At 68.7% G+C, this 57,671-nt stretch carries 49 protein-coding genes (1 of these 49 only partly in view); 8 read left to right on the forward strand and 41 right to left on the reverse strand.

Annotation, left to right across the window (positions count from 1 at the left end):
- Positions 1-824 precede the first annotated feature (824 nt).
- Complete coding sequence (locus ACIBL3_RS31300; protein WP_396357340.1) at positions 825-1,076, forward strand: hypothetical protein; 252 nt, start codon at positions 825-827, stop codon at positions 1,074-1,076.
- Between the two features lie 265 nt (positions 1,077-1,341).
- On the opposite strand, the gene ACIBL3_RS31305 is transcribed toward ACIBL3_RS31300, so the two are convergent.
- The 15 genes from ACIBL3_RS31305 to ACIBL3_RS31375 form a co-directional block, all read right to left on the reverse strand.
- Entirely contained in the window at positions 1,342-2,241 is a 900-nt protein-coding gene (locus ACIBL3_RS31305; RefSeq protein WP_396357341.1) for an IS3 family transposase, read from the reverse strand.
- 2 nt (positions 2,242-2,243) lie between these two features.
- Positions 2,244-2,537: a transposase gene (locus tag ACIBL3_RS31310; RefSeq protein ID WP_396357342.1), complete on the reverse strand. Its 294-nt coding sequence runs from the start codon at positions 2,535-2,537 to the stop codon at positions 2,244-2,246.
- A gap of 12 nt (positions 2,538-2,549) precedes the next feature.
- Positions 2,550-4,301 (reverse strand): DUF222 domain-containing protein, encoded by a 1,752-nt coding sequence (locus tag ACIBL3_RS31315; RefSeq protein WP_396357343.1) that lies wholly within the window; start codon positions 4,299-4,301, stop codon positions 2,550-2,552.
- Between the two features lie 125 nt (positions 4,302-4,426).
- Positions 4,427-5,566 (reverse strand): glycoside hydrolase family 28 protein, encoded by a 1,140-nt coding sequence (locus tag ACIBL3_RS31320; protein ID WP_396357345.1) that lies wholly within the window; start codon positions 5,564-5,566, stop codon positions 4,427-4,429.
- A 92-nt stretch (positions 5,567-5,658) separates the two neighbouring features.
- A complete protein-coding gene (locus ACIBL3_RS31325) occupies positions 5,659-7,713 on the reverse strand; it encodes a hypothetical protein (protein WP_396357347.1) in 2,055 nt (684 codons plus the stop codon).
- Complete coding sequence (locus ACIBL3_RS31330) at positions 7,713-8,861, reverse strand: DUF5605 domain-containing protein (protein WP_396357348.1); 1,149 nt, start codon at positions 8,859-8,861, stop codon at positions 7,713-7,715. The genes ACIBL3_RS31325 and ACIBL3_RS31330 overlap by 1 nt, the downstream gene beginning before the upstream one ends.
- On the reverse strand, positions 8,858-10,252 hold the full coding sequence (locus ACIBL3_RS31335; protein ID WP_396357349.1) for a DUF5060 domain-containing protein: 1,395 nt from the start codon (positions 10,250-10,252) through the stop codon (positions 8,858-8,860). Before ACIBL3_RS31335 ends, ACIBL3_RS31330 begins: the two co-directional genes overlap by 4 nt.
- The gene (locus tag ACIBL3_RS31340; RefSeq protein ID WP_396357351.1) at positions 10,249-11,316 is read right to left on the reverse strand and encodes an exo-alpha-sialidase; all 1,068 of its coding nucleotides are present in this window, start codon (positions 11,314-11,316) and stop codon (positions 10,249-10,251) included. The genes ACIBL3_RS31335 and ACIBL3_RS31340 overlap by 4 nt, the downstream gene beginning before the upstream one ends.
- Positions 11,310-12,818, reverse strand: coding sequence for an ABC transporter substrate-binding protein (locus ACIBL3_RS31345; protein WP_396357352.1), 1,509 nt, complete (start codon positions 12,816-12,818; stop codon positions 11,310-11,312). The genes ACIBL3_RS31340 and ACIBL3_RS31345 overlap by 7 nt, the downstream gene beginning before the upstream one ends.
- Before the next feature lie 28 nt (positions 12,819-12,846).
- Positions 12,847-13,854 carry an ABC transporter ATP-binding protein gene (locus tag ACIBL3_RS31350; protein ID WP_396357353.1) on the reverse strand — a complete coding sequence of 336 codons (1,008 nt, stop codon included), beginning with the start codon at positions 13,852-13,854 and terminating at the stop codon, positions 12,847-12,849.
- Positions 13,851-14,849: an ABC transporter ATP-binding protein gene (locus tag ACIBL3_RS31355; RefSeq protein WP_396357354.1), complete on the reverse strand. Its 999-nt coding sequence runs from the start codon at positions 14,847-14,849 to the stop codon at positions 13,851-13,853. The genes ACIBL3_RS31350 and ACIBL3_RS31355 overlap by 4 nt, the downstream gene beginning before the upstream one ends.
- A gap of 9 nt (positions 14,850-14,858) precedes the next feature.
- Positions 14,859-15,998, reverse strand: coding sequence for an ABC transporter permease (locus ACIBL3_RS31360; protein WP_396357355.1), 1,140 nt, complete (start codon positions 15,996-15,998; stop codon positions 14,859-14,861).
- A 6-nt stretch (positions 15,999-16,004) separates the two neighbouring features.
- Positions 16,005-17,003, reverse strand: coding sequence for an ABC transporter permease (locus tag ACIBL3_RS31365; RefSeq protein ID WP_396357356.1), 999 nt, complete (start codon positions 17,001-17,003; stop codon positions 16,005-16,007).
- 3 nt (positions 17,004-17,006) lie between these two features.
- Positions 17,007-18,992 (reverse strand): ABC transporter substrate-binding protein, encoded by a 1,986-nt coding sequence (locus ACIBL3_RS31370; protein ID WP_396357357.1) that lies wholly within the window; start codon positions 18,990-18,992, stop codon positions 17,007-17,009.
- 11 nt (positions 18,993-19,003) lie between these two features.
- Positions 19,004-21,355: an Ig-like domain-containing protein gene (locus ACIBL3_RS31375; RefSeq protein ID WP_396357358.1), complete on the reverse strand. Its 2,352-nt coding sequence runs from the start codon at positions 21,353-21,355 to the stop codon at positions 19,004-19,006.
- A 223-nt stretch (positions 21,356-21,578) separates the two neighbouring features.
- Between ACIBL3_RS31375 and ACIBL3_RS31380 the strand changes: the two genes are divergently transcribed.
- Positions 21,579-23,378, forward strand: a complete 1,800-nt coding sequence (locus ACIBL3_RS31380; RefSeq protein ID WP_396357359.1) for a glycoside hydrolase family 127 protein — start codon at positions 21,579-21,581, stop codon at positions 23,376-23,378.
- 1 nt (position 23,379) lies between these two features.
- On the opposite strand, the gene ACIBL3_RS31385 is transcribed toward ACIBL3_RS31380, so the two are convergent.
- Positions 23,380-24,384 (reverse strand): sugar-binding transcriptional regulator, encoded by a 1,005-nt coding sequence (locus ACIBL3_RS31385; RefSeq protein ID WP_396357360.1) that lies wholly within the window; start codon positions 24,382-24,384, stop codon positions 23,380-23,382.
- Positions 24,385-24,416: 32 nt separating this feature from the next.
- Here ACIBL3_RS31385 and ACIBL3_RS31390 point away from each other — a divergent pair, with 32 nt between their 5' ends.
- Both ACIBL3_RS31390 and ACIBL3_RS31395 read left to right on the forward strand, forming a co-directional pair.
- Positions 24,417-27,245, forward strand: coding sequence for a glycoside hydrolase family 2 TIM barrel-domain containing protein (locus ACIBL3_RS31390; RefSeq protein WP_396357361.1), 2,829 nt, complete (start codon positions 24,417-24,419; stop codon positions 27,243-27,245).
- Positions 27,246-27,269: 24 nt separating this feature from the next.
- Entirely contained in the window at positions 27,270-27,512 is a 243-nt protein-coding gene (locus ACIBL3_RS31395) for a hypothetical protein (RefSeq protein WP_396357362.1), read from the forward strand.
- Positions 27,513-27,739: 227 nt separating this feature from the next.
- Here ACIBL3_RS31395 and ACIBL3_RS31400 read toward each other — a convergent pair whose 3' ends face one another.
- The 23 genes from ACIBL3_RS31400 to ACIBL3_RS31510 form a co-directional block, all read right to left on the reverse strand.
- Positions 27,740-29,278, reverse strand: a complete 1,539-nt coding sequence (locus ACIBL3_RS31400; RefSeq protein ID WP_396357363.1) for a DUF222 domain-containing protein — start codon at positions 29,276-29,278, stop codon at positions 27,740-27,742.
- Between the two features lie 81 nt (positions 29,279-29,359).
- The gene (locus ACIBL3_RS31405; RefSeq protein WP_396357364.1) at positions 29,360-31,465 is read right to left on the reverse strand and encodes a DUF6351 family protein; all 2,106 of its coding nucleotides are present in this window, start codon (positions 31,463-31,465) and stop codon (positions 29,360-29,362) included.
- Between the two features lie 14 nt (positions 31,466-31,479).
- Entirely contained in the window at positions 31,480-32,160 is a 681-nt protein-coding gene (locus tag ACIBL3_RS31410; RefSeq protein ID WP_396357365.1) for a discoidin domain-containing protein, read from the reverse strand.
- 3 nt (positions 32,161-32,163) lie between these two features.
- Positions 32,164-33,723, reverse strand: coding sequence for an FAD-dependent oxidoreductase (locus ACIBL3_RS31415; RefSeq protein ID WP_396357366.1), 1,560 nt, complete (start codon positions 33,721-33,723; stop codon positions 32,164-32,166).
- Positions 33,724-33,738: 15 nt separating this feature from the next.
- Positions 33,739-34,752: a LacI family DNA-binding transcriptional regulator gene (locus ACIBL3_RS31420; protein WP_396357367.1), complete on the reverse strand. Its 1,014-nt coding sequence runs from the start codon at positions 34,750-34,752 to the stop codon at positions 33,739-33,741.
- The gene (locus ACIBL3_RS31425) at positions 34,749-35,726 is read right to left on the reverse strand and encodes an ABC transporter ATP-binding protein (RefSeq protein ID WP_396357368.1); all 978 of its coding nucleotides are present in this window, start codon (positions 35,724-35,726) and stop codon (positions 34,749-34,751) included. The genes ACIBL3_RS31420 and ACIBL3_RS31425 overlap by 4 nt, the downstream gene beginning before the upstream one ends.
- On the reverse strand, positions 35,723-36,706 hold the full coding sequence (locus tag ACIBL3_RS31430; protein ID WP_396357369.1) for an ABC transporter ATP-binding protein: 984 nt from the start codon (positions 36,704-36,706) through the stop codon (positions 35,723-35,725). Before ACIBL3_RS31430 ends, ACIBL3_RS31425 begins: the two co-directional genes overlap by 4 nt.
- Entirely contained in the window at positions 36,706-37,566 is an 861-nt protein-coding gene (locus tag ACIBL3_RS31435; RefSeq protein WP_396357370.1) for an ABC transporter permease, read from the reverse strand. The genes ACIBL3_RS31430 and ACIBL3_RS31435 overlap by 1 nt, the downstream gene beginning before the upstream one ends.
- Positions 37,567-37,570: 4 nt before the next feature.
- On the reverse strand, positions 37,571-38,569 hold the full coding sequence (locus ACIBL3_RS31440) for an ABC transporter permease (RefSeq protein ID WP_396357371.1): 999 nt from the start codon (positions 38,567-38,569) through the stop codon (positions 37,571-37,573).
- Positions 38,570-38,571: 2 nt separating this feature from the next.
- Positions 38,572-40,206, reverse strand: a complete 1,635-nt coding sequence (locus ACIBL3_RS31445; RefSeq protein ID WP_396357372.1) for an ABC transporter substrate-binding protein — start codon at positions 40,204-40,206, stop codon at positions 38,572-38,574.
- 156 nt (positions 40,207-40,362) lie between these two features.
- Positions 40,363-40,794 carry a DUF2550 domain-containing protein gene (locus tag ACIBL3_RS31450; RefSeq protein WP_396357373.1) on the reverse strand — a complete coding sequence of 144 codons (432 nt, stop codon included), beginning with the start codon at positions 40,792-40,794 and terminating at the stop codon, positions 40,363-40,365.
- A gap of 107 nt (positions 40,795-40,901) precedes the next feature.
- Positions 40,902-41,306, reverse strand: coding sequence for a F0F1 ATP synthase subunit epsilon (locus tag ACIBL3_RS31455; protein ID WP_396357374.1), 405 nt, complete (start codon positions 41,304-41,306; stop codon positions 40,902-40,904).
- 1 nt (position 41,307) lies between these two features.
- On the reverse strand, positions 41,308-42,765 hold the full coding sequence (gene atpD, locus ACIBL3_RS31460) for a F0F1 ATP synthase subunit beta (protein WP_396357375.1): 1,458 nt from the start codon (positions 42,763-42,765) through the stop codon (positions 41,308-41,310).
- A 5-nt stretch (positions 42,766-42,770) separates the two neighbouring features.
- Positions 42,771-43,682 carry a F0F1 ATP synthase subunit gamma gene (locus ACIBL3_RS31465; protein WP_396357376.1) on the reverse strand — a complete coding sequence of 304 codons (912 nt, stop codon included), beginning with the start codon at positions 43,680-43,682 and terminating at the stop codon, positions 42,771-42,773.
- A gap of 6 nt (positions 43,683-43,688) precedes the next feature.
- Entirely contained in the window at positions 43,689-45,329 is a 1,641-nt protein-coding gene (gene atpA / locus ACIBL3_RS31470; RefSeq protein WP_396357377.1) for a F0F1 ATP synthase subunit alpha, read from the reverse strand.
- Positions 45,330-45,418: 89 nt separating this feature from the next.
- The gene (locus tag ACIBL3_RS31475) at positions 45,419-46,216 is read right to left on the reverse strand and encodes a F0F1 ATP synthase subunit delta (protein WP_396357378.1); all 798 of its coding nucleotides are present in this window, start codon (positions 46,214-46,216) and stop codon (positions 45,419-45,421) included.
- On the reverse strand, positions 46,216-46,788 hold the full coding sequence (locus tag ACIBL3_RS31480) for a F0F1 ATP synthase subunit B (RefSeq protein ID WP_396357379.1): 573 nt from the start codon (positions 46,786-46,788) through the stop codon (positions 46,216-46,218). Before ACIBL3_RS31480 ends, ACIBL3_RS31475 begins: the two co-directional genes overlap by 1 nt.
- Before the next feature lie 30 nt (positions 46,789-46,818).
- Complete coding sequence (gene atpE, locus ACIBL3_RS31485; protein ID WP_396357380.1) at positions 46,819-47,043, reverse strand: ATP synthase F0 subunit C; 225 nt, start codon at positions 47,041-47,043, stop codon at positions 46,819-46,821.
- 85 nt (positions 47,044-47,128) lie between these two features.
- Positions 47,129-47,911, reverse strand: coding sequence for a F0F1 ATP synthase subunit A (atpB, locus tag ACIBL3_RS31490; RefSeq protein ID WP_396357381.1), 783 nt, complete (start codon positions 47,909-47,911; stop codon positions 47,129-47,131).
- Positions 47,912-48,008: 97 nt separating this feature from the next.
- On the reverse strand, positions 48,009-48,224 hold the full coding sequence (locus tag ACIBL3_RS31495) for a hypothetical protein (protein ID WP_396357382.1): 216 nt from the start codon (positions 48,222-48,224) through the stop codon (positions 48,009-48,011).
- 123 nt (positions 48,225-48,347) lie between these two features.
- Positions 48,348-48,812, reverse strand: coding sequence for a hypothetical protein (locus ACIBL3_RS31500; protein ID WP_396357383.1), 465 nt, complete (start codon positions 48,810-48,812; stop codon positions 48,348-48,350).
- 204 nt (positions 48,813-49,016) lie between these two features.
- Positions 49,017-50,138: a glycosyltransferase family 4 protein gene (locus tag ACIBL3_RS31505; RefSeq protein WP_396357384.1), complete on the reverse strand. Its 1,122-nt coding sequence runs from the start codon at positions 50,136-50,138 to the stop codon at positions 49,017-49,019.
- Positions 50,138-50,938 carry an L-threonylcarbamoyladenylate synthase gene (locus ACIBL3_RS31510; RefSeq protein WP_396357385.1) on the reverse strand — a complete coding sequence of 267 codons (801 nt, stop codon included), beginning with the start codon at positions 50,936-50,938 and terminating at the stop codon, positions 50,138-50,140. Before ACIBL3_RS31510 ends, ACIBL3_RS31505 begins: the two co-directional genes overlap by 1 nt.
- Positions 50,939-51,057: 119 nt before the next feature.
- Here ACIBL3_RS31510 and ACIBL3_RS31515 point away from each other — a divergent pair, with 119 nt between their 5' ends.
- From ACIBL3_RS31515 to ACIBL3_RS31530, 4 genes are all read left to right on the forward strand, one after another.
- Complete coding sequence (locus tag ACIBL3_RS31515) at positions 51,058-52,074, forward strand: adenosine deaminase (RefSeq protein WP_396357386.1); 1,017 nt, start codon at positions 51,058-51,060, stop codon at positions 52,072-52,074.
- 45 nt (positions 52,075-52,119) lie between these two features.
- On the forward strand, positions 52,120-54,531 hold the full coding sequence (locus ACIBL3_RS31520; RefSeq protein ID WP_396357387.1) for a BTAD domain-containing putative transcriptional regulator: 2,412 nt from the start codon (positions 52,120-52,122) through the stop codon (positions 54,529-54,531).
- Between the two features lie 256 nt (positions 54,532-54,787).
- Positions 54,788-55,516 carry a hypothetical protein gene (locus tag ACIBL3_RS31525; RefSeq protein ID WP_396357389.1) on the forward strand — a complete coding sequence of 243 codons (729 nt, stop codon included), beginning with the start codon at positions 54,788-54,790 and terminating at the stop codon, positions 55,514-55,516.
- Positions 55,517-55,519: 3 nt separating this feature from the next.
- Complete coding sequence (locus tag ACIBL3_RS31530; protein WP_396357390.1) at positions 55,520-56,428, forward strand: endonuclease/exonuclease/phosphatase family protein; 909 nt, start codon at positions 55,520-55,522, stop codon at positions 56,426-56,428.
- Here ACIBL3_RS31530 and prmC read toward each other — a convergent pair.
- Together prmC and prfA are read right to left on the reverse strand one after the other, a co-directional pair.
- Complete coding sequence (gene prmC / locus ACIBL3_RS31535) at positions 56,361-57,188, reverse strand: peptide chain release factor N(5)-glutamine methyltransferase (protein ID WP_396357391.1); 828 nt, start codon at positions 57,186-57,188, stop codon at positions 56,361-56,363. The genes ACIBL3_RS31530 and prmC overlap by 68 nt on opposite strands.
- Positions 57,185-57,671 carry the 3' end of a peptide chain release factor 1 gene (gene prfA / locus ACIBL3_RS31540; RefSeq protein WP_396357392.1) on the reverse strand. 590 nt of this gene lie beyond the right edge of the window, so 487 of the gene's 1,077 nt are visible here — the last part of the coding sequence; its start codon lies off the right edge, out of view — the gene reads right to left on this strand; the stop codon is at positions 57,185-57,187. The genes prmC and prfA overlap by 4 nt, the downstream gene beginning before the upstream one ends.

A 57,671-nucleotide genomic window follows, 5' to 3' on the forward strand; every position in this document is an offset into this window, starting at 1 on the left:
ACGGCACCGCGCCCACTCCCGCCGCACCACGCCGCACCCGCACCCCGCCAGTTCATGCCACGCCGACTCCCGTCGCGCCGCGCCCACTCCCGCCCCACCGCACCACACGGCACCGCGCCCACTCCCGCCGCACCACGCCGCACCCGCACCCCGCCAGTTCATGCCACGCCGACTCCCGTCGCGCCGCGCCCACTCCCGCCCCACTGCACCGCACGGCACCGCGCCCGCTCCGCCGTACAGCGCGACACCCGCACCCGCCGCAGCGCGCCACGATCAAGACGACGGCCTCGCGGTCGGCGACCGACCCTTGGATCAGCGAGCTCTCGCCCCGGCGCAACACTCAAGTCGCGGCGGATCATCGATCACGGTGGGTAGATCTCAACTCCGCGCAGGAGTTGGCGCGAGACTCGGCGGCTCGCTCGCTACACCGTCCCACGGGTCGAGAGAGCTCGTGGCGCCTGCCTCGGCGGCATTCGGGCCACCGGACTGGCGCGCTCCCGCGCTCGCTTCCCGAGCCGGTTCGTCACCCCACATAGCAAACCGGGCCGCCTCCCGCCGAACACCGTCGTCTGCCTCCCACCGCGAGCGAGCCTGACCGCCCCATCCGGCTGGAGCCCGCTGCCCGTCGACCTCGGCTGCACCGAAGCACCCAACGGGATCCGCCCTCCGGTCGAGACAGGTTGACGCGGCGTCCGGACCATCATCCGACGGTACGTCGACGCGCACAGGCACCCCACCTCGTACGACTCCTGACGTCCCCACCGCAGCGGTCACCTGCGTCGCAGCCAGCGACTGACTTTCCGCAGACGACTGAGCTGGTGCAGGTGCCCAACCTGCTGCAGGCGATTGAGCTGCTGCGGGCGACTGTGCGCCAGGCGGCCGAGCTACGGCAGGCGCCTGCACCACAGCCGACGACTGACCTGCTGCACAAGACTGAGCCGGTGCAAGCGGCTGAGCCCGTGCAAGCGGCTGAGCCGGTGCAAGCGGCTGAGCCGGTGCGAGCGACTGAGCTCCTGCGTCTGGCTGAGCTGCGCCAGGCGACTGAGCTGGTGCAAGCGGCTGAGCAGCTGCCGTAGGCGGCTGGGGTGTGGCGGGTGGCGGCGCCGTGGCGGGTGGGCGGGGTTTCGTGCCCGTCTCGGTGATGCCGCTGGCAAGCCCCGGCAATCCCCTGAAACCGTAGAGACTTGAGATTTGGTGTTTCGGTCGTTGGCCGGTCTCCCGCTGGCTGCCCGGCGGGCTCGGCCGGAGTCGGGGTCAGGGCTGGCCGGAGGCCACCCCGGAGGGGCTTGGCCTTGACGTCGGCGAGGACGAGGTCAGACTCGGTGTGCGGGATCGGGTCGTTCACGCTGCCTGGTCGTGGTCTGGTTCGTGGCCGGTGTGGTGGGTGAGTTCGTAGTCGATCGGGGAGCGCATGCCGAGCGCGGAGTGGCGCCGGTCGTGGTTGTACTCCTCGATCCAGGCCGCCACCCGGGTGCGGGCCTGGGTCTTGGTGTGGAAATGCTCGAGCATGCGCAGCTCGAACTCCACGGTGGAGTGCCACGACTCGATGACCGCGTTGTCCAGCGCCGACCCGGCCCGGCCCATGGACTGGGTGATGCCCAGTCGGGCGCAGCCGGCCCGGAAGCTGCCGGCGGTGTACTCGCTGCCCTGATCGGTGTGCATGATCACCCCGGTGACGGCTTCGCGGCCGCCGCGGACCGCGACCGCCATCACCAGCGCGTCGTAGGCGAGCTCGGCATCGTGGTGTTCGCTCAGGCAGAACCCGACGATCCGCCGCGACGCCATGTCCAGCACGCTGGCCAGGTGCAGCTTGCCCTCGTCGGTGACGATCTCGGTCCCGTCGCCGTACCACTTACGGTTCAGCTCGCCGGCACCGAAGTCGCGACCGATCAGGTCTGGTGCCCGCCACTTCCCCCGGCCAGGGCGGGTGGTCTGCTTACGGCGACGTTTCCGCCGCGCCTGCAACCCGAGCTCGGCCATGAGCTTGGCGACGGTGTTCTTGCTGACCCGCCAGCCCTCATCGCGCAGATCGGCGGTGATCCGCGGCGACCCGTACTTGCCCTGGTGCGCTGCGAACCACCGCCCGATCGCCACCTTCAGCTGTTCGCGACGGGCATGCTGCAGTGAGGCGTCGCCATGTCGCCATTTGTAGAACCACGCCTGGCTGACCCCCAGCGCCCGGCAGCTAGTCGCGTGTGGCACGCCGTGTAGCTCCCTCTGGGCGGCGATGAACGCGGCCACGGCTACCGGCCCATCGCGTCCTTGACCCAGAGGGCCACTGAGCGCTTGAGGACATCGCGCTCCATCGACAGCTCGGCGTTCTCCCGACGCAACCGAACCAGCTCTGCCCGCTCATCCGCACTCAAGTGCCCGTCACCACCGCGAGCCCGCCGGTCGGTGGCCACCCAATTCGCCAGCGTGCCCGAGTTGATGCCCAGCTCGCGGGCCACCTGCGCAATCGGTTTACCCGTCTCCCGAACAATCCGGACCGCGCCCTCGCGGAACTCCCGATCAAACTTCCGTCGCGCCTCAGCCATCGCCCTCACCTTCTAAGGGGATGTCTCCACGCTACGAGGGGAAACCCACCCGTCACCGAGCTCGGCCGTTGGTGGATGCGGATGGAGTGGCTTTGGGTGCGAAGGGCGGTGGGGTGGGTCGGCCCAGGTGGGGCGGGTGACGTGGACTGTGCCGTTGGTGATGGTGATTTTCCAGTGGCCGGCGTGGAGGTCGCTGTGGTGGCGACGGCAGACGAGGGCCAGGTTGTTGATGGCGGTGGGGCCGCCGTCGATCCAGGACTTCAGGTGGTGGGCGTCGCACTGGATGGGTGGGGCACCGCAGACGACGCAGCCTTTGTCGCGGGCGTTCAAGGCGCACCGCATTGCGCGAGTGACCAGGCGTTCGGAGCGGCCGACGTCGAGTGGTTCGGAGTTGGAACCCAGTACCAGCGGGATGATCTTGGCGTCGCAGGCCAGGCGGCGGATCGTGGCCGCTGACAGCGCGTCGCCGTACACCATTCGTCCGGTCGCGTTTGCCGTGGCGGCTTTCAGGTCGTTGAAGTCGATGGTCACGGTGATGTTGGCCTTCGCGCCAAATCCGGGCACCCAACCAGCGCCGGCGTCGGCCCCGGCGCGGCCGCTGTCCGCGGTGGGGCCAGTGTCCGCGGTGGGGCCTGCGTTGGCGGTGGAGCGGGCGGCGGCAGGGTCGGTGTCGGCGGTCGGGGCGGTGTCGGCGGTCGGGGCGGTGGTGGCGGTTGGAGTGGAGGCGGTGCTCGAGCGGGTGGTGGAAGTACGTGTGGCGGGGCTGGTGTCGGTGGCTGCGGCGGCGATGGTGAGGGCGGCGGTTAGGGCGTCTGCCTGGCGCTTTTCGCGGGGGCGTGGGTCCAGTTCGCCGTCGAGGGTTTTGTGGGGGCGGGCGCCGGCGTGGGTGAGGGAGCGGAGGAGTTCGGCGTTCTCGTTGGCGAGGTAGCCGCGGAACTTCACGCCGTTGTCGGCGTTGCTCAGGGTCAGGGTCTCGCGTGCGTTGGCCTTGTGCTCGTCGGGTTCGGGGCCGTCGGAGTCGAGGAGGTCGGCGATTTCCTTGCCAGCTTTGCGGAGTTCGGCGGGTGACAGGTGGGCTGCCAACCTGACCAGTTGTTCTTCGGCTACCGACAGGTCGTCTGCTGGGACGCGCTTGGCGACGCGCTCGAGGGTGGAGACGATCGCCTGGGCCTGCGCAGGACGCAGAGGGCGTGCGCAGGCAGAGGCGGCATCTCCCGTCGCTGGCTCGGCGGGGTCGCTGGTGTCGCCGGTGGCGGCAGAGTCGGCGGGGTCGCCGGTGTCCGCGGTGGCGCCGGGGTCGTCGGCGTCGCCCGTGTCCGCGGTGCCGGCAGAGTCGGCGGCGTCACCGGTGTTCGCGGTGCCGGCGGAGTCGGCGGTGTTCGCGGTGCCGGCGGTGTCGCCGGTGGCGGCGGTGTCTGCGATGTCGCCGGTGGGGGCGGCGTCGGCTGTGTTGCCGGGGGCGGCGGGGTGGTTGGGGGATTTGGGGTTGGGGAGGGCTGTGGAGACGGCTGGGTACTTTGGGAGGGTGCGGGCTAGGTGGACGTCTCGGTGGGCTTCGGTGGGGTTGAGGCGGTAGCGGAAGGCTAGCAGGCGGGCGGTGTCGTGGGCGCCTAGTTCTTCGGCGTAGCCGGTGTCGTCCAGGCCGGCGATCAGATGTAGGCGGTAGGTCTGGAGGCTGGCGAGCTCGGCGTCGACCGTGTCGAGAGTCGACAGCATCTCGCTGCCGCTCATCGACCACACCGGTCGCTCACCCAGAGGCTCCATGCAGCAACTCTAGGCAAGCCCACCGACAGATTTCAAAGCGGAAAGCCCTTATTTTCAAGGGATCCTCAGCGACTCAGGTTATCCACAGTCCCGCGCACTTGTGGACAACCACCGGTTCCGAACAGCTAGTTGCCCTCAGCACCATCATGCGCGGCGGTGAGAGCCAGGTTGTGGACTGGGGATTGTGGGGTGTCCCGGACCTCGAGCGTGCTGGGGGCGTCGCGAATGTGCAGGCCGGAGATGGAGATGTCGCGGATGGTTGGGTGGTGAGGGCCGGTGACGTCGGGGTCGGCGTGGTGGGTGTTGATGAAGACGGCGGCGGCGGTGAGGGAGTCGGCTCGGGAGTCGCGGAGGGCGATGTGTTCGATGTGGCCGCCGCGGTGGGAGTTGGTTTTGAGGCGGAGGGCGTGGTCGAGGTTCGGGCCGGTGAAGTGGAGGTCGCGGGCGAGCACGTTGCGGATGCCGCCGCTGGTTTCGCTGCCGATGGTGACGGCGCCGTGGCCGGTGCCGAAGCGGCAGTTCTCGATCACGATGTTCTCGCAGGGTACGGCGACCCGCCGGCCGTCGGCGTCGCGGCCGGACTTGATCGCGATGCAGTCGTCACCGGTGTCGAACGAGCACCCGCTGATCACGACGTCGCGGCAGGAGTCGGGGTTGCAGCCGTCGTTGTTCGGACCGCGGCTGTCGACGGTGATCCCGCGTACGACGATGTCGGAGCTGAGCACCGGGTGGACGACCCACATCGGCGCGTTGATGATCCGGACATCCTCGATCCGGACGCGGCGGCAGCGGTACGGCTGGATGAAGCTGGGGCGGAAGCCGTGGCCGGGTTCGAAGCGACGCTCCCCGACCGGGATGTCGGCGGCGACCAGCTGCAGGAGACGGGTCCAGTCGGCGACCGGCTTGGTGTCGCGCCACCAGTTGTCCATGGAGGCGCCGCCGTCCAGGGTGCCGGGGCCAGTCACGGCGATGTTCACTTCGTCGTAGGCGTAGATCAGTGGCGAGTGGCTGAGCAACTCGATCCCCTGCCAGCGGGTCCGGACGATCGGGTACGACGACGAGTCGGTGAGAAATCGCAGTGTCGCGCCGGCTGTGAGATGCAGCTCGACGTTGCTGGACAATCGAATCGGCCCAGTGAGGAACGTGCCGGCAGGAACCACGACACGACCACCGGTGAGCTCGCAGGCCCGGACCGCGAGGTCGATCGCAGCCGAGCAATCGGAGTCCGTCCGCGCGCCGAACGTGGTGATGAGGTGATCGGTCATCGCACGCGCCTTGCGTGCTCGTGATCGGTCATCGCACGCGCCTCGCATGCTCGTGATCGGTCATCGCGCCGGCCTCGCGTGCTGGTGATCGGTCATTCGGTGGGCTCGCGGAGTTTCAGCGCGTTGGTCAGGGGGACGGCGATGACCCAGGACGGGTTCCAGGTGTTGGCGTGGCCGCGGCGTTGCCAGTGGGTTTGGAAGACGGCTTCGCCCTGCTCGCCGACGATCTCGAAGTCCCAGTCGCCAGGATGGCCGCTGATGGTCTGGGACATCGCGTAGAGGGAGGTCTCGGCCGCCTCGACGTACTGCGGCTGATTGGTGAGGCGGCCGAACTCGTGCAGCTCCGACGTGGGGAAGAAGACGTCCAGGTGGTGGTTCTGGACGCTGACGGTGGGCCAGCCGACGGCGTTGAACTCACGGGCGCGGAGCGGGGCATCGAGGTCCTGTTCGGGGGACCAGACGTAGACCCAGGTGAGGATCCAGTCAGCGGCGACCTCGGCCCACGAGGCGTAGAGGTCGTCGCCGGTGAGGCGGTAGAGCTCGTACGCGGCGAGGAAGTAGTACATCCCCGCTTCCTTGTCCTCGCAGGCCGCGTCCAGCGTGGAGCGGGCGAACGGCCGGTCGAAGGTCCGCGCGTGCTGCCCGTGGTAGCGCGTCAGCCACGTCGTTGCCTCCGACAACAGCCAGGAGTCGTCCAGTACGGCGGACGCCTTCAACGCAGCCAGGACACACGGGATGCCGGCCGCCGAGACCGCGGTCGACGACGGGGTCCCGTCCAGGCGCCAGCCGATCGGGAACGTGCCGTCGGGAAGCAACGCCGCGCGGATGAACTTCAGCGACGCGACCAGCGCATCCGGCCAGGACGGCGGCACCGGTTCGCCCTGGGACCGGAACAGCGCGATGATCTCGGCCAGGTCGGCGATCGTCTCGCCGTACGCGCGGCTGGACACCATCGCTCGGCCACCGGAGCGGAAGCTGGTCCAGCGCCGGCTGCCGACCTGGTAGGCGTTGTGCCGCAGTCCGGGCGTCCGCGTCGAGCTGCCGGCCAGGTAGAACTCCACGGCCGCTCGGCACCGGTCGATGCGGGTGCGGTCCCCCGACTCGAAGCCCAGCCGCGCGTCGCACCAGGCCAGCTTCAGCGCCTGGCCGGTCCAGCCGTAGAGGAAGTGCCGCGCCTTGACCGGTCCATTGCCGGCGACATCGCTGAACTTCGTGTAGCCGGCCACGGTCCCGTCGCGGTACCAGCGGTTGTCGAGCGCAACGGTCTTCCGCGCGATGATCTCGTCCAGGTCGAGTGGCGCAGCACCCGGCGAGTCGAACAGCGACCGACCGGTCTGCACGAGGTGCCGGAACGCGTGCCCGCGGTACACCTGCGGACCCCAGTCGAACACCAACTGCTGGGTGTAGACCTCACCCGGCAGCAGCGTCAGGTAGCCGTCGTCAGTCGACTCGGTCTCGGCCTTGCTGATGTAGCGCACGTCCTGCTTGCCGTCGAACATCAGTACGCCGCTCAGCGCCGCCACCACCGGCCCGTCGCGCCGAATCAGTCCGAGCGAGCCGTACCGCACAAGTCCGTCGGCCGAACGGCGTGCTGCCGGGCGAGTGAAGACGCTCAACCAGCGGCGTTCGCGCCCGTCGCGCCACTCGAGGTTCACGCCCGGGATCGGCAGCCGGTCCTCCTCTGCGATGAACCCACCGCCGGGCGCCGGGCCGATCCGCGGTACGGCGCGGGCCGGGTCGGCGGACGGGTTGTCGTTGTAGAGCAGGCCGGGCAGCGTGATCTGGCTGTCGGTGAGCCGGCCGATGTCGAGCAGCAGGCCGACGGCGAGGTCGCCGAGCCGGCGCTGTCCGGTGTTGCGCCAGCGGAACTCGAGGTTCAAGCGGTCGGCCTCGTCGAACGACAGGCGAACCTCTACCGCGACCGGTCCGGTGCGGCAGCCGGCGCGATGTTCGCCGGGGCGGCGGGAGATCCACCAGCCCTCCGGTTGCATGGCGTTCGGCTGCCACGGTCGGCCCGCCGAGCAGGTCAGCAGCTCCGCAATAGGCCGGTCCACGTAGGTGGTTGCGTTCAGGCCTAGGTGGAGGACTACTCCGGCCGGGGTTCTGCGGAGTTCTGCGGTGCGGTTGCCGGAGACGAGTGCGGGCATCAGGCGGTCCGCCGGATCTGGATGGCCTGGTACTGGGTGCCTGGCAGGCGCACGGTCAGCGACTCGGCGACGGTCTCGACGGTGCGGCGGACGCTGTGGTTCCAGACGTCCAGGACCTCCACCTGGTAGGTGCCGGCGGGGAGGCTGAACGTGCGGTCCGGGAACTGGTGTTCGCCGAGGTACTGCAGGTAGTAGCTCCCCGGTACGGCGAGCGTCGGTGCGTCCCGGTAGTCGTCGATCGGCTCCACGCCGTCCGGCAGCTCATCCAGCACCTCTCGCAGCAACCGCAAGCGCTGCGCGGCCAAACCAGTCGGCCGCACTCCCCCACCCGACCACGGGGCGCCGGCGTGGGCGGCGTACCACTCGCCGTGGGTTACGTGGGCGCCTCGGACGGTTCCCTCCCAGATTCGGGTGAGCATCTCCTGTGGCGTGAGGCTGGTGTCGGGAGTAGGTCCGTTGCCCTCGTAGCCGCAGGCGTCTGCGTGGACTGGTTTGTCGTAGTCGCGGCGCAGTGCAGACACGCCACGGAGGTTCTCCAGTGGCACGCTGAGGTGGGTGAGCCAGGGGACGCCGGGGTCGGTTGCCGCGTAGGCGGAGATGAGGTGACGGCCGGAGTCATGCTCCGCGATCAGCTCGGCCACGGCACGCACATCGGTGGTGTTCTCGATGCACCAGGTGATGTTGCGGTACGCCGCGAGCCGATTGACCACCTCGGGATCGAACGAGTCGACCAGGATCTCAGCGCCCATGTCGATCGCCAACAGGTCCCGCACCTGCACGTCGAGCGGGTCACGAAGGCGGACGCGGTTGAAAGGTGAGGCGGCCAGCGCGCGGCACGCCTCAGGCCAGTTGTCCGGCGTCCCGAACCACGTGGTCGTCAGCGGGTGGTACGGCGTCCCGTCAGCGAAGCGCAACGTGGTCCCGGACCGGCGGATCGGACCGTGTGTCGTCGCAGGGGTGCAAGTGAAGGCGCCCGACACAGCGCCCGTGTAGTGCCAGGTGCCTTCCAGGCTTGGCATGAAGCGGATGAGCCACTGGTCCCCGTCAAGGAACGGCTCGACATAGGCGCCCTCCCCGGAGTCGTGCGAGAACTCGACCGGGCCATCGACCGGCAGTTCGAAGATCGCCCAGCGCTCTACTTCTGTCATCGGGTGCCTCGCAGCGCTAGGTACGGGCGTGCCGGAAGCGGGATCCGGCAGCGCCCGCAGTAGGAATCGATAGGTGTGATGGTCATGGCCAACGTGTCGATCAGCTCGAAGTTGTACGACGCATCCGGTAGGTCGAGCTCGACGTACGACGGTTGCCGATCGCCCAAGTAATGCAGGACGCACCGCGCCGGATCGACGTCGCCGTTCGGCAGCCGCGGTACGCCGGCCATCACGTCCCGCAGGAAGGCGATCCGCGCACTGCTCTCGCCGTACAGCCGACCGCCGATCGAGATCCACGCGCGGGTCGCGCGGTCGACGAACGACTCGCCGTGGCCGACGTACCCGCCCAGCGTCATGCCCTGCCAGAACCGATGCACGAGCTCGGCAGCAGTCAGGTTGCCCCACCGACGGCCCGCGTTGCCCTCGTAGCCGATCTCGTCGATCACCACCGGCTTCGGGCAGGACCGCCACGCAGCGACCTCGGCGCCGTCCCAGTGCTGCACGCTCTGGTGGGTGATCCACGGCTTGCTGAAGTCGTACGGCGTGAAGACCTCGTACATCTTGGTCCCGTTGTGGATCGACCGCAGCCGCTGATACGGGTCGAACCGCTGCACCAACTGCAGCAGCCGGTCCCAATCCGCGATCGTCTTCTCGTGGTTGAAGTCGTACTCGTTCGACAGCGACCACCAGACGTTCCGGTACGCCGCCAGCCGGGCGACCACGTAGCGCAGGTACGCCGCGTCCTGCGCCGGCGTCAGCCGGTCGAAGCCCCAGACGCCGCGGTCGTAGGGGTGGAACAGGATCAGGTCCGCCTGGATCCCCAACGAGAGCAGATCCGCGACCCGGCCCTCGAAGTGCCGGAAGAACTCCGGCTCGAAGCGGTCGACGTCAACGGCGCCAAAGGACCCGGCAAAAGGAATGCGCTCCGGACGCATGCCCTCGGTCGGCAGCAGGCACATCCGCACCTTGTCGAACGGCGCCGACCGCAACGAGGCGAGCGTGAGCTCCTGGATCTCCTTGGACTCGTACGTCCAGTGGTAACAAGTCGTCCCGATGCAGTCGTAGCGGCTGCCGTCGGCGTACGCGAAGTGGTGCGCGCCGTGCGTCCCGACCGGCCCGTGGTTGCCGGGGCCGGGCGGGACGCACTCGAACGAACCGCGCTGTCCGTCGAGCTCGGGGGCTGAGCTGGAGGTGACGTAGTCCCACCGGCCGACCCGGTCCGGCGAGAAGCGGGCCCGGTAGACCCCGTCCCCGTCGTAGAAGCCGTCGACGGTCACCACCCGGTTCCGGTAGCGGTACGACACCCGCAGTACGACGTCCGCGAACGGGTTGCCGTCCGACGGCCCGGAGTAGGTGACCTCGTGCAGCCCCCACTGCTCGACAGAACTCATGGAAGTCGGTCTCCTGCCTGGATCCACTCCGGGGAGAGGATCACGTGCTTGATCGTCTTGCGCAGATAGGAGTACGCCACGTGCAGCCGGCCGTCGCGGGTCTGCAGCAGCGTCGGGTACGAGTACCCGAACTCGTTGTCGCGGTACTCCTCGTCCTGCACCTGCAAGTTCCGCCAGTACGGCCAGGTCGCGCCGTCGTCCTCGGACAGCGCCAAGGTCAACGGAGTCCGCAGGGTCTTCCGCCGTACGCCGCCGTTGCCGTCCGGAACCCACCGGAACTGGTCCCGCTCGGCCGACGAGTCGTTGAAGACCAGCACGAGCCGGCCGTCGGCCAGCCGGAGCAGCTGGATCGCGGAGTTGTTGTTCGGCAGCGCGGTCCGCTCCGGCGCCGACCAGGTGCGACCGTAGTCCTTCGATATCGACCGGTGGATCCGGTCCGCGGCCCGGCTGCGGAAGTACCCGAGCAACTCGCCCGGTGCGACCTCAACAGCACTCAGCTGAACCTGTCCCAACCCTTCCGGTAGGTCGCCCGGTGCCCAGGTACGGCCGCCGTCCGAGCTGAGCTGGACGACCGTGGTCTCGCCGTTCTTGTCGCAGTCGTACGCCGGGAGCAGCCAGTCACCGTTGCTGAGCACAACAACCGGGTTCCGGATGAAGCTGCCGAGCCGGTCGAAGAGCACGTCGCTGGGTCCCCAGGTGAGCCCCCCGTCGCGAGAGATCCGGCGGAGCACCCGCGAACTACTCTGGTCGTGCGGCTCGTTGGATGTGTGCAGGAGCCAGACCTCGCCCGAGGGCAGCACGAACAGCAGTGGGTTCTGCTCGGACCGGTCGGGGTCGGCGGACAGCTGCACCGGTTCGAGCCATCGCGAAGTGCCCGCGGGGAGGCGGGACAGGACGATGTTCGTGTCCCGCTCGCCCTCCCCCGGACCGTTGAACCAGGCACACAGCAGGTCGCCCGCCGGTGTCTCCACGAGTGTTGCGGCGTGACTGTCGCCCGGATGCAGCGTCGGCAGTAGGGCCGAGCCCTCCCTCAGCACACCGTCGAAGCGGGGATCGGTCACCATGTGAGTCCTGCGGCGGCCTGGGCCTTGATGTAGTTCGGGATGTCGACCTGCTCGGCGACCTGCAGCGACGAGTCGACGTCCATGCCGTCGATCAGCACGTGCTGCCGGAACACCTTGTACAGCGGGATGTCCCAGTACTCGGTGTTGTGGTAGTCCTTGACCACCGCGTTGTCACCCCAGTACACGGCCGACGTGTCGATCCCTTGCAGCTCCGGCAGCGCCGTGCCGAAGGCGCCGACGACCGCGGGGGTCTGCAGCACGGCCTTCACGCCGTACGACGAGATCCGGGTCTGGATCTCCTCCGAGACCAGGTACTTGATGATCTCGAGTGACTGATCCTTGTGCGCCGACTGCGGCGGGATGAAGGCGGCGCGGGCGTTCGGCTGGTAGATCGCGGTGGAGCCGCGGGACAGCACCGGCATCGAGGTGACGCCGATCTTCACGCTCTTGGCCCACTCGGCGTAGTCCTCGGCGTCGTCCTCCTCGACGTACAGCGGGTTCAGCGCGTACGCGTTCAGTTTCGACAGCGTGTGCACCGACATGGCCAGGTGACCCGGGAAGCTCATGTCGCCCTTGAAGAAGTCGTCCACCGTCGTGAACGTGTTCCCCGGCAGCTGCAGGAACCGGTTCATGTTGTAGGCGACTTGCTTCCACTCCGCCGTGGTCAGGTTGACCTTGACGTCCTCCGGCGCCGGCTGCTCGCTGCTGCCGGGCACGAACGGGTAGAGACCGAGCTGATTCAGCGCCAGGTAGTTGTCCGGGTGCTGCATGAAGCCCTTGTAGTGGTCGATCCCGTCCTGCCGGGTCAGCGACTTCGCGGTCTTGTAGATGTCGTCGTACGTCGACCCGACCTTGGGGTACCGGACTCCGAACTTGTCGAAGATCAGCTTGTTGTAGAGCAGCACGTGCTCGTCGATGAACACCGGGACGCCGTACAGGCCGCCGTCGGAGCGGGACTTGACCTGCTCGACCGAGCCCAGGTTGAGCGCGGACAGGTCGATGCCGGCCTGCTGCACCAGCGGGGTCATGTCCTGTACCCAGCCGAGCGGCTCGAGGTCGCGGTCGATCCGGGTCCGCGGGTCCTCGATGATCAGGTCCGGCACCCGGCCGGCCCGGGCGAGGTCCTCGTACCGGATCGGGTAGTCCCAGGTGGCGTACTTGAGCTTCACGTTCGGGAACTTGGCCCGGATCGCGTCGCCGAACACGGCGTTGAAGTACCGCGTCGCCTCGCGGCCGGCGTCGTCGCCGCCGAGCTCGAACGGCTTGAAGTTCACCGCGAAGACGAACAGCTCGTCGTCGGCCACCGAGAACGGCTTGCCGTAGCGGTTCGGGATGTCGACCACACCGGCCGCGGAGCGTGCGCCCGCGCGCGGGACGGCGGAGGTCGAGCTGGTCGCCGCGGCGGTGGTGGCGGGCAGCGCGCCGCCGAGGGCGGCGAGGCCGCCGATCAGCGCACTGTTCCGCACGAACCCACGACGGGACATACCTTGCTTGTCGGACATGCTGGGCCTTTCATAAGGGGCGGTGGCGTCACGCCGAGACGGCGGCGGTGACGCCCTTCAGCTCGAGCTGCTCGGCGAAGTGGCAGGCGACACGGCGGCCACCGACCTCGCGCAGCTGAGGGACTTCGGTGCGGCAGCGGTCCTCGGCGTAGCCGCAGCGCGGGCTGAACGGGCAGCCCGGCGGCACCTTGGACGGGTCCGCGATCTCGCCGCGCAGCATGATGCGGGACCGCTTGCCACGCGACGCGGGATCAGGATCGGGTACGGCGCTCAGCAGCGCCTCGGTGTAGGGGTGCAGTGGCTTGCTGTACAGCTCGTCGGTCGACGCGCTCTCCACCAGCTTGCCGACGTACATCACCGCGACGTCGTCGGCGACGTGCTCGACGATGCCGAGGTCGTGGGAGACGAACAGGTAGGTCAGGCCGGATTCCTCCTGCAGGTCCTTCAGCAGGTTGAGGATCTGCGCCCGGACCGACACGTCGAGCGCGCTGACCGCCTCGTCCGCGACCACCAGCCGCGGATCGGTCGCGAGCGCCCGGGCGATGACGACACGCTGCCGTTCGCCACCACTGAAGGCATGCGGGTAGCGATGCGCGTACTCCGCTCGCAGCCCGACTCGCTTCAGCAGCGCCGCAACCTTGTCGTCGATCTCGTCACGTGTGCCGGCCTCCTGCACCCGCAGTGGCTCGGCGATGATGTCGCGCAGCGTCTTGCGCGGGTCGAGTGACGAGTGCGGGTCCTGGAAGATCAGCCGGACCTCGGCGCGGTACGGCTTGAGCTGCTTCTCGGACAGCTTCGCCAGGTCGACGCCGTCGTACAGGATGCTGCCCGACGTCGGCTCGTAGGCCCGCACGATGCAGCGGCCGAGGGTCGTCTTGCCGCAGCCCGACTCCCCCACCAGCCCCAGCGTCCGGCCCGCCTTGATCGACAGGTCGACCCCGTCGACAGCCTTCACCACACCGCGATTCCGCCCGAAGAACCCGCTGTGCAGCGGGAAGTGCATCGTCAAGCCCTCGGTCGTCAGCAGGTCCCTCATCGTTCCTCCTCGCCGTACAGCAGGCAGGCGACGTCGATGTCGTCGGCGCGCACCCGCGCCGGCACGGTCAGATCGCACTTGCCGGCCATGAACGCGTCACACCGCGGGTGGAACCGGCACCCCGACGGGCGCTCGTACGGCGGCGGCACAGTCCCACGTACGGCGGCCAGCCGGCCCCGGCCACGTTGACCGAGCCGAGGGACCGAGCGGACCAGCGCCTGCGTGTAAGGGTGCTTCGGTTCGCTCAGGACGGACGCCGCCGGTCCGTGCTCGACCACCTCGCCGAGGTACATCACGGCCACCTCGTCGGCGACCTGTGCGGCCACGCCGAGGTCGTGGGTGATCAGCATGATCGCCATGCCGAGCTCCTGCTGGAGGTCCTGCAAAAGATCCAGGATCTGCGCCTGCGTGGTGACGTCCAGCGCCGTCGTCGGCTCGTCCGCGATCAGCAGCCGCGGCCGGCAGGACAGCGCCATCGCGATCATCGCTCGTTGCCGCATGCCACCACTGAGCTCGAACGGGTAGGAGTCCACCCGGCGCTTCGGGTCCGGGATGCCGACCCGGCCGAGCATCTCGATCGCCCGCTCCCGGGCCTCGGTCTTGCCGAGGTTCTCATGCAGCCGGATCGCCTCGATCATCTGGTTGCCGACCGTGTGCACCAGGCTGAGCGAGGCCATCGGCTCCTGGAACACCATCGCGATGTCCGACCACCGCACCTCGCGCAGCCGCTTGTCCTTCGCGGCCAGCAGGTCCAGCGGGTCGTCCGACGGCTCGTCGCCGTACAGCAGGATCTGGCCGCCGACGATCCGCGCCGGGCGCTCGACCAGGCGCAGGATGGACCGCGCGGTCACGCTCTTGCCGCACCCGGACTCGCCGACCACGGCCAGTGTGCGGCCGCGCCGTACGGTCAGGCTCACGCCGTCGACGGCCTTGACCACGCCGTCGTCGAGCTCGAAGTGCGTCCGGAGGTCTCGGACTTCCAGGAGAGGTTGCACGAGGTCCTCCTACTTGTAGGGATCCGCGGCGTCGCGGAGGCCGTCGCCGACGAAGCTCATGGCCAGTACGACGACCACGACCGCGAGACCCGGCGTCAGCAGCCAGGGAGCGGTGGCGACCGCGCGGATGTTCTGCGCGCCTTCGAGCAGCACACCCCAACTGACGGCCGGCGCCTGCAGGCCGAGGCCGAGAAAGCTCAGGCTGGTCTCGCCGAGGATCATCCGCGGCACCGCCATCGACACCGACGCGATGATGTGGCTGGCGAACGACGGCACCATGTGGCCGACGATGATCCCGCGCTGGCCGACGCCGTCCAGCCGCGCGGCCATCACGAAGTCCTCCTCGCGCAGGCTGAGGAATCGGCCACGGACGTCGCGGGCCAGCCCGGTCCAGCCGATCAGCGAGAGGATCACCGTGATCGCGAAGTATCTGGTCAGTGGCCCCCAACTGTCCGGCAGCGCCGCCGACAACGCCATCCACAGCGGCAGCGTCGGGATCGACATGATGAACTCGATGACGCGCTGGATCGCGTTGTCGATCGGACCACCGAAGTACCCGGAGATGCCGCCGATCAGGATGCCGAGCACGAAGCTGGCGGCCACCCCGACCAGGCCGATCGACAGCGACACCTTGGCGCCGTGGATCAACCGGGACAGCAGGTCGCGGCCGGACTGGTCGGCGCCGAGCAGGAAGAACGGGTCGCCCTTCGTGGTCGGGCCGATCAGGTGGATGTCGGACGGGATCACGCCGAGCACCTTGTACTCGTCACCGCGGACGAACAGGCCGACGTCGACGATCTTGTTCTTGTCGACGGTGAAGGTCTGCTCGAACGTCTCCTGGTCGCGGGTCGACGAGTACCCGTACACGAACATGCCGTGCTCGGTGGAGATGTGCACCCGTTGCGGCGGCGCGTACGGCAGGGACGTGTGCGCGGAGTCGCTCGCCGCCGGCGCGAAGAAGCCGCTGAAGACCGCGATGAAGTAGATCGGCACCAGCACGATCAGCCCGATCAGCGCCAGCCGGTGCTTGCGGAACTGGCGCCACATCAGCCGCCACTGCGGCAGCGCGCCGTGGTCCCGCAGACTCTTCACCACCTCGGGTTCGACCGGTGGCGGCGGTGCGGGCTGTTCCTGGATTGTCTGAACCATCAGGCCCTATCCCTTCGACAGCCGGTGTCGGATCCGCGGGTCCCACCAGGCCAGCGCGAGGTCGCTGAGCATCGTGCCGATCACCGTCAGCGCGCTGAGGATGAGCACGAAGCTGCCGACCAGGTACATGTCCTGGCTCTTCACCGCGCCGAGCAGCAGCGGGCCGCTGGTCGGCAGGCTCATCACGACCGACACGATCGTCTCGCCGCTGATCAGGCCGGGCAGCAACCAGCCGACCGTGCTGAAGAACGGGCTGAGCGACATCCGGACCGGGTACTTGAGCAGCAGCTTCCACTCCGGCAACCCCTTGGCCCGCGCGGTGGCGACGTACGGCTTGTGCAGCTCGTCGAGCAGGTTGGCCCGGGTGATCCGGATCAGCCCGGCGGTGCCGGCCACGCCGACCACGACGATCGGCACCCACAGGTGCGATATCAGGTCGATCAGCTTGCCCAGGTTCCAGGCGGCGTCGGCGTACTCGGGTGAGAACAGTCCGCCGACGCTCTGGCCGAAGTACCGGAACCCGATCCACATCATCACCAGCGCGAGCATGAACTCCGGCACCGCCATCCCGATGAAGCCCAGGAAGGAGGCGGTGTAGTCACCGGGCGAGTACTGCCGCAGCGCGCTGTAGATGCCGATCGGGAACGCGATCGCCCAGACGAACAGCAGGCTGCCGATCGACAGGAAGATCGAGAGCATCACCCGGTTGCCGATCAGGCTGGACACCGACTGGTTCCAGGCGAACGACTGGCCGAGGTCACCGTGCAGGACCACCCCGGAGATCCAGGTCCAGTACTGCACGATGAACGGCTTGTCGAGGCCGTAGTGCCGTTTCAGCTCCGCGATCTGCGAGTCCGGGATGTCCTGCCCGCGGGCCTCGGCGTTCGCGATGACGGTGGTGGTGTAGTCGCCCGGCGGCAGCTTGATGACGACGAAGGTGACGAACGAGATCGCCGCCAGCGTCACGACCATCCAGACCAGCCGCCGGGCGAGGTAGTGAAGCATCGGCTACTGCCCGATCGCGAACTGCTCGGGGTGGACGATGCCGGGGGCAACGGCCTCGATCATCGTGTCCGGCACGTTGTGGAAGTCGTTCTTGGCGATGCCGTAGGTGTTCGGGACGCTGCTCAGGCCGATGTAGTAGAACTGGTCGGCCGCGATCTGCAGGATCTGCTTGCCCAGGTCCAGCGTCTTGGCCGGGTCCGGCTCCTGCCGGCCCTGGGTGAACAGCTCGAGCTGCTTCTTGACCTCGGCCGGCGGTTCGACACCTTCCTCGCCGTCGGACTGGTACCACTGCGCCCAGCCGATGCCGTACCGCGCGCTGCCGTCGTTGGTGGGCACCCAGTAGTGGTCACCACCGGTGCCGGTCGGCAGCACGAAGGTGCCTCCGGTCCAGGTCCCGGCGTCGTGGTCGTTGGCTTTGACCCGCTCCTTGGCGAGGTCCTCGCTGACCGCCTGGGTCCGCAGCTCGACGCCGACGGCCCGCCAGCGCTTCTTCACGAACTCGATCGCCTCGACGTGGTCCGGGAACGACTCGCTGACCAGCACGGTCACCGACACCGGCTTGCCGTCCGCACCCAGCCGGCGGCCGTCGGCCGCCTTCTTCAGCCCGGCCTTGTCCAGGTGCTCGTTGGCCTTGGCCTCGTCGAACTCCAGGTACTGCGTGGCGAGCTGCTCGTTGTAGTACGGCGAGTCCTTCGGCGGAGCGCAGTTCCACGGCTCCCCCTGGCCGGCGTACACCGCGTCGATGATCTCCTTGCGGTTGATCGCGTACGACAGGCCGATCCGGAAGTCCTTGTTCGCGAACAGCGCCCGCTTCACCGGGTTCTTGTGGGTCTGGTTGATGCCGATGATCATCGTGTTGGTCAGCTGGGTCGGCACCTCGAAGATCCGGTACCCGCCCTTCTCCCGGTTCTGCGCGACGACCGGCTTGTTCTGCGCCGTCCCGAAGTTGCGGTACTGCATGCCGAACTCGCCGTTCATCACCTTGAGCAGCTCGACTTGCGCGTCCTGGACGACCTCGACCCGGCAGGCGTCGATGTAGGGCAGTTGGCGGCCGGCGTCGTCGACCTTCCAGTAGTACGGGTTCCGGGTCAGGGTGACCGCGGAGCCCTTGCCGAGCGGGGTGACGACCTTCCACGGCGCCAGCGTCGGCTGGTCCGGGTTCGTCCACGGGTTCTGCTTCTGCGAGAACAGGTCCGTCCAGCTGCCGACGCCGGCCTTCCTCGCCAGCGCGTTCGCGTTCGGGTTGTACTTGAGGTGGAACTGCTGGAAGTAGTGCTTCGGCAGCAGCATCCCGTACGCGCCCTCGCGCAGGAAGATGCCGTCGGCGATCTGGATGATGAGCGACGGCTGCGGCGCGGTGTAGGTGAGGGTGACGGTCCGCTCGTCGGTCTTCTCGATCTTCGCGATCTTGCCGGTGTCCGGCGAGGCGAAGGCGTCGTAGATGCCGTCCGGGTGCAGACCGGCGTCGCACTGCACCTCGAGCAGCGTGAACAGCAGGTCGTCGGCCGTACAGGGCTTGCCGTCGGACCACTTCAGGCCCTCGCGGAGCTTGAAGGTGATCACCTTGCTCTCGGCATCGACCGTGAACTCGGCGACGTTCGCTTCCATCTCGTCGTACCCGGGCTTGCCGGTCTTGTCCGGCTTCCAGCGGACCAGCGGCTCGTACGCCAGGGCGTTCCACAGCCACTGGGTGTCCTCCTGGGTCAGCATCGCCGAGCGCCAGGTTCCGCCGAACACGGCCTTGCCGGCCAGCGGTTTGATGACCGGCGGGTTCTTCGGCAGCCGCTCGGCCAGCGGGGGCAGCGTGCCCTTGTCGACCAACGCCTTCAGCATCGGCGACTCCAGCTGGTCGGCCGCGGCGGCTTGGGCGCCGGTGCCGGCGGGCTTGGTGTCGAGGAAGCTGCAGCCCGGCACAGTGGCCGCCACCAGCATCCCGAGACCGCCCTGCAGCACCCGTCGCCGGTCGATCTTTCGTAGTTCCTGGGACATCGTCACTTTCCTCACTGCTCGACCGTGATGTTGCTGAACTGCGCGGTCCCGTAGTCGACGAGGCCGTTGTCCTCCTTGCCCCCGTCGACCGCGAAGCCGATGTAGAAGGTCCGGCTCGGCATCGCGATCCGCTCATAGCCGAAGCGGTCCCACTTGACCTTGTCCGTAGAGATGAAGGCCTCGAACTCGACCTCCCGCGCCTGCGGGCGCTCTCGCCGGAGCAGCCGCAGCCAGTACTGCTTGGTGGGATCGAGGTACTCGTCCTCGGTCCACGGCCACGGCCCGACACTGGGCGACGGGCCGTCGGTCTGGATCCGGATCGCCTGCGCCTTCATGCCGCCGTCGTCGGTGACCCCCGATACGCCACCATCGTCGCCGACCGTGCCGGTGCCGCCGGCCACGCCGAACCCGATGCCGCCGTACATGAACGGCGCCGTCTGATCGAGGCTGTCGCGGATCATCAGGCCGGCGGTCAGACCGTTGGCCACCTTGGTGATCTTGTCCAGCCGGGCGGTGATCTGGGCGACCGAGCCGGCGCCGCCGACCTGGAGCTTGCGGTACACGTAGTGGAAGTTGCTGCCGCGCCCGAGGATCCGGCCGGATCCCTTGACCGTCAGGATCCCGCCGTCGAGGCTGCCTGATCCGGGCACCGGCGGCTTGCCGATCGCGGTCGACGTCCAGCCCGGCGTACCGGCCTGCACGTTGACGTGCACCGGCACCTGGGTCGACTGGGTCGCCGTACCGTTGCGGTCGGTGGCCCGCGCGGTCAGCCAGTAGGAGCCGTCCGCAACGTTCTTCCACTCGATCCGGTACGGCGCCATGGTCGCGGCGCCGATCAGCTGGTCGCCGTTGAAGAACTCGACCTTGGCCAGTTCGCCACCCTTGTCCGCGGCGGCCGATGCCTCGATCGTGACGGTCGGCGCGGTCCGGGCCGCGACGACCTCGTTGAACTTCGGGCTGGTGAGCTGCACCGCCGGGTTGCCGACCGGGTCGGGCACGATCGAGTTGAGGTAGTTCTCCAGGTTGGTGTAGCCGTTCGGGGCGATCTTCTGGGCGTCGGACGGGTCGTTGGGGTCGAGGCCGTTCGCCTTCTCCCACCAGTCCGGGATGCCGTCGTGGTCGGAGTCGACCGGCGCCTCGGTCTGGGCCAGCTCCGGGAAGCCGCCGACCTCCTTTTGCGAGTTGATCAGCCGGCCGGTGCCGTTGCGGGCGTCGTTGACGATCCGCGCGTCGGCGGCGTCGCGTCTCGGCAGGATGGCGCCGGCGTTCTTCAGCACGGCGTCGTACGCCTTGGCCGCGGACTGCGTCTCGAGCTCGTCGGCGAACGGCAGCGGCTGGGGCAGCTCGTTGATCCCGCCGATCGGGTACCGGATGCCGCGCCGGTTGTGGGTGGTGACGTCCGGGTGGCCTTCGACCTGGTTGCCCGAGACGTGCCACTGGCCGCCGCGGTTCGCGCTCAGGATGACCGGGGCGACGTCGCCCAGCGTGCTCGGGCCGGGCTTGTAGTAGTTGCCGACGATGTTGATGCCGTTGGCCCACTCACCGCCGTACACCGAGGTGTAGCCGTGGTCGTAGACCACGTTGTTGCGGTGGTCGACCTCGAGGTTGATGTTCTCGGTGTAGCCGAACCGCGGCTGCCGGCCGCCCTGGTGGGCGATCAGGTTGTGGTGGTAGGTGTTGCGCTCACCACCCCAGATGCCGCCGTACCCGTGCCGGTTCTTCGGGTGCGCGGACAGCGCCAGTCCTTCGGCGATGATGCACCACTGGATGGTGACGTCGAAGTTCCCGTACGGCGACAGGCACTCGTCGACCGCCCAGCTGAACGAGCAGTGGTCGATGATCAGGTTCCGGATCTCCGGGCTGACCGAACCGGGCACGTTGGTGTTGAACGCGTCGTCGGCGGCCGCGTTGCGATCGCCGAGCCGGAACCGCAGGTAGCGGATGACGATGTCGTGCGCACCGCCCTTGACGTTGGTGCCGCGGCCGGAGACGCAGATGCCGCCGCCGGGGGCGGTCTGGCCGGCGATGGTCAGGTTGCTGCCGGCGATGGTCAGGCCGGTCTCCAGCACGATCGTGCCGGACACCCGGAAGACCACGGTGCGGTTCGAGCCGGAGACGGCGTCCCGGAGCGAGCCGGGGCCGGAGTCGTTGAGGTTGGTGACCTCGTAGACGGTTCCGCCGCGGCCGCCGGTGGACCACTTGCCGGCGCCCTCGGCGCCGGGGAAGGCCGGGACCCGGTCCTCGGTGGACACGGCCTTCGCGGCGTGCGCCGGAACCGTGATGCCCAGGGAGGCGGCGGCTCCGACGGCGGCGGAGGTGGCGACGAACCCGCGACGGGTCCAGCCGGTGGATGCTTCGGTCATCGTCCATGCCTCACTTTCGGCAGGGGGCGGCTGCTGTGCCAGATTCTGAATATCTAGTCAGCTTCGAATGGAACGACGGCCTCATGGTCACGGAGGTTACGAGGCGATGTCAAGAGCGTGACTCCTGGTTTCCGCAATCGTTTGCAGCCAGAGACTTCCGAGGCGGCAATCGTTTGCACTGAAGTCTTGCCTGCAACTCGTTCGCAGTGGTTGGCTGTCGGCCATGCCTCTGCGACCACTGTCCCTCGGGGACGCGCGCATCACCGGCGGGTTCTGGCGGGAACGTCAGGAGATCAACCGGAACTCGACGATTCCAGCCGCCGCCCGGCGACTGGAGGAGGCCGGCACTTTGCGAAACCTGCGACGGGCCGCCGGGCATGAGCCGATCGGGGATGGGTTCGTCGGGAAGCTCTTCGCCGACACCGACGTCTACAAGTGGCTCGAAGCGGTTGCGTGGGAGCAGACGCGACTGCCGTCTGCCGAGCTCACCAACTGGCAGACCGCGGCCAGCGCGTTGGTCGCGTCGGCGCAGGAGCCGGACGGGTATCTCAACAGCTACGTGCGCCTGGTCCTCGGTGGGGAGCGGTTCGGAGACCTCGAGAAGGGCCACGAGCTGTACTGCGCGGGCCATCTGCTGCAAGCCGCCGTCGCGCAGTCACGCGCGACCGGGGACCGCACCCTACTGGACGTCGCCACCCGCTTCGCCGATCTGCTCTGCAAGACCTTCGGGCCTGGGCGGCTGGAAGGGATCGACGGGCATCCGCTGATCGAGATGGCGTTGGTCGAGCTCTACCGGGAGACCGGCACCACGTCGTACCTGGAGCTGGCGTCGTACTTCGTCGAGGCTCGAGGTCACGGGCTGCTGCAGCCGCCGGGTCACCACGGACCGGCGTACTTCCAGGACCACCTGCCGGTGCGGGAAGTGCGGACGCTGACTGGTCATGCGGTGCGGGCCTTGTACCTCGCCGCCGGCGCCACCGATGTCGCGGTTGAGACCGGCGACACCGAGTTGCTGGAGGCGCTGCAGGCGACCTGGGCGACGATGGTCGAGAGTCAGCTGTACCTGACTGGCGGGGCCGGGTCTCGTTGGTACGGCGAGGCGTTCGGCGACCCGTTCGAGCTGCCGCCGGATGCGGCGTACTGCGAGACGTGCGCGGCGATCGCCAGCGTGCAGTGGAGCTGGCGGCTGCTGCTCGCGACGGGTGAGAGCAAGTACGCCGACCTGATCGAGCGGACGCTCTACAACGCGGTGATCTCGGGCGTCTCGTTGACCGGTGGCGAGTTCTTCTACGTGAACACGTTGAAGGTCCGCCAGCACGCGTTCGCCGACGATCAGCGGTCCGCGGTGGCGGGCCGGCAGCCCTGGTTCGGTACGGCGTGCTGCCCGCCGAACGTGATGCGGACACTCTCGTCCCTCGACCAGCTCGTCGCGACGTCGGACGACGACGGGGTGCAGGTACACCTCTACGCGCCCGCGTCGGTGCGGGCGGACCTTCCCGCTGGACGGGTCGGCTTCGAGGTGCAGACGCAGTATCCGTGGCACGGCAGGGTGTCTATGCGGGTGACCGAGTCACCCGAGGAGCCGTGGACGCTGGGGCTGCGGATCCCGGCCTGGGCCTACGGCGGCACGGTCGCGGTGAACGGCGTGGAGCGTCCGGCGGGACCGGCGGGGCGACAGCTCCCGCTCCGGCGACAGTGGGCCGTTGGTGACGAGGTCGTGCTGCAGTTGCCGGTGGAGGCACGTCGTACGCTGCCGGACGATCGCGTGGACTCGGTGCGGGGTTGTGTGGCGATCGAGCGGGGACCGTTGGTGTACTGCTTCGAGCAGCTCGACCAGGACGTCGTACTGGATGAGACGCCTGTGCTCGCTGGGGAGCTGGTCGAGCAGGAGCGGCCGGAGCTGCTCGGTGGGGTGACTAGAGTCGAGGTGCCGGCGCGGGATGGGACGTTGACCGCGATCCCCTACTACGCGTGGGCCAATCGCGACGTCGGGCCGATGACTGTGTGGATCGATGCCCGTTAGGTCAGTCCGCTGCCAGGCGCTCGGCGACCGTGCGGTCGGTGATGAGGACGTCGACCCAGCGTCCGAGGAGGGCTGCGCGGATGGCGGCGTACTTGCGCATGCCGCCGGCGACACCGACGCTGCGGACGTCGTCGCTGCGCACCTGAGCCGCCGAGAGGCCGAGCACGCGCTGGTCGAACTCGGACCGGATCGGCTTGCCCTCGTCGTCGAAGAACCGCAGGCAGATGTCGCCGACCGCGCCCTGGTCCTGCAACACCTTCTGCTCCTCGGGAGTCATCGCGTTGCCGCTCTCCCGGAGCAGTGGCGACGGCTCCAGGCTGCCGATCCCGACCAGCAGCAGGGTCAGCCTGGACCAAGCCGCCATGACTTCGCTGACCACCGGGTCCTTCACCAGCGTCCGGCGGGCGCTCACGCTGCCGACCAGACCGGGCACCGGCAGCAGGACCGGTGCGGCGCCGGTGAGGTCCGCCAGCCGGCCGATCAGCCGGGCGGCGCGTGCCTGGGCAGCCGGGTTGCCGACGCCGCCGAGCACCTGCACGACCTCCTCGGCGACCTGCGTCGGCCGCGGTGTCATCGACTCGACGGTCGCGAGCAGCGTGGAGCTCCACGACGAGATGCCGATCCGGTCACCGCCGGTGAGCGTGGTCTCCAGGTACACCGCCGCGGCTGCGCCCAGCGCCGGGATGATGTGCGCGTCGTCCTCACCGCTGGCGTCGACCACGATCACCTCGCGCAGTCCGTACCGCTGCTCGACCGCGTCCTCCAGCTCGGTGTGCACGCCGCTCGGCGGGATGACGACCGTACGCACGATGCCCGCGACCACGGCCTGCTTCAGCAGCCGGGACACCCGCGGCTGCGAGATGTGCAGCTGCGCGGCGATCTGCGGCTGGCGGACGCCCTGCTCGTGGTAGAGCTTCGCGACCTTGGTCAGCAGTCGCAGGTGATCCGCCGACGGCTGCCGCCGGCCGACCGGTCGCGGCCCCTGTCCAGCACTCGCCGTCGTCATGCCAAGCATGCTAACCGCATCGGAAGGATGTAATGACGTACTACGAAGACCCCGGACCTGGGTACGGCGTGCTGCCGCCGCGGGCTGCTGTGCGTTCCGACGTACCCGCGATCAGCCTGAACGGGAGCTGGCGGTTCCACTACGCGGAGTCCGTGGGCGAGGCCGGGTTCGAGCGGGTGGATTTCGACGATTCGGACTGGGACTCGATCCCGGTGCCGTCGAGTTGGCCGATGCACGGGTACGGGCGGCCGATCTACACCAACCAGCCGTATCCGTTCCCGGTCGATCCGCCGTACGTGCCGGACGAGAACGGGACCGGGGACTACCGGCTGGAGTTCGACGCGCCGTGGGACGGTCCTGCGGTACTGCGCTTCGACGGCGTCGACTCGTGTGCGCGGGTGTGGCTGAACGGCGTGGAGCTCGGGGTGACGCGCGGGAGCCGGCTGCCGAGCGAGTTCGACGTCAGCTCGGTACTGCGGGTGGGGCGGAACGTGCTGGCCGTCCGGGTGCATCAATGGTCGTCGGGGAGCTACCTCGAGGACCAGGACATGTGGTGGCTGCCGGGGATCTTCCGGGACGTGACGCTGCTGGCGCGCCGGTCCGTGACGGACGTGTTCGTGCACGCGGACTACGACCACCGGACCGGCGCCGGGACGCTGCTCGTCGAGTCCGTGCCGGGCGCAGTCGTGCGGGTGCCGTCGCTGGGGGTCGAGGTTGCTGCGGGTGAGTCGGTGACCGTGGCTGACGTGGAGCCGTGGTCGGCGGAGGTGCCGCGGTTGTACGACGCGGTCGTCGAGACGCCGGACGAGACGGTGTCGCTGCGGATCGGGTTCCGGACGGTGGCGATCGTGGACGGGGTGCTGACGGTCAACGGGCGGCGCCTGCTGTTCCACGGGGTGAATCGGCACGAGCACGATCCCGTGCTGGGTCGCGTCGTACCGGAGCATCGGTTGCGGCAGGAGCTGCTGGTGATGAAGCAGCACAACATCAACGCGATCCGGACCAGTCACTATCCGCCGGACACGCGGTTGCTGGAGTTGTGCGACGAGCTCGGTTTCTGGGTGATGGACGAGTGTGACTACGAGACGCACGGGTTCTTCCTGCTCGGGTGGCGCGGGAATCCGGCCGACGATCCTGCGTTCGAGGCCGCGTCGGTGGATCGGATGCGGCGGCTGGTGGAGCGGGACAAGAACCACCCGTCGGTGATCATGTGGTCGCTCGGGAACGAGGCCGGCGTCGGGCGGAACCTGACCGCGATGGCGTCGTGGACGCGGGAGCGCGATCCGTCGCGGCCGGTGCACTACGAGGGTGATCTCACGTGTGCGGACGTTGATGTGTACAGCCGGATGTACACCTCACACGCGGAGGTGGAGGCGATCGGGAAGCGGGCCGAGAAGCCGCTGGAGGATCCTCGGCTGGATGCGCGGCGGCGGGAGATGCCGTTCGTCCTGTGCGAGTACTCGCATGCCGGGGGCAACGGTCCCGGCGGGCTGCCGGAGTACGAGGAGCTCTTCCACCGCTACGAACGCTGCCAGGGCGGTTTCCTCTGGGAATGGATGGACCACGGCATCCGCCGTCCAGACGGAAGCTACGCGTACGGCGGCGACTTCGGCGAAGAACTCCACGACGGCAACTACGTCCTCGACGGCCTCGTCTTCCCCGACCTGACTCCCAAGCCGGTGTTGCTGGAGGCCCGCAAAGCCTTCGAGCCGGTTCACTTGACGGCGTCCGACGGCGTACTGCTCATCACCAACAGGTACGACGTCGCGGACACCAGCCACCTCACCCTGCTCTGGGAACTGGCCGACGAGGGTGAGCCGATCGCCCGGGGCAACCTGGACATGCCGGTGATCACCCCAGGTGGCGAGGCGACTGTCGTGCTGCCCTCCCTTCCCGCCCAAAACCGCGAACGCTGGCTCACCATCCGAGCCGTCCTACGCGCCGATACCCCATGGGCACCCGCAGGCCACGAAGTGGCCGCCACACAGGCAAAAGTCGCGGCCGACATTGCGTCTTCTCCTCGCGCCGCCGTCCGGCCGGGACGGCCGGACGGCGGCGGGATCTCGTTGGGACCGGGCCTTTTCTGCGAGCGGAGTGGGCGTCTGCTTCGGCTGGGGGCTTGGGAGGTGGAGCATGTGCCATTGGAGCTTTGGCGGGCGCCTACCCAGCACGATGCTCGGACCTGGGATGCGACGTCGCTTGACCGGAAGACTCGGTGGGCCAACGCCGGGTTGGATCGACTCCGGTATCGGACTGTGGCGGTCGATGTCGACGCAGAGGCGGCGGTGGTGCGGACGATGGTGGGGGCCGCGGCGACAGATGCTCGGGTGCTCACCACGTATCGGTGGACGTCTGACGTGGAGCGGCTCACGGCTGAGGTTGAGGTCGAGCCGGTGGGTGAGTGGGAGGTCCCCTGGGCTCGGGTGGGGGTGACGTTGGGCCTGCCGGCGGGGTTCAGAGACATGACCTGGTTTGGGTTGGGGCCCGGGCAGGGGTATCCGGATGCCCGGGCGGCGGCTCGGGTCGGGCGATACACGTCTACGATCGACGACCTGCAGGTGCCGTTCATCTACCCGCAGGAGAACGGCGCCCGCGCCGACGTACGGTGGGCCGAGCTATCCGGGACCGCAGGCACACTGAAGCTGACCGGCGATCCGCACCTGGCCTTGACGGTACGCCGTTGGACCACAGCCGACCTGGCCGCCGCCGGGCACCGCGAAGATCTGGTACCCAGCGACCGCGTGTGGCTGACTCTGGACGCGCTGCAGCACGGCCTCGGCAGTCCGACCAGCGGCGCCCCGATCCTGCCCCCGTACGATTTACAGCCACGCCGACACCGCTTCCGCTTCACCCTGACCTGAACGGCGCTGCGCCAGACTGACAGCGTGTTCCCGTACGCGAAGCTCCCGGCCATCCGCTCCTTCTGTCTTGCGCGTTTGGAGGCCGCTCACCACGCAGGTGAAGCAGAAGCGCCTGAGCTTCGTGCGCGGTTGGAGAACGCCGTCCATGCGCTCCGCGCCCTGGAGCCTGATACCTGGTGGCAGGCCGAGGAGGACATCCGGGACATCGCCGTCCGCTTCGCAACCGACCCCGATTATCCAGCCCTCGGCTTGACCGGCCGAGCGTGAGACCGATTGGTTCAGATCAGGTCGGGTGGCCGGTGGGGTGCCTGGACTCGATAGGTGCCGGTTGGGGTGACGTGGAAGGTGAAGCCGTGCGGTGTGGTCCATTCCAGGGTCTTCGGGTCCAGGCGCTGGACGTTCCAGCCTCGGGCATGGGTCTTGACCCTGTGGGTGAAGCGTCCCAGGGGAGCGAGGTTTTGGGTGTTGGTTTGGCCTGGTGGTCCGAGGGGGTCCTACGGCTGGATGTGGTCGACATCCATGGAGCGATTGGTTTCACGGGTGCCGTACGGGAAGAGTTCGACCGGGTGGGTGAGCTTGATGCATTCACGGATGCGGTGCGGGATTTCGTAGGCGTCGACACTGACCGCGTCGTTGAGATCGATGACGGGCTTGACGACGTAGGGGCCGTGACCGATGAGTTCGGTGAGTTGGGCGGCGAAGAGGGGCCCGATGCCTTCGGCGCGCAGGACTCCGGTGCCGGTGGCGAGGGTGTGGTCGGTGAGGTGGACATAGATCTCGGTCTTGCCAGGGCGTAGTCGCCCGGGCCGGTCGGCACCATCCTGGGTGGTCTGGTTGCAGTGGGCTTGATGCTTGATCTTTGCGAACCGCGCGTTGAGGGCGCGTTGGGCGTCTGGGGTGAGGGTTTCGCCGGGGTCGAGCGTGGCATGGGGCCCGGGCCAGGCGGGATCGACGGGCGCGGTGAAAGGCACGTCGAGGGGATCGGGGTACTCGCTGTCGCTGGGATGGGGTGCGTCGCGGTCGGCCTCGTCCTCTGGACCAGGCTCGCGCCAGGGCCTGGACCAGTCGCTCGGTAGTTCGTCGTCGGCCCAGCTCGTAGAGGCCGGAGCCGTGGCCGGCTTGTCGCCCCAGGTTCCATGGCTGGCTGTCCTGGCGGGCTTGGTCGTCCTGCGGTGGCTGACGCCCGCTCCCGACGCGGCGTCGGCAGCTGGGCCAGTGTCAGGCTGGGCATGTCCGGGCGTGGGATCGTGGAGGTGTTGTTCGCGGGCCTGGAGGAGGAGTTCCTCGGCAAAGCGGGGGTCGGCGATGATGCCGACAGCGTGGGCACGGCGGTAGTTGGTGCTTCTGGTGTCGCCGAAGCTCTGTTGGGCGTCGGCGATGGCGGCGATGGTGGCGTCGAAGCGGATGGCGTCGCCGGGACTGGTGCGGATGTAGATGGTCTTGGTGCCGTGATCGTTGGTCCGGCCGATGAAGACCCCGCGTTCGCGGCTTTTCTCCTCGGCCTCGGCGCGGGCGCCCGCCGGGTCGGCGTGGATCTTGGCGGCCTTGATGATCTTGTCGAGACGGTACGGCGTGGTCGTGTCGAGGATCGGGGCGAGGCGCTGATCGACGTAGTGGGCGGCTTCCTCGGACAAGTTGATGCACGCAGTGGTGAGAAGGCGGGCGCGCCAGGGGGTCGCCTCGCCGGCCAGCACGCGGGCCCAGGTGAACGGAAAGCGGTGCCGCAACGCCAGCGCCTGGCCGAGGTAGTCCGCCGCCACCTTTGGTGAGATGCCGAGCATCACCCCGAACTCGGCCACGGCGAACTCGGCGATCGCCGGACAGCCGTCACCACCGAGCACCACCGATCGTTCGCGGCCTTCCCAGGAACGCCGGCCGGGCCGGGCCAGGCAGGCGTCGGGATGGTGGCGGTCGGCGTAGATCTGGGCGTGTTCGATGAGCCGGGTAGCGGCACGGTATTCCTCGGCGCGGTGCTCGGCGGCCGACTCCAGCAGGCCGGCCGTCGAGAGCGAGGTGAGATCTCCATCGAACATGTGTTCTAATGTACACAGAGAGTCAGCAACCTTCAAATCCCTTACCCACAAGGGAGACCGAACCAGAGAGGTGATCCGATGTCAGTTGAAGTGCAGCCAGGTGCCGGCCATGGGCTGCTGGGAGATGCCCGGCTTGGAGTAGTCGCAGACGCCGCTGCGGAAGATGCTGAGCAGGCGATTCCATTGGACGTCGGTGAAGGTGGAGTAGTCGCTGCGCACTGGCGTGCGCAGCCGGCACTTGATCACGTCCGCGGCGACTCCGGCGCCCGCGACCTCCCGCGGGAACGACGCCGACGGGAACAACTGCTCACACTGCGAGGCAGGATCCCGATCCAACGGCTGCGCGATGAACTCGGACGGCCCCCGGCACCCCTCCACCAGCGACGACGGTCGCGCGTCCACGATCTTGTCCAGCCGCGGACGCGACGAGTCGTCGGCCGCCAGCGTGGTCAGCCACTCGTCCAGCGAGTCGACCGCGTGCTGCAGCAGCGGGCTCGCCGTACTGAACAGCCCGTACCGAACGTCCTCCAGCAGGCTCACCTGGTTGGCCGACGATCCGTTCGCCTTCTCCAGCCGCGCCCGCATCGAGAACGTGTGATACCGGACGTGGATGTCCCCGTAGGCCTGATCGTCGAAGTACGCGCGGTAGTCGATGATCGGTACGTCGGCCAGCCCGCCCCCGCCGCTGGTCAGCCGCCCGGTCCGGTACGCCGTTCGCACCGCCTGCGGATCCGCCACCGTCCGGGCGGGCACGACGTTGGCGTCCGCGTCGAACCCGCCGACATGCTCGTTGAGGTCGAGGAACTGCTCGGCCGTGATCACGCCGGATCGCAGCACGCCGAGCCCGTACTGCACGCCGACGTTGTCCAGCGGTCGCCGTGCGAACCCGGTCGACGGGTCGGCGCCGTACGCGTTGATCGCGTGGTCGAACACATCGCACCGGACCCCGCGGGGATTCGTCTCCGGGTCGTAGCGGTCAGCGGGCGGGACGATGTCGCAGTTCCGGCGCGGGTCGATCCGCCCGGCGCTGATCGCCATACTCGGCAGCGTCGCGTACGTCGCGAACCCGGCCACCTGCCGTTTCTGCTCCTGCGTCCACGACACGTTCGACCGCGAGGTGAAGTAGGAGTCGAGCAGCCACGCGTCGCTGATGAACGTGACGGTCCCGAACCCGACGTCCGGGAACGAGCAGCCGGCGATGATCCCGTCGAAGATGCCGGGGTAGTTGTCGGTGATCTGATGCGCCTGGTACGAGCCGCCCGAGCAGCCGAAGCCGACGGTGTACGCCGGACGCCCGTAGTGCTCGACGAAGAGCTCCTTGGTCATCATCGCCGACTCGGCCGCGGTCAGGTCGTTGCAGTTCTGGCCGAAGACGTTCAGCGACGACGACATCAGCGCGTACCCGCGGCCGAGCAGGAAGGCGTCCGTCACCCCGCCGGTCGTGCTGCCCGAGCGGTACCAACCGCCCGCGCAGCCGCCGCCGAGGGTGAAGATCGCCCGCCCGTTCCATCCCGCCGTACGCCTGGTCGGCCGCGGCTTCGGTTCCCGCAGCGGGTCGTGCAACATACTGGTCTGGACCACAGCCCGGTTCGCGCTGCCCGTCTCCATCCGGACGATGAACGGCGCGTTCGCGTCCGTGCGCGCGAGATCGGCCGGGTACGACGTCGCGCCGGCCGGCCACTTGGCCCACGCGCCCGCGGTCGTCCGGTAGAAGTAGTCCACCCGCGGCTTGACCGTGCAGTCGGCGTCGAGCGGCTCGCCGAGCGTGCCGCCGATCACCGGAATGACGAACTTCGCGGTCTCACAGACGAACGGCTGCTGGTGCGGACCGGAGAACACCGGCCCCTGCCGTGGATAGTTGCGGACGTCGAGAGTGGTCTTCTCGTCACCGGCCTGGGCCCGGAGGGTGTTCAAGCCCAGGCGCATGCCCCCGACCAGACCGGTCAGACCCTGCTCGTCGGCGGTGAACGCCGACGTCACGTCCTTGCCGTTCAGCGTCACCTGCACATGGTCGGCGCCGCGCGGCAGGTCGACGTGCACAAGCGCGTCGCCGCCCGTCACCTTGTCCGGGCGTCCGGAGAGCACCTCCAGCTTCAGCTGCCGGGTCGCGGTGGCCGGAACCGCCGGAACGAGCAGGAGGACGGCGAGCAGACCGGCGATCAGACCGGCTGGTCGGGTGCGATACACGGGTCCTCCAAGGCTCAGTGGGCGGCAACCTCGTAGACGCGGGCAACATCGGGGGTGGTTCCGGACGGATCGGTCACAATCAGGCGAAGCTGGTCGACCGTGGCGGCCGGCCCGGGGACGGAGACGAGCGATCGGGTGTTTCCGGTGACGCTGCCGAGCTGCACCCAGCCGGCGGCCGTGTGCGCCTCGACCCGGAACGCGGACAGGACGGTGCCAGTGGCAACGTTCGGGTACCCGTACCCGCTGTAGACGTCGACCTGGCTCACGTCCCTCAACGTACCCAGATTCAGCGTCAATACCGGCGAGGCGTCGCCGACCGCCGACATCCACCGCCCGGAGTCCACGCAGGAGCCGTCGACCGCCTTCGCCGCCCCGGACGAGGCGTCGTACGTCGACGAGGCCGTCGCCGTGGCGCCTCGAGCCAGGTGGTCCGAGCACGGTGAGACCGCGGGCGCCCCGGCGAGCCAGTCCCGGACGAAGGCGCCCTGGTACTCGCCGCTCAGCAGGTTCCAGTTCTTGTCGAACATCACCGGCGCCCAGAAGTTGTCGAAGATCCACCCCATCCATCCGATCTGCGGCCGCGCGTCCAGGTACTGCCGCAACGGCAGTCCCCAGCCGGACGTGGTCCCCGCGGTCACCTGGTTGGCCGACGGCGACGGGTCCCAGCCGAACTCGGTGAGTACGACGGGCTTCACCTTTCAGTCGCGATGGGTGCGGATCTCCTCCGGCCAAGCGAGCCGGACGCCGAGGCCGTCGGCCAGCAGGCGCTGGTAGTCGGCCAAGTGGGTGGGGTCGTTGCGGACCTTGCGCGGTGCGAGCCCGTTGGTGAGGCAGAAGCTGACCAGGGCGCCGACGGCCTCGCCGATGCTCCACTCGACCGGGTGCAGCCGGTAGCAGCCGTTGGTCACGTGGGTCGAGCCGATGTTCTTGTTGGCCGGGAGCAGGTTGTCCACCCGGACCGGGATCAACGCGCCGAGCGGGATCTGGAACGGGTACGCCTCGATGTCGACATACGTCCGCCCCGCCGTGCTCGGATGCAGGTCGATCCGGTACCGCCCGAGTCCGACCGTGTCCGCGAACACCTCGCTCCCGGCGCCGTCCGGTCGTGCCTCGACGCCGACGTGCTGCTCGAGCACGGTGAACTCGGCCGCGATCCGCCGGGACTCCCGGATGTACGGCGTCTTGGCCAGCCCGTCCGCCGTACCGGTGATGTCCGGCCGCAGCCGCAACCCCGGGTATCCGGCCTCGGTCTGCAGCCAGTACAGGAAGGACAGCGATAGCTCGCGACTCGCGGCCAGCGTCTGCGCGGGGTCGTCCACGCCGATCAGCGGCCGCTCCCAGTAGTCGATCTGCGGCCAGTTGACCACCGTGACGTCCGGGATCGCCTTGTCGATAAAGTTGCTCGCGGCAAGAATCCGGCGGAACTCCCAGAGCGGAAAGGGCGCATGCTCGGCCGGGTTCCGCTCGAACAACCGCCACTCCCGCTCCTGCAGCGTGATCGGTACGACGTCCCGCCACGACAACTGCGGTCCCGGCCAGAACGGCGCGACCGTGTCCCGCCAATGCGCGTATCCGGCAGGGCGGTCGATCGTGTGGTCCTCCCCCGGCCGGTGCTCCAGCGCGAAGCACCACGAGATCGCCTGCTGATCCATCGGGTCGGCGACTGCCGGCGCGTGCAACTCTCCGGTCGCCGCCTGACTCTCCGCTCCGACCACGTGCTCGACCCCGCCCAGTTCCAGCAGGTCACCGAGCTCGGTCGCGTCGACGACGTACGTCGCAGTGATCGTCCGCTCGTCGCCGGTGCGCAGGTCCCGCACCGTCACCGCCTCGATCGAGTCGCCGTTGGCATGCGCCGCGACCAAGGAGTGCTCGAAGTGAACTGTGATGCGACCACTGACCCGCCACGGCGCGAGCATCTCCTCGAGTACGGCGGCGGCGACCCGCGGCTCGTGGCAGAACCGGCTGACGATCCCGCGCCCCGGATCGAGCAACGGATCCGCGGCCACGTCAGGCATCAGCGGGTAGTTGCGCCGGTAGTAGTCCCGGATCCGCCGGCGCAGGTCGGCGTACCCCGGGGCTGCGTACTCCTCGATCCACGGGTGCTCGTCGGGTGGCACCGACTGGCTGGTCAGCTGGCCGCCGAGCCAGTCCGTCGGCTCGGTCAGGACGACGCGCCAACCCAGCCGGGCCGCGGTCAACGCGGCCGCGACACCTCCCAGGCCGCCCCCGACCACCAGTACGTCCGTTGCGAGTTCCACCCGTTCTCCTTCCGGTCACCGTGGGTCGGCGACGGTTTCGCCGGCCACCAGATCGCACTGCACCAACTGACTGACCGGCGGCTCGTCCGGGTTCTCCACCCGGGCGACCAGCGCGTCGATCGCGATCCGGCCGATCTCCTTGCGCGGGATCACCAGGCAGTCCCAGCGATGCCCGGGCTCGTCACCCGATCCCTCGAGGACGGCGACCGACAGGTCCGCCGGGATGCTCCGGCCCCGCGCGGCCAGACCGCGGCGGAGGTCCTCCGCGAGCCGCACGCTCTCGGCGACGACCGCGGTCTCAGGACCGTTGGCGAGCTCGTCGAGCCACGCGTCGGTCAGCCACGGCTCGCCACGGAACCCGGGCGAGCGGTCCTGCAGCCCGAGGCGCTCGACGGCAGCGCGGTAGCCCGTACGGCGGTCGACGTACGACTCCTGCTCGATCCCTTCCCGCAGGTACGCGAGGTTCCGGTGCCCCCGCTCGGCCAGGGATTCGACGATGCGGGCGGCGGCGCTCTCGTAGTCCGGCACGATGCACGGGATGTCCGCGCCGGGCACCTCCCGCCGGCCGATGTGGACGAACAGGTACCCGTCGTGCCACAGCCGGGCGAGTTCCTCGCGGTCGGTCGCGACACCGAGCAGCACGCTGCCGTCGGCGAGGTTGAGCCGGTTCGTGCCGTCGCGGTAGATCCGGCGGCGGCCGTCACTGGTCCCGGTCGAGGTGAACAGCACCAGGTCGTAGCCGACCTCCTCGGCGCGCTCCTCGATCCCGAGCAGGAACTCGAAGTAGAAGTCCTCGCGGGCGTGCGGGAACACCGCCTCGAACGTGTGCACGCCGAGCAGGCGGTTGCGCTTGTTGCGCAGGTTCCGGGCGGCCGCGTTCGGCACGTACCCGAGCTCCTTCACCGCGGCCCGGATCCGCTCCCGGGTCTCCTCCGGGATCCGGTCCACGTCCCCGCTCACCACCCGGGAGACCGCGGACTGCGACACCCCCGCGAGGCGGGCAACATCGGATTGTCTTGGCGCCTTCATTCCTTCTCCTGCAGCCAGCAGTGCGTCCACTGCCCATTGGGTTGTTCGGTACGTCGTGGTGCCTCGGTCCGGCAGATGTCCATCGCGACCGGACATCGTGGGTGGAACCGGCACCCGGCCGGCGGATCGATCAGGCTAGGCGGCTCGCCGAGATCCTCCGCGTCGAACAGGGTGTCCCGGTCGCGGCGACTCCGCTCCGGATCCGGTGACGAGTCGATCAGCAGCTGCGTGTACGGGTGCAGTGGCCGCGCGATCACGTCCTCTTTCGGACCGCCTTCGACCATCTGGCCGGCGTACATCACCACGATGTCGTCGCACAGGTAGCGCGCGCTCGCGATGTCGTGCGTGATGTAGAGCAGCGCCAGCCCGTCCTCGGTCCGCAACCGGTCGAGCAGGTTGAGCATCTCCAGCCGGATCGACACGTCCAGCATCGAGATCGGCTCGTCCCCGAGCAGTACCTTCGGCTCGACCGCCAGCGCCCGCGCGATCACCACCCGCTGCCGCTGTCCACCGGACAATTCGTGCGGGAACTTGTCGATGAACTGCTCCGCCGGCGACAGACTCACCCGCTCGAGCAACTCGACCACCCGCCGCTGCAACTCGTCCTTCGACCGTACGGCGTGATGCAGCTTGACGGCTCGCTCGAGGTTGTACCGCACCCGGTGCAGCGGGTTCAGCGAGCCGAACGGGTCCTGGAAGATCAGCTGGACGTCGCGGTAGTACGCCCGCGCCTCCCCCCTGATCGTCTTCCCTTTGACCGTCGTACCTCGCAGCCGGATCTCCCCCGACGTCGGCGGGTAGAACCGGGCCAGCATCCGGGCCAGCGTGGTCTTCCCGCTCCCACTCTCACCGACCAGCGCGACGATCCGGCCCGCCTGCAGCGCCAGCGTCGCATCCTCGACCGCCCGCACCACCCCGCGCCCGACCGGAAAATGCTTCGAGACCCCACGGGCCTCCAGAACGGGTTGGCTCATGGTCGATCATCTCCCGACGGGTACAGGCGGCAGGCGACGGCGTGGTCCTCGATCGTCAGCAGGCTCGGGCGGTCCTGGTCGCAGCCGGTGAGACGGTCCGGGCAGCGCGGGTGGAACGAGCAGCCGGGTGGTGGGTTGCGCAGGTCCGGCGGGGTGCCGGGGATGCCGGTGAGGCGGCGGACCGGCGAGCGCAGCGGCGGGAACGAGTCGCGCAGACCGCGCGTGTACGGGTGACGCGGCTTGGTGTAGAGCGACTCGGCGGTGCCGATCTCGACGATCCGGCCGGCGTACATGATCGCGATCCGGTCGGCCAGCTCCAGCAGCAGCGACAGGTCGTGGGTGACGAAGACGACGGCGAATCCGAGTTCGCGCCGGAGCCGCAGTACCTGAGCCAGGATCTGACGCTGCATCACCACGTCGACCGCCGTGGTCGGCTCGTCCATCACGACGAGCTCGGGACCACAGGCCAGCGCGAGCGCGATACTGGCGCGCTGGCGCATCCCGCCGGACAGCTCGTGCGGGTAGCTGCGGACCCGATCGGCCGAGATCCCGACCAGACCGAGCAACTCGGCGGCGCGAGCGCAGGCGTCCTTGCGACTCAGGCTCTTGTCGTGCGAGCGCAGTACGTCGACGAACTGCGCGCCGACCCGCATCACCGGGTTGAGCGCGTCCATCGCGGACTGCAGCACGATCGCCAGCGAGGTCCAGCGCAGCGACCGCAGCTCAGCCGGCGACAGCGTGGTCAGGTCGATCTCGGCACCGACACGCGGCTGGAAAGTGATGCTGCCCGCGGTGGTGACGGCCGGCGGCCGCTGCAGCCGGGTCAGCGCGGTGATCAGGGTCGACTTGCCCGAGCCGGACTCCCCCGCGACGCCGAGGATCTCGCCACGGCGCAGCTCGAACGACACGTCGTCACAAGCGCGGACCGGCCGGTCTCCGCTCAGGTAGTCCACGGTGAGACCTTCGACTGCCAGCACCATCAGGCCTCCACCACCTTGCGGGTCCGCACGAGCACCGACCGACGGGCCATCCGCAGCTTGGGGTTCGACACCTCGTCCACGCCGAAGTTGACCAACGTCGCCGCCGTACCGATCAAGGCGATACACAACCCCGGCGGGACGAACCACCACCACAACCCCCGCAGTACGGCGCTCTGCTGCTGAGCGGACTGGATCATCGTGCCCCAGCTGATCGACCCGGAGTCGGAGATGCCGAGGAACGCCAGCCCGGCCTCGGCCATCACGCCGCCGATCATGCCGTGCAGGAACATCGCCGAGATCCACCCGGTCAGGTGCGGCAGGATCTCGCAGAAGATCAGCCGCCGGTGCGGTTCGCCGACCATCCGCATCGCCAGCACGAAGTCCCGGCTGCTCAGGCTCAGCGCCTGCGCCCGGAGCGTGCGGGCGCCGCCGGACCAGCCGAACAGGCCGATGATCAGAGCGATCACCCACGGCCCGGTGCCCTGCACGTAGCCGGCCACGATCAGGATCAACGGCAGCACCGGCATCACCAGGAACAGGTTGGTGAGGAAGTTCAGGCCGTTGTCGACCGCGCCGCCGAAGTACCCGGCCGGGACGCCGACCAGGATCGCGATCAGGGTTCCGATCGCGGCGGCGAGCAGGCCGACCAGCATCGAGCCGCGGGCGCCGGCGATGGTCTGCGCGAGCACGTCCTGGCCGAACTGCGTCGTACCGAACAGGTGGTCCGCGCTCGGTGGCTCGGAGATCGCGGTGATGTCGTTCGCTCGCGGGTCGGCCGAGATCCACGGGCCGAAGACGGCCAGCAGCACGAAGAACACCAGGATCAGCAGGCCGACGCGGACCTTCCAGCTACTGAGCATCTCCTCACCCCCTCGCCCGGATCCGCGGATCGAGCAGCACGTACGCCAGGTCGGCGACCAGGTTGGCCAGCAGCACCGCCAGCGTGATCAGCAGGAAGACGCCCTGCATCATCGGGTAGTCCCGCTTCTGCAACGCCTCGTAGAGCAGGTAGCCGATACCGGGGTAGCTGAAGACGATCTCGGTCAGCAGCGCACCGCCGACGACACCGCCGAGCGCCATCGCGAAGCCGGTGAAGCTGGGCAGCATCGCGTTGCGGGCGGCGTACTTCAGCATCACCCGCTTCGGCGACAAGCCCTTCGCCTGCGCGAGCAGCACGTAGTCCTCGCGGACCGTGGTCACCGTCATGTTGCGCATCCCCAGCAGCCAGCCGCCGAACGCCGAGAACACGATGGTTGCTGCTGGCAACACACCGTGGTGCAGCACGCTGACGGCGTACGCGACGCTGAACCCCTGCGGCAGGTCGGCGTCGTACCCACCGGACAACGGGGTCCAGCCGAGGACGAACCCGAACACCCAGAGCGCGAGCAGGGCGACCCAGAAGTACGGGACGCTGGACAGGAACGTGGTGAACGGGGTCAGGATCGCGTCGAACCGGCTGCCCGCCTTCCAGCCCGCGACGACGCCCAGCAGGGTGCCGATCGCGAACGCGGTGACAGTGGTCGCCCCCACGAGGAGCAGCGTCCACGGCAGCGCCTGCGCGACCAGGTCGGCGACCGGGACCGGGAAGTTGACCACCGAGACGCCGAGGTCGCCGTGCGCTAGCTGGCGCACGTAGTCGACGAACTGCTGGGCCAGGTTGTCGGACGGGTTGCCGAAGATCGCCCGGATCGACATCAGCGTCTCGGCCGGCACCTGCTGGCCGCTGACCCGTTCCAGCTCCTCGACGATCGCCGACGACGGGTCACCCGGCATCAGCCGCGGCAGCAGGAAGTTCAGCCCGATCGCGGCGGCCGCGGCGGCCAGGTAGAACCCCAGCCGCCGGGCCAGGAACGCCAGGCGCATCGTCAGCTCCCCCGGCGCTGCAGGCCGAGCAGGGTCAGGATGGTGTCCGGGCCCATGCCGACGAACGGGATGTGGTCGAAGTTCTCCGGTGTCGGCCAGCCGGTCCACCGGGTCGCGTTGATGTCGACGAAGTAGAAGTTGTTGTAGATCGGGCTGAACGACACCTTGTCGACCACGAGCTTCTGGAGCTGCCGGCCGAGCGTCTTCAGTTGCTCGACGTCGTCGGTGCGCTGCATCGCGGCGATGATCGCGTCCGACTGCGGATCCTTCCAGCGGCCCTGGTTCAAGGTGGCCGACTTCCCGACCGGTACGGCGTACTCACTGCTGAGGAAGCGGTAGACGCCGTACACGCCGGAGCCGCCGGTGGACGCCGCGACCAGGTCGAACTGGCCGAGGTTCTGCTTGTCGTAGTACCCCGCACTGGGCTGGCCCGCGCCCTTCACCTGCAGGCCGAGCGTCTGCTTCCAGGTGTTGATCAGAATGTCGGCGTAGTTGCCCCAGCCCCAGTCCGCGTTGAACAGGATGCTCGGCTGGTACCGCTTGCCGTCCTTCACCAGCGCGCCCTGCTCGACGGTCCAACCACCCGCCGCGAGCTCGGCCTTGGCCGCGGTCGCGTCGACCTTCTGCACTTGGCCCTTGTACGCCGGGTCGAGCCAGTCGGCGAACAGCTGCTCGGACAACCCGGTCGGACCAGCCTCGGTCCCCGGCCGCTGCAGCGTGGTCACGACGGCTGTCCGGTCGATGGTGAGGGCGAGCGCCCGCCGTACGTGCACGTCGTCGAACGGCGCCTTGGCGGTGTTGAAGAGGACGGACATCGCGCCGCCGTTGGAGTAGAGCTGGTAGAGGTGCTTGTCCGGGTCCTTGGCGACGTACTCCTTCTCGCCGTTCGCCCAGCTGGCCGACGCCCAGTCGACCTCACCCTTGAGCAGCTGCGCCTTCAACGCGTCCGCGCTGGTCGGGATGATCTTGTACGTCGACATCGGCAGCTTCCCGCCCCAGTAGTCGGCGCGCGCCTTCAGCGTGATCTGCTGCGGCTTGAAGTCGGCCAGCGTGAACGGACCGGTGCCGACCGGCTCCGGGTTCGTCCAGGTGTTCAGGTTCTGCGACGCCCAGACGTGCTTGGGCACCATCGGCAGCAGGATGTTCGCGAACTGGTTCAGGGTCGCGTACGACGGCGCCGCGAACCGGATCGCGACCGTGCTGTCGTCCACCTTGGCGACCGACTTGTAGGTGATCCCGGCGATGCTGAAGTCCGGCTTCTCGATCGGCAGGCCGAGCGAGTACACCACGTCGTCGGCGGTGAACTTCTTGCCGTCGGAGAAGGTGACGTCCGTGCGCAGCTTCACGGTGAGCAGCTTGCCGTCCTCGCCGAACTGCCAGCTCTGCGCCAGCCACGGCTTCACCACACCGCCGTCGCCGTAGTCGACCCGCATCAGCGGCTCGTAGACGAGCTCCATGTTCGGCGCCTTGTCGGTGGCCGGTCCGAGCACGTTGTAGTTGCGGACGAACGTCGTACCGCCGTCGGTCTTGCCGTGCACGATGGTGGCGTCGGTCCCGGCGCCACCGGACTTCGGCGCCGCCGGACCCGAACAGCCGGCCACCAGGGCTCCCACCAGTAGCCCGATCACCCAGCGCATGACATCACTCCCACCAAGAGGGTTGTCTGTTCATACGTATGAGCACGCGTTCAAAAAAATACTGGTGTGAGTCACCAGGGACCTGCTCTTACGTATGCGCAGGAACCTACGAACCGTAAGTGACCCGTGTCAAGAGGTCACCGGTTCCGGAACTTCTCAGTGGTAGGTCTGGCTGCTCGGGGGCGCGGACTCCATCCACGCGAGCACGCCGGTGAGGGCTTCCTCGGTCATCGCGAAGTGGACCGTACGGTCGTTGAGCTTGGCGTCGACGATGACGTGGCCGGCGTACGTCACGAGGGGCTCGTTGCCCATCGGGCGCCGGGTGGTTATGCCTTCCAGCTGACGGCGGTTGACGACGAGTTTCGGCCACCAGGCGAGGCTGAAGACGCGAAACCACTGCAGGTCGTCTCCGACGTACCGGGCCAGGCCGAGCGCCCAGCCGCGGCCATGGTCCTTCTCGGCCAGCTGCAGGCTGCAATCGAACGTGCCGCCGTCCCTGGACAACCAGCGACGGCGGCACGCGAAGGCGATGATCAGCAGTACGGCGACAAGCAGACAGACCCCGACGACATCGAGGACTGTCCGCATACCTTGCGACCTCATTTCCGGTGCCCGAATTCGGTATTGCCCCGGGCACCCCGGAGAACCGTACTGTCAGTGACGATATTCGATTTGTCCGATTATGGCAGGTGCGTTCAATCCGCCTTCTCGGCGGCCCTCACTCGTGCTTCGGCGAGCCGGACGTCTTCCTGGGCGCCCTCGGTGTCGCTACCGGTGGCCAGGGCCCGCTCCAGGTCTCGGCGGGCCTCCTCCAGGTCGATGTCGTGACCCATCTCGGCGTTCTCGGCCAGGATCGAGACCCGGTCGTTCGCCACCGAGATGAAGCCGTCCGGCGCGGCCGCGACGAAGTACTCGTCGTCGACGGTCCGCACCTGGACGGTGCCGCCCTGCAGCAGGCCCAGCAGCGGCGCGTGGCCGGGCAGGATACCGACGTCACCGTCCGTGGTGCGGGCGATGACGATCTTGGCCTGGCCCTGCCACACCGTCCGCTCGGCCGCGACGAGGGCAACCTCGAGGTGCTTGCCGCTCTCGTCGGCCATCTCAGTTGTCCTTCTGCAGCTCGGCCCACTTGCGCTCGACGTCCTCGAGCGAACCGACGTTGAAGAACGCCTGCTCGGCGATGTGGTCGCACTCGCCTTCGGTGATCTTCTTGAAGGACTCGATGGTGTCCTTCAGCGGCACGGTGGAGCCCGGGATGTTGGTGAACTTCTCCGCCATGTAGGTGTTCTGGGAGAGGAACTGCTCGATCCGACGCGCCCGGGCGACGGTGATCTTGTCCTCTTCCGACAGCTCGTCCACACCGAGGATGGCGATGATGTCCTGCAGTTCCTTGTTCTTCTGCAGGATCTGCTTCACCCGGACGGCCACGTCGTAGTGCTCCTGGCCGATGTACTGCGGGTCGAGGATCCGCGACGTGGAGGTCAGCGGGTCGACGGCCGGGTACAGACCACGCGACGCGATGTCGCGGGAGAGCTCGGTGGTCGCGTCGAGGTGGGCGAAGGTGGTGGCCGGCGCCGGGTCGGTGTAGTCGTCCGCGGGCACGTAGATCGCCTGCATCGAGGTGATCGAGTGACCCCGGGTCGAGGTGATCCGCTCCTGCAGCACACCCATCTCGTCGGCCAGGTTCGGCTGGTAACCGACCGCGCTCGGCATCCGGCCGAGCAGGGTGGAGACCTCGGAACCGGCCTGGGTGAACCGGAAGATGTTGTCGATGAACAGCAGCACGTCCTGCTGCTTGACGTCGCGGAAGTACTCCGCCATCGTCAGCGCCGACAGCGCGACCCGCAGGCGCGTGCCCGGCGGCTCGTCCATCTGGCCGAACACCAGCGCGGTGTCCTTGAAGACGCCGGCCTCTTCCATCTCGTTGATGAGGTCGTTGCCCTCACGGGTCCGCTCCCCCACGCCGGCGAACACCGAGGTGCCACCGAAGTTGTGGGCGATCCGGTAGATCATCTCCTGGATCATGACGGTCTTGCCGACACCCGCACCGCCGAACAGGCCGATCTTGCCGCCCTGCACGTACGGCGTCAGCAGGTCGAGCACCTTGATGCCGGTCTCCAGCATCTCGGTCTTCGACTCGAGCTGGTCGAACGACGGCGCCTTGCGGTGGATCGGCCAGCGCTCGGTGACCTCGAACTCGGACTCGTCCTGGTTCAGGCACTTGCCGGTCACGTTCCAGACCCGGCCCTTGGTGACGTCGCCCACCGGGACGGAGATCGCGGAGCCGGTGTCGCGCACCTCGGCGCCGCGGACCAGGCCGTCGGTCGGCTTCATCGAAATGGCCCGGACGATGTTGTCACCGACGTGCAGGGCCACCTCGAGGGTGATGGTCTGGGTGGCGCCGCCGATGGTCAGGTCGACCTCGAGCGCGTTGTAGATGTCGGGCATCGCGTCAGCCGCGAACTCGACGTCGACGACCGGGCCGATCACCCGGGCGACGCGACCGACACCCGCGGCGCCGGCGGCCTCGTTGTTCTTCTCGGTAACCGTGGCAGTCATCTCTCTCACTCGCTCCCGGCGGTCGCGTCGGCCAGCGCACTCGCGCCACCGACGATCTCGCTGATTTCCTGGGTAATTTGGGCCTGGCGGGCCTGGTTCAGGTCCCGCGTCAGCTTCTCGATCAGGTCCTGCGCGTTGTCCGTCGCCGACTTCATCGCGCGCTGCCGGTTGGCCAGCTCGGAGGCCGCCGCCTGCAGCATGCAGTAGTGGATCCGGCTCGCGACGTACTTGGGCAGCAGCGCGTCCAGCACGTCCTCGGCGGACGGCTCGAACTCGTACAGCGGCAGGACGTCGTCGGCCGCCGGGGCCTCCTGGCCCTCCACGACCTCCAGCGGCAGCAGCCGGATCACGTCCGTGCGCTGGGTCAGCATCGACACGAACCGGGTGAAGACGATGTGGATCTCGTCCACGCCGCCCTCCTCGGTCGGGGTCAGGAAGGCCTCGATCAGCGCGTCGGCGATCTCGCGGGCCCGGGCGAAGCTCGGGTTGTCGGAGTCACCGGTCCACGACTGCGCGATCTCGCGCTGACGGAAGGTGTAGTACGCGAGGCCCTTGCGGCCGCTGATGTACGGGACGATCTGTTTCTCTTCCTCGCGCAGCAGCGTGTTCAGCCGCTCACCCTCGCGGATCACGTTGGACGAGTAGGCGCCGGCCTGGCCGCGGTCGGAGGTGATCAGCAGCACCGCCGCCCGCCGCGGGTTCGGCTTCTCGGTGGTCAGCGGGTGGTCGACGTTCGAGAACGTCGCCACCGCCGACACGGCACGGGTGAGCTCACGCGCGTACGGACCGGCCGCCTGGGCGCGTTGCTGCGCCTTGACGATCCGGGACGCCGCGATGAGCTCCATCGCGCGGGTGAGCTTCTTGATCGTCGAGACCGAGGCCTTACGCTCGCGAAGCTCCCGCAGACTGGCTGGCACGGTTGATCAGCCCCGCTTCTGCCGGACGATCTGCTCCTGCTCGACGTCCTCTTCGTCCATCGCCTCGGCCGGAGCCTCGTTGCCGGCCAGCAGCTGGCCGTCGGAGGTCTGGAAGGTCGGCTTGAACGCGTCCAGCGCCTCGGTCACGGCCGCGGCCGCGTCGTCGTCGAACTGGCCGGACTCACGGACGGAGTCGAGCACCTTGCTCTCCCGCCGCAGGTAGTCGAGGAAGTCACGCTCGAAGCGGAGCACGTCGTTGGTCGGTACGTCGTCGAACTTGCCCGTCGTGCCGGCCCAGATGGAGACCGTCTGCTCCTCCACCGGGTACGGCGAGTACTGCGGCTGACGGAGCAGCTCCACCAGCCGCTGACCGCGGTCGAGCTGGCGGCGCGAGGTGGCGTCGAGGTCGGAGGCGAACATCGCGAACGCCTCCATCGCGCGGAACTGGGCCAGGTCCAGCTTCAGCGAGCCGGAGACCTTCTTCATGCCCTTGACCTGCGCGGCGCCGCCGACCCGGGACACCGAGATGCCGACGTCGATGGCGGGGCGGATGTTGGCGTTGAACAGGTCCGACTGCAGGAAGATCTGGCCGTCGGTGATCGAGATGACGTTGGTCGGGATGAAGGCCGACACGTCGTTCGCCTTGGTCTCGATGACCGGCAGACCCGTCATCGAACCGCCGCCGAGCTCGTCGGACAGCTTCGCGCAGCGCTCCAGCAGGCGGCTGTGCAGGTAGAAGACGTCACCCGGGTACGCCTCGCGGCCCGGCGGGCGGCGCAGCAGCAGCGACATCGCGCGGTACGCCTCGGCCTGCTTGCTCAGGTCGTCGAAGACGATCAGCACGTGCTTGCCCTGGTACATCCAGTGCTGACCGATGGCCGAGCCGGTGTACGGCGCGACGTACTTGAAGCCGGCCGGGTCGGACGCCGGGGAGGCGACGATGGTGGTGTAGTCCATCGCGCCGGCCTCTTCCAGCGCGCCGCGGACGGCGGCGATGGTCGAGCCCTTCTGGCCGATCGCGACGTAGATGCAGCGGACCTGCTTCGTCGGGTCGCCGGAGTCCCAGTTGGCCTTCTGGTTGATGATCGTGTCGATCGCGATCGCGGTCTTGCCGGTCTTGCGGTCGCCGATGATCAGCTGGCGCTGGCCGCGGCCGATCGGGATCATGCCGTCGATCGCCTTGATGCCGGTCTGCAGCGGCTCGCGGACCTCCTGGCGGTCCATCACGCCGGCCGCCTGGAGCTCGAGCGCACGGGTGCCCTCGAGGTCCTTGATCTCGCCGAGGCCGTCGATCGGCTTGCCCATCGGGTCGATGACGCGGCCGAGGTAGCCCTCGCCGACCGGCACCGACAGGACCTGCCCGGTGCGGCGGACCTGCTGGCCCTCCTCGATCCCGTCGAACTCACCGAGCACGACGACACCGATGTCGCGGACGTCGAGGTTCAGCGCGATGCCCTGGGTGCCGTCCTCGAACTCGAGCAGTTCGTTCGTCATCGCCGAGGGCAGGCCCTCGACGTGCGCGATACCGTCGCCGGCGTCGACCACCGTGCCGACCTCTTCCCGGCTGGTTTCGGCCGGTTGGTAGGTGTTGACGAACTGATCCAGGGCGTCCCGGATCTCCTCCGGCCTGATCGTGAGCTCAGCCATTGTGTTTCCTGCTTCCTTTGACCCTTGCTGGCCTGTTGTGGCCCTAAAGGCGTTCCGACCCTTAGCGCCGCTTATGTCGTTAAGAGCCGTCAGCCCGCGATGCGCCGTTGCGCTTCATCGAGCCTGGCCGCGATGGTTCCGTCGATCACTTCGTCGCCGATGTCCACCCGGACGCCGCCGACCACCTCGGGGTCGACGATCACGTTCAGCTGGATCTCCCGGCCGTACTGCCGGCCGAGCGCCTCGGCCAGCCGGGTGCGGTCGGCCTCGGACAGGTCGGTGGCTACCCGCACGGTGGCGATACTGGCGTTGCGCCGGGCCGCCGCGGCGACCTGGTACGAGCGCAGCGAGGCGGCGAAGCTGCGGCCGCGCCCGTCCACCGCCCGCTCGGCCAGCCGCACCGTGGTGGCGTCGGCCTTGGACTGCAGCAGTCCGCGGATCAGCTCCTGCCGCGGCGCCAGCGGGATGTTGCGGTCGCTCAGCTTGTCGCTGAGGGACCGCTCCGCCGCGACCACCCGCTCCAGCCGGAACAGCTCGTCCTCGACGTCGTCCAGCCTGCGCCGGTTGTCGGTGGCGGCCATCTCGGCCTCGACGCTGAGCTGGTCCAGCGCGTCGCCCAGGTCGCGGCTGCCGACCCAGCGGCCGGACACCGCGGCGGTCAGGATCTCCAGCGCCTGGGCGGAGATCTTGCCGCTGAACAGCTGCTGGACCAGGCCGGTCTTCGAGTCGACCGGCCGGGCCGGGTCGGTCAGCGCGCGCCGGAGCGCGCCGTTGCCGTCCAGCACCTTGGCCACCGAGAACAGCTCGGCGCCCAGGCCCTCGGAGACGGTGACACCCGCCAGGGCCTCCTCGGCCCGGGCGAGTGATTCCTGCGACGCGCCGCGCATCAGCCGTCCGTTCCGACGGCCTGACGTGCGGACTCCGACGCCTCCAGGTCGGCCAGGAAGCGCTCGACGGTGCGGCGCTGACGCGCCTCGTCCTCGAGCGACTCACCCACGATCCGGCCGGCCAGCGTGGTGGCCATGTGGCCGACCTCGCTGCGCAGCGAGGCGACCGCCTGGGTCCGCTCGGCGTCGATCTGGGTCCGGGCGTGCGTCACGATGCGCTCGGCCTCGGCGTTGGCCTGCTCACGCATCTCCGCGATGATCTGCGCACCCTGCTCGCGCGCGTCCTCACGGATCTTCGCAGCCTCCTGGCGGGCCTCCGCCAGCTGCGCGTTGTACTTCTCCAGGGCGGCCTTCGCCTCGGCCTGGGCCTGCTTGGCCTCGTTCATCCCGCCTTCGATCGCCTGCGTCCGCTCGGCGTAAGCCTTCTCGAACTTGGGAACGACGACCTTGGCGAAGGCGATGGCCAGCAGGACCAGGAAGACGAAGCCGAAGATGATCTCAGCGGTGTGCGGCATCAGCGGGCTGGGGCCCTCGGCCGCCGCCTCCGTGAGCGGGAGCACTAACGTCGTCATGTCTGGGTCCTGTCAGTCAGGGGGAACGGGTCAGCCGCGGAAGACGAAGGCGAGGGCGATACCGATGATCGCCAGAACCTCGGTCACGCCGAAGCCGATCCAGGCGATCGACTGCAGCTTGCTCTGGGCCTCAGGCTGCCGGGCGGTCCCGTTGATCACAGCGGCGAAGATCAGACCGACGCCGACGCCCGGGCCGATCGCGGCGAGGCCGTAGCCCAGAACTGCGATGTCGCCGGTGATCTCGAGAGCAGTCATTGCAGTGTGTTCCTTTCGGTACGGATAGGGGCTATCCGGGTTTCCGTTACTACGGGTCTGTGGGTACTGCGTTGCGGTGGTGCGGTCAGTGCTCCTCGGCGATCGCGCTGCCGATGTACTGCGCGGTCAGCACGACGAAGATGTAGGCCTGGATGCACTGGACGAACAGCTCCAGCCCGGCGATCGCCAGGCCCATCAGCAACGTGATGACGCCGACACCGGCCAGCGCGATGCTGCCGGAGTGCAGCAGCATGTACTCGCCGCCGAGCACGAACACCAGCAGCAGGATGTGGCCGGCGAACATGTTGGCGAACAACCGCAGGCTCAGCGAGATCGGCCGGACCAGGATGTTCGAGATGAACTCGATCGGGATCATCAGCGGCATCAGCCACATCGGCACCCCGGCCGGCATCGTCTGCAGCTTGAAGTAGCCCAGCACGCCGTGCTTGCGGATACCGGCGGCGTTGTAGATCACCCAAGTCATGATGGCCGCGACGTAGGCCCAGCCGACGTGGCTGAAGGTCGGGAACTGCACGCCCGGCACCGACGCGGCCACGTTGTTCAGCAGGATGAAGAAGAACAGACCGGTCAGGTACGGCACGTACTTCATGTACTCGGCGCTGCCGATGGCGTCCCGGGCGATCGAGTTGCGGACGAAGTTGTACCCGAGCTCACCGGCGAACTGCAGCTTGCTCGGCACCACCGCGGCCTTGCGTGACGCGCCCCAGAAGAACCAGATGATCACGACCACCGTGAGCGCGCCGACCAGCACCGGCTTGGTGAACCACTCGACACCCGAAAAGATGGGCGGAAGGTTGAAGTCTTCTGGACCGGGTGGGTTGAACTCGGTCGAAACGCCGGCGATCACCGGGTCTCCTCTCGCGTCGTGCTCAAGTCGGACGCCTTGTGGCAAAGGGCAGGGCGGCTCAGGGCATGGCGGTCAACAACGTCAGACCCGGCAGGGGTCAGGACCGCGACCCGTACCGGAAGTGCAGCAGCAAAACGGTGAGCCCGGCACCGAGGACGATGCCCACCGGAAGCAAGAACTGGGTGCCGAGCAGGCGATCCAACCCGAACCCGATGCCGCCGTACACCACGACACCGCCGATCAAGTAGGACAGGACCCGCCAGCCGTCGCCCGCGTTCGGGGGTGATGGCTTCGGATCCTGATGCTCGCTCATTGGCACCCGAAAGGTACCAGGAGGCAACAGACCGGGTCACATCGGCACCCGTAACCTGCGCCACAGCAGGGCCGTGCTGGATGATGAACTCGCTCCGCTCGTTCAAGGCCTTACCGAGGGTGCTCATGCGGTCACTTCCCCATCCAGGTCGTAGATCGGGATCCGCAGCCGGGACCAGGCCCAGATCTCGCCGGCCATCCAGCCCATCACGACCACCAGCGCGCTGATGCCGAGCACGGTCAGATTCACGTGCGTGGCCAGGCTTTCGGAGTTCAGGGCGAGGGCCAGCAGGCCACCGAAGATCGCGATCCGGCCCGTGTACGACGCCATCGCGATGGCGAGCTGCGTCGTCGGGGAAGTCCGCCGGGACAGATGCAGCGCGAGCAGACCCGCGCCGGAGAAGACGACCACCATCACCAGACCCAGCAGTGCGCCCCACAGACCCGCGGTGCCGGCGGCGACGGTGGAAACGGCCGTCGCGTTGACGCCGACCACGAGCGCGGCGACGAGAGCGCCACGCAGCATTGCCAGCGCCGGGTGCCTGGTTGCCTGGCCGGCGACTTTCGGACTCTGAGCCGAGGAAGCCATCTGGTGGTTCCGTCCTGCTGGCGACCGGGTCTCGCGGCTCGGTCGTCGGGTGGGCGGGGTCAGGGGTGTCGCTGTTCTTTGCTGGTGCTTGTGAAAACTAGCACAAAGTCTGCACGGTCAGCAAAACGAGTCCCCTGCCGCTGTACAGCCACACCCTATCGCCAGGCCACATGACCAAGTGGTCTGGTCCCGGGTAGAGCGTGCTCAGACCTTGGCGAGGGGTTTGCGGGCGCGGCGGCGCGGGAGGCCGGTGGTGAGGACGACCGCGGTGACGGCGACGGCCAGGACGATGAGGGCGGTCCACCAGAACAGGACCAGGCCGAGTACGACGACGCCGTACGCGATCAACGCGGTCCAGAGGTACATCAGGAGGACGGCTCGGCGGTGGGAGTGGCCGCGTTGCATGAGCCGGTGGTGGAGGTGGAGCTTGTCGGCGGCGAAGGGTGAGCGGCCGGCCTTGGTACGACGTACATAGGCCATCGTCAGGTCGAGCGCCGGGATCGCCAGGACCGCGATCGGAAGGATCAGTGGGAGCAGGGCGGGCAGCAGGCTGGAGCCGCCGACCTCGTAGGGCACCGCGTTCGGGTCCATCTGGCCGGTCAGACTGATCGTCGAGGCGGCCAGCATCAGGCCGATCAGCAGGGCGCCGGAGTCGCCCATGAAGACCCTGGCCGGGAAGAAGTTGTGCGGCAGGAAGCCCAGGCAGGCGCCGGCCAGCGCGACCGTGATCAGGGTCGAGGTGGTCGCCCGGTCGAGGTTCTGCTCGACGTTCAGCAGGTACGAGTACGTGAAGAATGCGGTCGCGCCGATCGCGGTCACACCGGCGGCCAGCCCGTCCAGACCGTCGACGAAGTTCACCGCGTTGCAGGACACCAGCAGGATGCCGGCCGTGAGTACTGCGAGTTGCGCGGGCGGCGGCGAGACGACACCGCCGGGCAACGGCAGCCAGTACAACTGGATGCCCTGGACAACCATCACGCCGACGGCGAGCACCTCGCCGGCCAGCTTGGTGATCGCGTCCAGCTCGTACAGGTCGTCGACCACGCCGACGGCGCAGATCACCACGCCGCCGATCAGGATCGCGCGGGCGTCGTGGGCGACCTGCAGGCTGTCGCCGAGGAACGGCAGGCTGGAGGCGACCGCGAAGCCGGCGATCAGGCCGCCGAGGATGGAGATACCGCCGAAGTACGGGATCGGGACCTTGTGCACGTCCCGGGCCCGGACCTTCGCGACGGCGCCGTACCGCAGTGCGATCTGCCGGGCCACCCCGGTCAGCAGGAACGTCGTGGCCATCGCCACGAACAGAACCAGCAGGTACTCGCGCACTAGTCGGCAGGCCTCACATCAGGATCGTTCGGCTTCTTCTTCTCGTCATCATCATCCTTGACCGCAGCAACCGGCTCATCGTCCTTGGCTGCCACAACCGGTTCTTCGTCCTTGGACGCTTCGAGTGGTTCTTCGGTTGGCTTCTTCTCGTCAGTATCGAGGTCCGAGGTGACTTCAGGTACGACGGCTCGCAGCTGGGCGAGTGACAATGCGCCGAGGCGTACGACGTGGGGTGTGTCGCCGGTGATGTCGACGATGGTCGACGGCTGGCCGCCGGTCGCCGTACCGCCGTCCAGGTAGACCGCGACCGAGTCCTGCAGCTGCTCCTCGGCGTCGTACACGTCCAGCGCGGCCGGCTGACCGCTGAGGTTGGCCGAGCTGACCGCGAGCGGTCCGGTCCGGGACAGCAGCTCGCGCGTGTTCTCGTGGTCCGGCACCCGCAGCGCGACGGTGCCCTGGGTCTCCCCCAGGTCCCACATCAGCGAGGTCTGCGCGTGGCAGATCACCGTCAGCGGCCCGGGCCAGAACTCCTGGCAGAGCTTGCGTCCGGAGTCGGGGACGTCGGTGGCGAGCGCGTCCAGCGACTCGACCACCGAGATCAGGACCGGCGGTGGCATGTCGCGGCCCCGGCCCTTGGCGTCCAGCAGCCGCTGGACCGCGTCCGCCTTGAAGGCGTCCGCGGCGATCCCGTAGACGGTGTCGGTCGGAAGGACGACCAGGTCGCCGGCCTCGATGGCGTCCACGGCCGCGCGGTAGGCCGGTGCCAGCTCGTCGCCGGTGAAGTCGAAGCGCTCACTCACGCACCGAATCGTGCCACTCACCGCCCCACCCGCTCCACTCGGGCTCCCGCAGCGACGACTTGACAAATGATTGTCAGCTTCCCGGCACGTCCACCCAGAACGTCCTTAGGATCCCGGACATGACTGTGTCGCGGGATTTCCTGACCGGCCTGCCGAAGGCCGAGCTGCATGTCCACCACGTCGGATCCGCCTCGCCGCGGATCGTCGCCGAGCTCGCCGCCCGCCACCCCGAGTCGCCGGTGCCGCCGGACCCGGCCGCGCTGGCGGAGTACTTCGAGTTCGACGACTTCGCGAAGTTCATCGAGATCTACCTGACCGTCGTCGACCTGATCAAGACGCCCGACGACGTCCGGCTGCTGACCTACGAGATCGCCCGCGAGATGACCGCGCAGAACCTGCGGTACGCCGAGCTGACGGTGACGCCGTACACCTCGGTGGCCCGCGGGATCGCGGCCGAGGCGTTCTGCGAGGCGATCGAGGACGCCCGGATCGCGGCCGAGAAGGAACTCGGCATCACGCTGCGCTGGATCTTCGACATCGCCGGTGAGGCCGGGCTGCCGGCCGCCGACGAGACGCTGCGGATCGCGACCAAGATCCGGCCCGAGGGGCTGGTCGGGTTCGGTCTCGGCGGTCCGGAGATCGGCGTACCGCGGCCGCAGTTCCAGCCGCACTTCGAGGCCGCCATCGCCGAAGGGCTGCGCAGTGTGCCGCACGCCGGGGAGACGACCGGGCCGGAGACGATCTGGGACGCGGTCCGGGTGCTGAAGGCCGAGCGGATCGGCCACGGTACGTCGACCATGCAGGACCCGGCCCTGGTCGACTACCTGGCCGAGCACCGGATCCCGCTCGAGGTCAGCCCGACGTCGAACATCGCCACCCGCGCGGTCGCGTCGTACGACGTCCACCCGCTGCGCGCGATGGTCGAGGCCGGCCTGGTCGTCACGATCAACTCCGACGACCCGCCGATGTTCGGCACCGACCTCACCAACGAGTACGCCGTCGCCGCGCAACTGCTCGACCTCGACGAGACCGGCGTCGCCGAGCTCGCCAAGACCGCGGTCCGGGAGTCCTTCGCCGACGACTCGGTGAAGAACGCCCTCCTCACCGAGATCGACGAGTACGCCGCGACGACCTAGACAACCGTTTGCCGGTGGCCCCGTCTGCGCGCCAGACTGCGCAGTGTGACCGGATCGCTGCGGATCGAGCTGCTCGGGCCGCTCCGCGTCGAGGTGGACGGACAGGTCGTGGAGGCCTGGCCACTCCGGCAACAGGCTGTGCTGGCGGTCCTTGCACTGCGAGCCAACCGGACCTGTACGGCGGAAGAGCTGTTCGACGCAGTCTGGGCGGACCGGCCACCGGCGAGCGGCTTGAAGGTGTTGCCGCCGTACATCTACCGGATCCGTAAGGCACTCGGAGTGGACGGTCTGCTCGAGCGGACTCGCGACGGCTACCAGCTGCGCCTCCCGACTGGGTCCGTCGACGTCGACGACTTCGAGGCGGCCGCCGAGCAGGCTGAGGCCTCCCGCTCCGATGGTGACGTCGATGCTGCGGCGGCCGCCTACACGCGGGCGCTCGGCCTGTACCGCGGTGAGCCGCTCAGCGGCCTGCCCGGCCAGTACCTCGCGGCCCAGCGGGTCCGGCTGACCGAGCGCCGCTACAAGGTGCTGAGCGACCGGATCGACCTGGACCTCGAGCGCGGTCGCCACACCGCAGTCGTAGCCGAACTGGTGGCCGCAGTGGCCGACCGTCCCCTGGACGAACGGCTTGCCGGTCAGCTGATGCTCGCCCTGTACGCCGGCGGCCGCCAAGCCGAGGCGCTGACTGTCTACGCCCGGACGCGCGACATCCTGGTCGAACAGCTCGGAGTCGAACCAGGCCCGGAGCTGCGAGCCACCCACCAGCGCGTGCTCCGCAACGAGCCGCAGCCCCAGCAGACGCGAGACGAACTCCCCTACCAAGACGCTGCATTCGTAGGCCGGGAAGGAGCGCTGGCGGCAGTCGTCGCGGCGCTGACACCCACTGTCCGGTCCGCTCCGCCAGTCGTCGCCATCGACGGCATGGGCGGCACCGGCAAGACCGCACTGGCTGTCCGCGCCGCCCGCGAGCTCGCCGACGCCTATCCGGACGGGCTGCTCTATCTACCGCTCCACGGACACACACCAGGCCGACAGCCGCTAGCAGTTGCGGCAGCGTTGGATCATCTGCTCGGCAGTCTGGGCGTCCGCCCCGACCGCATCCCCCGCGACCCCGACGAGCAGGCGGCGAAGTGGCGGTCGGAGGTGGCGGGTCGACGCGTGCTCGTCGTACTGGACGACGCACTGAGCAGCGAGGTAGTCGAGCCACTGTTGCCGGGCACGCTCAGCTGTGGCGTGATCGTGACGAGCCGGCGCCAGCTCACCGGGATCGACGCCGGCACTCGGCTCCCCCTCGCCGTACTGGACGAAGTGGATGCCGAGACGCTCCTCGCACAGCCCGTCCCCGGACCGGAGCTGGCCTCGTCACAGCAAGGACTGGCCTGGGGCGACGTTGAGGCCGGCAACGTGCTCGCCGCCGTACAGCGGGCCGCAGCCGACGGCTGGGACGAGCACAGCTGGCTGATCGCCGCCGGCTTCGCGCGGTACTTCCACGAACGCGGCCGGGTCAACGAGCGCGAGACTCTGCTCGCGCTCGGTCTCGAGGCTGCGCGCCGGCTGGGCGATCCGGTGGCCCAGGCGACCGTGCTGCACGTGCTCGGGATCTTCAGCAAGGTGCAGTCCGGGCCGAAGGTCAGCCTGGGGTACCTGCGCGCGGCCGTCGAGCTGTTGCCGGACGACGCCGACCCGGTGCTGCGCATCCAGGTGTTGATTGCCTTCGGCAACACTATCGGCATGATCGACCCAGGGGCGGAGTCGACCGCGGCGCTGACCACCGCGCTGGAACTGGCGCGGTCGATCGGCGACGACCGGATCGCCGGTCACGCCCTGACCGAGCGAGCGATCAAGGAGGCCGCCCGGCACGACTACCGCCAGGCCCTGGAGTCGTACAAGCTGGCGATGGCGATCGCACGGGCGCAGGACGACCAGACCCTGCAGCCGCACATCCACAACGGGACCGCCGAGGTGCTCAATGCGCTCGGTCATCCGGACGAGGCCATAGAGACGGTCCGGCAGGGGCAGGAGATCGCCGACCGGGTCGGCATGCGGCACAGCCAGTCGGACGCGCTGATCCAGCTCGGCAACGCGCACCGTGCATTAGGCCGCCTGGACGAGGCGCTGGACCTGCATGAGCGGGCGCTGAAGGTGGCCATGGAAGTCCGCTCCCGATTCTCCATCGACGAGTCACGCATCGAGCTGGGCTACAGCCTGCTGGCCGTCGGCAGACCGGACGAGAGTCGTGCGATGTTCGACGCGGTCCTGCAGGACTCGCAGGCGGAGCATCAAGCGCTCACCGCCGCGCGAGTGCTCGAAGGACTTGCCTCGGTCGCGGAAGCGGCTGGCTCGTACGAGCAGGCAGGACCCTTGCTGGACGAGGCCCTGCAACGTCTGGGACACCTGACCCCGCTGTACGCCGCCGAGCTGCGACAGCGCCGTACTGCGATCACACGATCGGCCTGACTGGGGTTCTGACGGCGAGCGTGGTTCCCTAGGCGGGGTGCGCAGCGTTCCAGGGGTAGTGGCGGTGTTCGGGTTGTTGCTGGGCGTGGCAGCCTGCAGCGACGAGCCAGGGGCGGCAGCACCGGGTGCAGCCAGTCCCACGCCGTCAGCCAGTCCATCTACGAGCACTCCACTGCCGCCTCCACCGGCCCACGGTGACCTACCGCGCGGTGGGCGCGCGATCTTCCCGAAACACCAGCTCGTCGGGTACGTCGGCATGCCCGGATCTCCCGCGCTCGGCCCGCTCGACAAGGACCTCGACACGAAAGCGGCTCGGCTGGAGAAGCTGTCACGCGCGTACGCCGCCGGCCGCACGCCGCTGCCGGTGATGGAGCTGATCACGGTGGTCGCGAAGGCGTCGCCCGGCAAGGACGGGATGTACCGCGGCCGGATGACCGACGAGACGATCCAGGAGTATCTGACGGTCGCCCGCAAGCACCGGATGCTGCTGCTGCTCGACGTCCAGCCCGGCCGGGCCAAGATCCTGCCCGAGGTGAAGCGGCTCGAACGCTGGCTGAAGGAGCCGGACGTCGGACTGGCCTTCGACCCGGAGTGGGCGGTCGGGCCGAACCAGGTGCCCGGCCGCGTCTTCGGCCGGACAACGGGCGCTGAGCTCGACGGCATCGCGTCGTACCTCTCGGGGCTGGTCCGGACGCACAAGCTGCCGGAGAAGGTGTTCGTCTTCCACCAGCTGTCGCCGCGGATCGTGACCGGTGAGCCGGCGCTGAAGGAACATCCGGGTGTGGTGACGATCAAGTCGGTGGACGGGATCGGGGCCCGCGAGGACAAGCTGAAAACGTGGGTCAAGCTCACCCAGCGGCTACCGGCTGGGGTGCACGCGGGCTTCAAGCTGTTCCGGGTCGAGGACGCCCGGCACGGCCCGGTGATGACACCGGCGCAGGTGCTGGCGTTGAAGCCGCGCCCGGAGCTCGTCGTGTACGAATAGGGGATGCGGATCGCCTTCGCCAACGTCGCCGGTGGCCGGCTGGTCGATGACAACAACCGGTACGTCGACGCCGACCAGACCCACGTGTTCGGGACCGCGCTGGCCGAGCTGCAGCCCGACGTACTGCTCGTGACCGAGCTCGACTGCGACAGCGACCAGCTCGAGCGACTCGCGGCAGCGGCCATGCCCGGCCGGGCCGTGCATCCCCCACTGAGCGAACGCTTCTCCAACTCACACATCCCCGGCGTGGACCGGATCGGTGTCGGGATCGCGTCGTCGTACCCGATCACGGATCTCGGGCGGATCGACCTGCCGGATCCGCCGTTCGAGATGCTGCACTGGCGGACCGGTGAGCCACTCGACTGGCATGCGAAGGGGTTCGTGGTCGCCCGGCTCGATCTTGGCGAGCAAGGCACCGTCGACATCGCCGCCGGCCAGGTCTGCCCCGTCCACATGGCGCGCAGCGTCGACGGGGTCGAGTACACCTACAGCGAGGAGCCGGCCCGAAGCTACGGCAAGGAGATGACCGCGCACCTGGCCCGCGAGCTGGAGGCGCGCGGTGTGCGGCGGCTGATCGTCGCCGGTGACCTCAACATGCAGAACCCGCGCGACTTCTTCACCGAGCAACTCGGCTTGGTCGACGGCTTCAGCGATCCGCTGCCCGCGACCACACCCGACGGGCGGTCGATCGACCGGATCTTCACGTCCCCGAGCCTGGCCGTGGGCGACGTCGAGGTCGTGCGGTTGGCGGGCGCCGACCACTATCCGGTCGGGTGCCAGGTCACTGCACGGCCGTCTCAGGAGCGGGCGATCGGGATGATCCGTGAGCAGGATCTGGCGAGGCCTAAATCCGGCGGCCCGTCGCGAAGCGGTGGCGCCCGGCGAGGTCCAACTGGTCGCGGACCTCGGTGAACAAGCCGGTCGCGGCGAACACAGCCGGGGCCGACTCGCCCTGGACGTCCGCGTGCTCGCAGGCGAACCAGCCGCCGGGCTTCAGCAGCCGCCCGGCGGTGGCCGCGACGACCTTGATCTCGTCGAGGCCGTCGTCACCGGACCACAACGCCAGCGCCGGGTCGTGATCGCGGACCTCCGCGGTCACCGATTCCCAAGCAGTCAAAGGGATGTACGGCGGATTGGAGATCACCGCGTCGACCTGGCCGTCGTACTCGGGCAGGCAGCCGTCGATGTCACCCTCATGCAGGACAGCACCCGTCCCGGCCAGATTGCGCCGCGCCCAGACACACGCCTCCGCGGACAGCTCGACAGCATGTACGACGCTGTCCGGCCGCTCGGTCGCCACCGCGCCGGCGATCGCGCCGGAACCGGTGCACAGATCGACGACCAGCGGCGACTCGACGCCGGCCAGCTTGTCGAGGATCCAGCCGACCATCACCTCGGTCTCCGGACGCGGCACGAAGACACCGGGCCCGACGGCGAGTTCCCGGTAGCGAAAGGCCGCCGTTCCGGTCAGGTGCTGGAGTGGCTCACGGGCGGTCCGGCGGGCGATCAACTCGTCGTACGTCTGTCGCTGAGCGTCGGTCGGCTCCGCGAGGTTGAGGCGGCTGGACCCGGTGACGAAGGCGAGCAACTCGGCGGCGTCGAAGTCGGGTGAAGCGACACCCGCCTCCCGCAACCGAGCCGCCGCCTCGGCGACCAGGGCCTTCACGCTCACTTCGAGTCGACAGCCTCGAGGCGGGCGGCCAGGTCGGCGTCGGTGAGGGCCTGGATCACCGGCGCCAACTCACCGCCGAGGACCTGGTCCAGGTTGTGCGCCTTGTAGCCGACGCGGTGGTCGGAGAACCGGTTCTCCGGGAAGTTGTAGGTGCGGACCCGCTCGGACCGGTCGACGGTCCGGATCTGCGACCGGCGGGCGTCCGACGCCTCCTGGTCGGCGGCCTCCTGCGCGGCCGCGAGCAGCCGGGCCCGCAGCACGCGCATGGCCTGCTCGCGGTTCTGCAGCTGGGACTTCTCGTTCTGCATCGACACCACGATGCCGGTCGGCAGGTGGGTGATCCGGACCGCGGAGTCGGTCGTGTTCACGCTCTGCCCGCCCGGTCCGGACGACCGGAACACGTCGATGCGCAGGTCGTTCGGGTCGATCTCGACGTCGACGTCCTCGGCCTCCGGGAGCACCAGCACACCGGCCGCACTCGTG

Origin of the sequence: Kribbella sp. NPDC050124 (assembly GCF_044460355.1) — a bacterium.
Classification (GTDB): Bacteria; Actinomycetota; Actinomycetes; order Propionibacteriales; family Kribbellaceae; genus Kribbella.

Coding starts and splice junctions, on each gene's coding strand:
- ACIBL3_RS31495 (WP_396357382.1), bottom strand. CDS start 48,224: ATGAGCGAGCATCAGGATCCGAAGCCATCACCCCCGAACGCGGGCGAC.
- ACIBL3_RS31500 (WP_396357383.1), bottom strand. CDS start 48,812: ATGGCTTCCTCGGCTCAGAGTCCGAAAGTCGCCGGCCAGGCAACCAGG.
- ACIBL3_RS31515 (WP_396357386.1), top strand. CDS start 51,058: ATGACTGTGTCGCGGGATTTCCTGACCGGCCTGCCGAAGGCCGAGCTG.
- ACIBL3_RS31330 (WP_396357348.1), bottom strand. CDS start 8,861: ATGACAGAAGTAGAGCGCTGGGCGATCTTCGAACTGCCGGTCGATGGC.
- ACIBL3_RS31435 (WP_396357370.1), bottom strand. CDS start 37,566: ATGCTCAGTAGCTGGAAGGTCCGCGTCGGCCTGCTGATCCTGGTGTTC.
- ACIBL3_RS31365 (WP_396357356.1), bottom strand. CDS start 17,003: ATGCTTCACTACCTCGCCCGGCGGCTGGTCTGGATGGTCGTGACGCTG.
- ACIBL3_RS31345 (WP_396357352.1), bottom strand. CDS start 12,818: ATGTCCGACAAGCAAGGTATGTCCCGTCGTGGGTTCGTGCGGAACAGT.
- ACIBL3_RS31420 (WP_396357367.1), bottom strand. CDS start 34,752: ATGAAGGCGCCAAGACAATCCGATGTTGCCCGCCTCGCGGGGGTGTCG.
- ACIBL3_RS31390 (WP_396357361.1), top strand. CDS start 24,417: ATGACGTACTACGAAGACCCCGGACCTGGGTACGGCGTGCTGCCGCCG.
- ACIBL3_RS31325 (WP_396357347.1), bottom strand. CDS start 7,713: ATGCCCGCACTCGTCTCCGGCAACCGCACCGCAGAACTCCGCAGAACC.
- ACIBL3_RS31430 (WP_396357369.1), bottom strand. CDS start 36,706: ATGGTGCTGGCAGTCGAAGGTCTCACCGTGGACTACCTGAGCGGAGAC.
- ACIBL3_RS31440 (WP_396357371.1), bottom strand. CDS start 38,569: ATGCGCCTGGCGTTCCTGGCCCGGCGGCTGGGGTTCTACCTGGCCGCC.
- ACIBL3_RS31445 (WP_396357372.1), bottom strand. CDS start 40,206: ATGCGCTGGGTGATCGGGCTACTGGTGGGAGCCCTGGTGGCCGGCTGT.
- ACIBL3_RS31455 (WP_396357374.1), bottom strand. CDS start 41,306: ATGGCCGACGAGAGCGGCAAGCACCTCGAGGTTGCCCTCGTCGCGGCC.
- ACIBL3_RS31530 (WP_396357390.1), top strand. CDS start 55,520: ATGCGGATCGCCTTCGCCAACGTCGCCGGTGGCCGGCTGGTCGATGAC.
- ACIBL3_RS31385 (WP_396357360.1), bottom strand. CDS start 24,384: ATGACGACGGCGAGTGCTGGACAGGGGCCGCGACCGGTCGGCCGGCGG.
- ACIBL3_RS31400 (WP_396357363.1), bottom strand. CDS start 29,278: ATGTTCGATGGAGATCTCACCTCGCTCTCGACGGCCGGCCTGCTGGAG.
- ACIBL3_RS31335 (WP_396357349.1), bottom strand. CDS start 10,252: ATGAGTTCTGTCGAGCAGTGGGGGCTGCACGAGGTCACCTACTCCGGG.
- ACIBL3_RS31525 (WP_396357389.1), top strand. CDS start 54,788: ATGCCCGGATCTCCCGCGCTCGGCCCGCTCGACAAGGACCTCGACACG.
- ACIBL3_RS31370 (WP_396357357.1), bottom strand. CDS start 18,992: ATGTCCCAGGAACTACGAAAGATCGACCGGCGACGGGTGCTGCAGGGC.
- ACIBL3_RS31450 (WP_396357373.1), bottom strand. CDS start 40,794: ATGCGGACAGTCCTCGATGTCGTCGGGGTCTGTCTGCTTGTCGCCGTA.
- ACIBL3_RS31315 (WP_396357343.1), bottom strand. CDS start 4,301: ATGGAGCCTCTGGGTGAGCGACCGGTGTGGTCGATGAGCGGCAGCGAG.
- ACIBL3_RS31350 (WP_396357353.1), bottom strand. CDS start 13,854: ATGAGGGACCTGCTGACGACCGAGGGCTTGACGATGCACTTCCCGCTG.
- ACIBL3_RS31375 (WP_396357358.1), bottom strand. CDS start 21,355: ATGACCGAAGCATCCACCGGCTGGACCCGTCGCGGGTTCGTCGCCACC.
- ACIBL3_RS31310 (WP_396357342.1), bottom strand. CDS start 2,537: ATGGCTGAGGCGCGACGGAAGTTTGATCGGGAGTTCCGCGAGGGCGCG.
- ACIBL3_RS31425 (WP_396357368.1), bottom strand. CDS start 35,726: ATGAGCCAACCCGTTCTGGAGGCCCGTGGGGTCTCGAAGCATTTTCCG.
- ACIBL3_RS31475 (WP_396357378.1), bottom strand. CDS start 46,216: ATGCGCGGCGCGTCGCAGGAATCACTCGCCCGGGCCGAGGAGGCCCTG.
- ACIBL3_RS31480 (WP_396357379.1), bottom strand. CDS start 46,788: ATGACGACGTTAGTGCTCCCGCTCACGGAGGCGGCGGCCGAGGGCCCC.
- ACIBL3_RS31380 (WP_396357359.1), top strand. CDS start 21,579: ATGCCTCTGCGACCACTGTCCCTCGGGGACGCGCGCATCACCGGCGGG.
- atpA (WP_396357377.1), bottom strand. CDS start 45,329: ATGGCTGAGCTCACGATCAGGCCGGAGGAGATCCGGGACGCCCTGGAT.
- atpD (WP_396357375.1), bottom strand. CDS start 42,765: ATGACTGCCACGGTTACCGAGAAGAACAACGAGGCCGCCGGCGCCGCG.
- ACIBL3_RS31320 (WP_396357345.1), bottom strand. CDS start 5,566: ATGACCGATCACCTCATCACCACGTTCGGCGCGCGGACGGACTCCGAT.
- atpE (WP_396357380.1), bottom strand. CDS start 47,043: ATGACTGCTCTCGAGATCACCGGCGACATCGCAGTTCTGGGCTACGGC.
- ACIBL3_RS31340 (WP_396357351.1), bottom strand. CDS start 11,316: ATGGTGACCGATCCCCGCTTCGACGGTGTGCTGAGGGAGGGCTCGGCC.
- ACIBL3_RS31360 (WP_396357355.1), bottom strand. CDS start 15,998: ATGGTTCAGACAATCCAGGAACAGCCCGCACCGCCGCCACCGGTCGAA.